Origin of the sequence: Curtobacterium sp. NPDC089991, assembly GCF_044748425.1 — a bacterium.
Taxonomy (GTDB): Bacteria; Actinomycetota; Actinomycetes; order Actinomycetales; family Microbacteriaceae; genus Curtobacterium.
Window position 1 is genome coordinate 225,709 of sequence record NZ_JBIVGB010000005.1, and the last position, 56,221, is coordinate 281,929.

The following is a 56,221-nucleotide window of genomic DNA, read 5'->3' on the forward strand; positions in this document are numbered from 1 at the left end:
CAGGTCGTTGAGCTCGTCGTCGGCACGCAGGTAGCGGTCGAGCGCGGTGAGCAGGTCGCGCTCGTCGACCTGGAGCGGCTTGATCGGCCGGCCGGACGCAGCGCGGGCGTCGTCGATCGCGAGCACGTTGGTCGGGTTGACCATCGCGAGGATGAGCAGCTCGCCCTCGAACCCGACGCCGAGGACGCCGTGGCGCCGGCAGAGCGCAGCGGGGAGGATCGAGACCGCAGTGCCGTCGACCGGGTAGTCGGTCAACGGGACGGTGCGGGAGTTGTTCGACGCCGCGCGGGCGGTGATGAACTGCGCCTCGCTCACGACGCCCTGGTCGACCAGGCCGCGGATCGCGCGCTCGTCGAGGTCCTCGTCGCCCGTCATCGAGTCGAGGTGCTCGATCGGCAGGGCGCCGTTCAGGATGAGGATCTCGGACAGGGTCGCCATGAGTCCTGTGCCTCCTTGGACTCGCGCGCGGCGAGACGTGGTCGGGTTCCGCACCACCAGGGATGTGGCGCTCGACCACGCTACTTCTGCGACAGTCGTCGGCCGCAGTCCCAGAAGGAGGGGGCGGAGGGGGTCCGGATGCACCCAGAACTGGGGTCCAGGACCCTCGACGTGACGGTCAGAGCGACGTCGACGCGGTGACGTGGACCTCGCCGGCGACGAACCCGAGTCGCTCGTAGATGCGCCCGGCTCCGCTCGGGTTCTCGGCGTCGACGTGCAGCACCGCCGCGGACAACCCGTCGGCGCGGATCGCCTGCAGCGTGGCGTCGAGGACGACCGGGGCGAGCCCCGTCCCCCGTGCTGCACGCACGACGCCGACCCAGTGCACGTACCCGTACGAACGGCCCCGGGCAGCGAACCCGTCGGGCTCCACCTCGACGATCGTGAACGCCACGACCGAACCGTCGGCGTCGACGACGGCCCGCGACAGGTCCAGCCGGCTCTTGTCCGAGGTGAGGAACCCCCGCCAGTCCGACGCGACCATCGGCTGGGAACCCCAGTGGTCGCGGAAGGCGTCGTTCTTGGCCGTCCGGAGCGGCTCGATGTCGTCCGCCGTGACGGGCCGCAGGACGAGCCCGTCCGCCAGGACGGGTACTGCGTCGGCGTCCGGCCCGCGGTCGTCGAACACGACCTGCATGTCGAGCCAGGTGCGCACCGGTGCGAAGTCGTGGTGCGCCGCCAGCCGCAGCGCCGAGGACCCCTGCCGCCCACCGACTTCGAGCGTCGCCGGCAGGTCGACATCGAGCGTCGCCAGGCGCTGCCGGGCCCGGCCGACCTGCCAGGCCAGTACCCGCCGTCCGATCCCCTGCCCGCGCAGGTCAGGGTGGACCGCCCCGTCGAGCACGGCGCGCGCAGCGGTGACGCGGGAGGGGACGTCGATGACGATGCCGTAGGCCTGCACATGCCCTCCAGCATCGACGCCCACCACGGTGTCCCTGGTGACGTCCAGCCCCTCGGTGGACAACGACCGTTCGAGGTCGGCTGTGGAGGGACGAGCGTGCGGGTCGTCGACCGCGGCCGACGCGACCGCGACGGCGTGCATCGCCCCGACGTCGTCGAGCCCGCCCGCCCGGAACGTCAAGCCGCCGATCGGCGTGGGGAACGAGAGGTGTGCCGGGGCCGTGATCCGTTCGCGCAGGGTCGCCATCCCTCCAGCCTGCCAGTTCCGCCGCGCGGCGAGACGCCGCCGAAAGCCCCTCGACGAGCAGGCCCGACCGGGACCATGATGAGTCATGGACATCACGAGCGTGACCGTGGGGCTGCCCGTCACCGACATCGAGGCGTCCTGCCTCTGGTACGGCGCCGTCTTCGAGCGCACCGAACCGGACCTCGAACCCGAGGACGGTGTCGCCGAGTACGAGGTCGGCGGGATCTGGATCCAGCTCTACGAGGACGACTCCGCCGAGGAGAACCCCGTGAGCGTCCGGTTCGGCGTCGACGACGTCGGAGCCCAGCACGCTCGCATCGGCTCGCTCGGCATCGACATCGGACCGGTCGAGTGCGTCGACGGCGCCGTGAACTGGTTCGACGTCCGCGACCCCGACGGCAACGTCCTCAGCCTGTTCTCGCTCGTGGACGAGACCGGTCGCGGATCGGGACGCGACAACGGCGCGGACCGCGCGCTCTAGACGCACCCGGTCGCAGGCCGGGAGGCCCGTGGCGGCCTGGCACCGGGCCTCCTGTCCGCCACGTGGTGACGACACGACGAAGGCCCCGCCTCCTTGCGGAGACGGGGCCTTCGTGGGATCACATCAGACTCAGTTGTACGTGCCCGGCGTGAAGTCGTCCGACGAGAAGCTGTCGAAGTCGACGAAGCTCAGGTCGGCGTCCGAGAACGACGAGTCGTCCGCGAAGATGCGGTTGGGGTACCGCTCTGCCTTCGCTTCTTCCGTCGCGTTCACGTCCACGTCGCGGTACCGGCTGAGGCCCGTCCCGGCAGGGATGAGCTTACCGATGATGACGTTCTCCTTGAGGCCGACGAGGTGGTCCTGCTTGCCCTCCATGGCCGCCTGCGTGAGCACGCGGGTGGTCTCCTGGAAGGAAGCGGCGGACAGCCACGACTCGGTCGCGAGGGACGCCTTCGTGATGCCCATGACCTCCTGGCGAGCCGAGGCGGTCTTGCGACCCTCCTGCAGCGCCGCGCGGTTCAGCATGTTGTAGCGCGACCGGTCGACGAGCTCACCCGGCAGCAGGTCGGTGTCGCCGTGGTCGACGACGGTGACCTTGCGGAGCATCTGACGGACGATGACCTCGATGTGCTTGTCGTGGATCGGCACACCCTGCGAGCCGTAGACGTCCTGCACACCGTTGACCAGGTGCTTCTGGACCTCTCGGACACCCTTGACCCGGAGGACTTCCTTCGGGTCGACGGTGCCGGCGATGAACTGCTCGCCGAGCTCGACGTGCTGGTTGTCCTCGATGAGGAGCGTCGCACGCTTGAGCACCGGGTAGATGAACGGCTCGTCACCGTTGTCCGGCGTGAGGATGATCCGACGACCCTTGTCCGTGTCCTCGACGACGACGCGGCCGGGGGCCTCGGCGATCGGGGACGCGCCCTTGGGCGTACGGGCCTCGAAGAGCTCCGTGACACGCGGCAGACCCTGGGTGATGTCGTCGGCCGAGGCCGAACCACCCGTGTGGAAGGTACGCATCGTCAGCTGGGTACCGGGCTCACCGATGGACTGCGCGGCGATGATGCCGACTGCCTCACCGATGTCGACCAGGTTGCCGGTGGCGAGCGAACGGCCGTAGCACTTCGCGCAGACACCGACGGCCGACTCGCAGGTCAGGACCGAGCGCACCTTGATGCTCTCGACACCGGCTGCCAGCAGCTTCTCGAGGAGCACGTCACCGACGTCCTCGCGAGCCTCGGCGACGACCGTGCCCTTGGCGTCCACGGCCTCGGTGGCCAGGGTGCGCGAGTACACGGTGTTCTCGACGCGCGGGTCGCGGACCAGCTTGCCGTCCGCGTCCACGGTCGCGATCGGCAGCTCGAGGCCACGCGTCGTACCGCAGTCGTCCTCGCGGATGATGACGTCCTGCGAGACGTCCACGAGACGACGGGTGAGGTACCCGGAGTCCGCGGTACGGAGCGCAGTGTCAGCAAGACCCTTGCGAGCACCGTGGGTGGCGATGAAGTACTCCGCCACGGTCAGGCCCTCGCGGTACGAGTTGATGATCGGGCGGGCGATGATCTCGCCCTTCGGGTTGTTCACCAGACCACGCATACCCGCGATGTTGCGGACCTGCAGCCAGTTACCACGAGCACCCGACGACACCATGCGGTTGATCGTGTTGTCGACGGGGAAGTTGTCCCGCATCTCCTGCGCGATCTCGTTGGTGGCCTCGGTCCAGATCTTGATCAGGTCGGCGCGACGCTCGGAGTCGGTGATCAGACCCTTGTCGAACTCGCCCTGCACCTTGGCGGCCTGGATCTCGTAGCCCGCGATGATCTCCTTCTTGCGAGGAGGCGTCACGACGTCCGACAGGGCGACGGTCACACCGGAGCGCGTGCCCCAGTAGAAGCCGGCGTCCTTGATCCGGTCCAGCGCAGCGGCCGTCTCGGTCTTGGAGTACCGCTCGGCGAGGTCGTTGACGATCGCGGACAGCACACCCTTGTCGGTGACCTTCTGGACGAACGGGTAGTTCGCCGGGAGGGTCTCGTTGAAGAGCGCACGGCCCAGGGTCGTCTCGAGGAGGACGGTGTCGCCCTGCTCGTAGCCCTCGGGAGCTTCACCCTCGGCGAAGTGGACACCCGTCATGCGGATCTTCGCCATGGCGTTGAGGTGCAGCGTGTGCTGGTCGTTGGCCAGGATCGCCTCGGCGACCGACGAGAACGCACGGCCCTCACCGACGGCGCCCTCGCGGACGGTCGTCAGGTGGTGCAGACCGATGATCATGTCCTGTGCGGGCAGGGTCACCGGACGGCCGTCGGACGGCTTCAGGATGTTGTTCGAGGCGAGCATCAGGATGCGGGCCTCGGCCTGGGCCTCCACCGACAGCGGCAGGTGCACGGCCATCTGGTCACCGTCGAAGTCCGCGTTGAACGCAGCACACACGAGCGGGTGGAGCTGGATGGCCTTGCCCTCGACGAGCTGCGGCTCGAACGCCTGGATGCCCAGACGGTGCAGCGTCGGCGCACGGTTCAGCAGCACGGGGCGCTCGCGGATGATCTCCTCGAGCACGTCCCACACCTGCGGACGCGAACGCTCGACCATGCGCTTGGCCGACTTGATGTTCTGCGCGTGCGACAGGTCGATCAGGCGCTTGATCACGAACGGCTTGAAGAGCTCGAGTGCCATCTGCTTGGGCAGACCACACTGGTGCAGCTTCAGCTGCGGGCCGACGATGATGACCGAACGGCCCGAGTAGTCGACGCGCTTGCCGAGCAGGTTCTGGCGGAAACGACCCTGCTTGCCCTTGAGCATGTCGCTCAGGGACTTCAGGGCGCGGTTGCCGGTACCCGTGACCGGACGTCCACGACGACCGTTGTCGAACAGCGCGTCAACGGCTTCCTGCAGCATGCGCTTCTCGTTGTTCACGATGATCTCGGGGGCACCGAGGTCGAGCAGGCGGCGGAGACGGTTGTTGCGGTTGATCACACGACGGTAGAGGTCGTTGAGGTCCGACGTGGCGAAACGGCCACCGTCGAGCTGCACCATCGGGCGCAGCTCCGGCGGGATGACCGGCACGACGCCGAGCACCATCGCTGCCGGCGAGTTGCCGGTGGCGAGGAAGGAGCTGACGACGCGCAGACGCTTGATCGCGCGGATCTTCTTCTGGCCCTTGCCCTCGGCGATCTGCAGACGCAGCGCCTCGGCCTCGGCAGCCAGGTCGAACGCCTCGAGCCGGAGCTTGATCGCCTCGGCGCCCATGTAGGCGTCGAAGTAGATCCCGAACCGGTCCTGGAGCTCGTGGAAGACGGCGTCCTCGGGCTTGAGGTCGCCCACCTTGAGGTTGCGGAAGTCCTCCCACACACGCTCGAGACGGGTGATGTCCTCGTCGAACGACTTGCGGACCTGGGACATCTCCTTCTCAGCGGTGTCCTTGGTGCGCCGCTTGACGTCGGCCTTCGCTCCCTCTTCCTCAAGGGCTGCGAGGTCGTCCTCGAGCTTCTTGAGGCGGTCGGCGATGATCGAGTCGCGCTGGCCCTCGAGGGTCTTGATCTCGAGACGCATCTCGTTCTCGAGACCGGGCATGTCCGCGTGACGGCCCTCTTCATCGATGTCGATGATCATGTACGCCGCGAAGTAGATGACCTTCTCGAGGTCCTTCGGCGCCATGTCGAGGAGGTAGCCGAGGCGCGACGGGACGCCCTTGAAGTACCAGATGTGCGTGACGGGGGCAGCGAGCTCGATGTGGCCCATGCGCTCACGACGGACCGAGGACTTGGTGACCTCGACGCCGCAGCGCTCGCAGACGATGCCCTTGAACCGGACACGCTTGTACTTGCCGCAGGCGCACTCCCAGTCGCGGGAAGGACCGAAGATCTGCTCGCCGAACAGACCGTCCTTCTCGGGCTTCAGGGTGCGGTAGTTGATGGTCTCCGGCTTCTTGACCTCGCCGTACGACCACTGACGGATGTCCTCGGCGGTCGCGAGGCCGATCCGAATGGCGTCAAAGGAAGTTGCTTCGAGCAATGTTCTTCTCTCTTGCTTGATTCAGGCTTCGATGTACGGGCGGGATCAGATGTCGTCGACGGACGACGACTCGAACCGCGAGGAGATGTTGATGCCCAGCTCCTCCGCAGCGCGGAAGACCTCGTCATCGTTGTCGCGCAGGCTGACCGCCTGGCCGTCGGCCGAGAGGACCTCGACGTTCAGGCAGAGCGACTGCATCTCCTTCATGAGGACCTTGAAGGACTCGGGGATGCCGGGTTCCTGGATGTTCTCGCCCTTGACGATCGCCTCGTAGACCTTCACGCGGCCGAGGATGTCGTCGGACTTGATCGTCAGGAGCTCCTGGAGGGCGTAAGCGGCGCCGTACGCCTCGAGCGCCCACACCTCCATCTCACCGAATCGCTGGCCACCGAACTGCGCCTTACCACCCAGCGGCTGCTGCGTGATCATCGAGTACGGACCCGTCGAACGAGCGTGGATCTTGTCGTCGACCAGGTGGTGCAGCTTGAGGATGTACATGTAGCCGACCGAGACGGGCTCGGGGAACGGCTCGCCGGAGCGACCGTCGAAGAGCTGCGCCTTGCCGGACGAGCCGATCAGGCGCTCGCCGTCGCGGTTCGGAAGGGTCGAGTCGAGGAGGCCCTCGATCTCGCGCTCGTACGCGCCGTCGAACACCGGGGTGGCGACCTTCGTGCCCGGAGCGGCGCTGTGCGCTGCCTCGGGGAGGGCCGATGCCCACTCCTGGATGCCCTCGACGTTCCAGCCCTGCTTGGCGAGCCAACCGAGGTGGATCTCGAGGACCTGGCCGAAGTTCATGCGGCCGGGGACGCCGAGCGGGTTCAGGACGATGTCGACCGGGGTGCCGTCGGCGAGGAAGGGCATGTCCTCAACCGGGAGGATGGTCGAGATGACGCCCTTGTTGCCGTGACGACCGGCGAGCTTGTCACCCGCGGTGATCTTGCGCTTCTGGGCGATGTAGACGACCACGCGCTGGTTGACACCAGAGCCGAGTTCGTCGTCGCCGTCCTGCGAGTCGAACACCTTGACGCCGATGATCGTGCCCTCTTCACCGTGGGGCACCTTCAGCGAGGTGTCGCGCACTTCGCGCGACTTCTCGTTGAAGATGGCGCGGAGGAGGCGCTCTTCAGCGGAGAGCTCGGTCTCGCCCTTCGGCGTGACCTTGCCGACCAGGATGTCGCCGGGGCGGACCTCGGCACCGATGCGGATGATGCCGCGCTCGTCGAGGTCGGCCAGCAGGTCCGGGCTGACGTTGGGGAGGTCACGGGTGATCTCCTCCTTGCCGAGCTTCGTGTCGCGGGCGTCGACCTCGTACTCCTCGATGTGGATCGAGGAGAGCGTGTCGTCCTTGATGAGGTTCTGCGACAGGATCATCGCGTCCTCGTAGTTGTAGCCCTCCCACGGCATGAACGCGACGAGGAGGTTCTTGCCGAGCGCGAGCTCGCCGTTCTCCGTCGCGGGACCGTCGGCGATGACCTCGCCCTGCTCCACACGCTCGCCGGCCGAGACGACCACGCGGTGGTTGTAGCTCGTGCCCTGGTTGGAGCGGTCGAACTTGCGCAGGTAGAAGGTCTGCGTGCCACCCTCGTCGAGCTGCAGGGTCACGGCGTCTGCCGAGACCTCGGAGACCACACCGGCCTTGTCGGCGGTGACGACGTCACCGGCGTCGATCGCGGTGTAGCCCTCCATGCCCGTACCGACGAGCGGCGACTCGGAACGGAGCAGCGGGACGGCCTGACGCTGCATGTTCGCACCCATGAGGGCGCGGTTCGCGTCGTCGTGCTCGAGGAACGGGATGAGCGAGGTCGCGACCGACACCATCTGGCGCGGCGAGACGTCCATGTAGTCGACTTCGCCCTTGGCGACGAGTTCGACCTCGCCACCCTTCTTGCGGACGAGGACCTTGTCGTCGGCGAAGTGGAACGAGTCGGTCAGCGGGGCGTTGGCCTGCGCGACGACGAACTCGTCCTCTTCCGAGGCGGTCAGGTAGTCGATGGTCTTCGTGACCTCGCCGTTGACGACGCGACGGTACGGGGTCTCGATGAAGCCGAACGAGTTGATCCGACCGAACGACGCGAGCGAACCGATCAGGCCGATGTTCGGGCCTTCCGGGGTCTCGATCGGGCACATGCGGCCGTAGTGCGACGGGTGGACGTCACGGACCTCGACGCCGGCACGCTCACGGGACAGACCACCCGGGCCGAGGGCCGAGAGACGACGCTTGTGCGTCAGGCCCGCGAGCGGGTTGTTCTGGTCCATGAACTGCGACAGCTGGGACGTTCCGAAGAACTCCTTGATCGCGGCGACGACCGGACGCACGTTGATGAGCGTCTGGGGCGTGATCGCCTCGATGTCCTGCGTGGTCATGCGCTCGCGGACGACGCGCTCCATGCGGGACAGACCCGTGCGGACCTGGTTCTGGATGAGCTCGCCGACGGCGCGGATGCGACGGTTGCCGAAGTGGTCGATGTCGTCCACGTCGAGGCGCAGCTGCACCGGCTCGCCGTCACGCACGCCGTTCAGCGTGGTCTTCTCGGCGTGCAGGGACACGAGGTACTTGATCGTCGCGACGATGTCCTTGACGGTCAGCACCGAGTCGGACAGCGGGGCGTCGATCCCGAGCTTGCGGTTGACCTTGTAACGGCCCACCTTCGCCAGGTCGTAGCGCTTCGAGTTGAAGTAGAAGTTGTCGAGCAGCGCACGCGCGGCCTCGGCAGCGACCTGCTCGCCCGGGCGCAGCTTGCGGTAGATGTCCTTGAGCGCCTCTTCCTTCGTGAGGATGGCGTCCTTCTCCAGGGTCGACTCGATCGAGGCGAAGCCCTGGAACTCCTCCATGATCTCCTCGCTGGTCAGACCCAGCGCCTTGAGGAAGACCGTGACCGACTGCTTGCGCTTGCGGTCGATGCGCACGCCCACCTGGTCGCGCTTGTCGATCTCGAACTCGAGCCACGCACCACGCGAGGGGATGACGCGAGCGGAGTAGATGTCCTTGTCGGACGTCTTCTCCTGCTGGCGCTCGAAGTACACGCCGGGCGAACGGACGAGCTGCGACACGACGACGCGCTCGGTGCCGTTGATGATGAACGTGCCGCGTTCGGTCATGAGCGGGAAGTCGCCCATGAAGACCGTCTGCGTCTTGATCTCACCCGTCATGTGGTTCATGAACTCGGCGTTGACGTACAGCGGAGCGGCGTAGGTCTTGCCGCGCTCCTTGCAGTCGTCGATCGAGTACTTGGGGTCCTCGAGCTCGGGCGCCGTGAACGAGAGCTGCATGGTCTCGCCGAGGTCCTCGATCGGGGAGATCTCCTCGAAGATCTCCTCCAACCCGGAGTGCAGGGCGAGGTCGGTGCGACCCTGCTCCTGTCCCTCTGCGAGACGGGCCTTCCAGACGTCGTTGCCGACGAGCCAGTCGAAGCTCTCCGTCTGGAGTGCGAGCAGATCAGGAACCGTGAGGGTGTCCGTGATCTTGGCGAACGAGAGTCGCGAGTGGTTGCGACCGTTCTTGGGGTTGGTGGATGCGTTGGGCGCAGCAGCCAAGGGTGTGACCTCCGTAGGCCCCGTCGGGCCGATACTGACGAGCAGCATGTAGGTGAGTAGATGATCGCTCGGCGATCCCCGCGAGTTCTTGCCCTGCGACCACGCCGACGCGTGCCTGACGCGGAACGTCGGTGCACGTGTGGGATGATCTCCGTGAGCGGGACCCGCCGCCATATACGAGTCCGGCTGCACCAGGGCGAGTTGAGCTTGTCCAACTCAGAACTCTGCGTCGACCGCAATATGACGACACGGATGCCAGGGAGCGCGAACTGCCATCATAGTTCGCGCCGAGTCGTGCTGTCCAGTCCTGGCTTGACCAGATTCGGCAGTGGCGTGTATAAGCCGCTGCGTGCCCGCGGAATTCCCGGCCCGCGCCCGGCCCGCAACGGCCCGCGCCCGGCCCGCGACGGCCCGCAACGGGCCTGCGCACCCGGCCCGCGCAGTGGACCCGGCCGTGCGCTCAGCCGAGGCGCTCGCGCTCGACGTGCCCCGCGCCTCCCGGCTGGCCCTGCAGTCCGGCCAGCGCACGGAAGGCGTCCTCGGGTCGACGGGTGCGCACGAAGGTGACGCGACCACGGTCGTCGGTGAGCTCGATCCCGAGTCCGGGGGTGAGGATCAGGGCGCGCACACCGCGACCGATCCGCAGGCCGACGCCGCCGTAGGTGCGAGCGTCCGCCTCCACGAGTCGGACGTCGGCGATGCGCCGACGTGCGATGCGCCGTGGCGGCAGCGGCCGGAAGTGCAACGTGACGTGCGAGTCGGTGACAGCGAACCCGGCTCGTGCGAGCAGCAGCAGCACGCCCGCCACGACGGCGACCAGCGCCGGAACGATGAGCGCGGTCTCCGGTGCGTCGCCGGGCCAGGCGGTCACCGCCGCGGTCAGGCCGAGGCCACCGAGGAGCAGGACCGCGCCGACGACACGCATCCAGGTGGGCGCCGCCTCGTGGTCGGCGTGGGCCGGACGGGAGGCGCGGGGCACCCGCGTCGTCCGGCTCGCGGTCGTGCGCATGGTGGCGCGGGTCGTCGGTGCGGCCGGGCGTGCGGTGGGCACGCTCATCGTGTCAGCGGTCATGTCGGGTCTCCTGCGGCTCGGCGGAGTGTTGCATCCCGTATTTTACATGACGGGTGCGATGTGATCACGGCCAGCGCGCGCGGGTGACCGGAAGGGGCACGCGGACGCGTGCCGACGGCGCGCACGCTCGAGCGGTGGGGGCGCTCGACGGCACGTCGTGGTCACGTCGGGAGGGCGGACGCGCGAGGTGTGGGGCACTGCACGCATCGACGCGGTCCCGCGTGACGACCGGATGAACAGTACGGAACGAGTCTTGGCGTCCGCTGGCCGTCCATGTGTACGCATTCACGTACCGGCCAGGACCGGTCAGCGCAGGACGCGCGCGACCGCCTCGGCGCGGGTGGCGACCCCGAGCTTCGCGAACACCTGGTTCACGTACGACTTCACCGTCGGCACCGTCAGGAACAACTCCGCCGCGATCTGCGGGTTCGTCCGGCCGGCCGCGATGCGCTCGAGCACGTCGGCCTCGCGCGGGGTGAGGTCCGGGAACCGGTCACGCAGCGCCGGCACAGCGGGTGCGGATGCCGTCGCCCCGCCGCCGGCGAGCTGCGCCACCAGCCGCGCCCCCACCGTGGCGTCGAACGTCGACTGCCCCGACGCGACCGCCCGGATCGCCGTCGCGATCTCGGTCCGTCCGGCGTCCTTCGTCAGGTACCCGCGCGCACCGGCCCGGAGCGCGGTCACGATCGACTCGTCGTCCGCGTAGGTCGTCAGCACGAGCACCGCCACCTGCGGGTGGTCGGCCACGATGCGCGCGGTCGCCGTCGGCCCGTCGGTACCGGGCATGCGGAGGTCCATCAGCACGACGTCGGGAGCGTCACGGTCCACCGCTGCGATCGCCTCGGCGCCGTCGGCGGCCTCACCCGTCACCTGCAGGTCCGGTACGAGCGACAGCACCGTCACCAGGCCGTCGCGGACGATCGCCTGGTCGTCGACGACGAGGACACGGATGGTCACGAGGCGTCCACCTCGTGCTCGGCCACCCGGTCCACCGGCAGGTGCAGCGCGACGACGAACTCGTCGTCGGACCGCTCCGCTTCGACCGTCGCGCCGCTACCGAGCTCCTCGACGCGCTCGCGCATCCCGAGCAGGCCCTGGCCGCCGCCGGTGAGCGGGTTGGCCACGACGACGTCCACGGCGTCGCCGTCACGGTTGACGGACAGCGACACGGGGCGGCTGGGGGCGTGCCGGCGGGCGTTGCTGAGGGCCTCGCGGACGACCTGGACGACGGCGGCGCGGTGCGCCTCGTCGAGTGCGGCCAGGGTCACGTCGCCCTGCACCACGATGGTGCCGCCGAACGAGCGGTGGGCGGCGACCAGGGCGGTCAGGTCGGTGCGGTCCGGCACGTGGTCGGTGCGGTCGGTGTGGTCGGCGCGGTCCGGCACGTGGTCGGTGGACGGCCGGGAGGCGCGGCTCGCGTCCGGCACGTCGGCTCCGGTGGTCCGCGTGGCCTGGTCCGGGGCCGTGGTCCGGTCCGGTCCGGTGGCGCGGTCCGCGGTCGTGGTCGGGTCGGGGGCGGCCCGGTCCGGGGCGGCGGCCCGGTCCGGGGTGGCACCGGGCTCGGCGTCCGCGTCGTCGCGGAGGGCGTGCACGGCTCGGCGGGCCTCGGCGAGGCCGTCCGCCGCCAGGGTCCTGGCCTCGCCGGCACGCTTCGTCGCGTCGTCGACCCGGCCGGCCTCGAGCAGGGCCTCGACCGCGTCGAGCTGCAGCACGAGTCCGCCCAGCGAGTGCGCGAGGACGTCGTGGATGTCCCGCGAGGCCCGGGACCGGTCGGCGAGGAGCTGCGCCCGCTGCTGGTCCCGCTCGGCCTGCCGCGCACGTTGCGCCGCGACCCGGAACTGCCGGCGGCTGAACCCGATGAGCACGCCGAGCAGCAGCCCGCCGCTCGTGCCGAGGACGAACTGGACCGAGGCGTGCTCGATCGTCGCGCAGACGGCGATGACCACCATCGCCCCCACCGCGGCCACCGCCGCGAGCCAGACCGGCACCCGGAGGTTCGCGCCGAGCAGGACGATCCCGACGATCACGGGGACGATCATGAGCGAGTCGGTCGCCACCACGGTCAGGGAACCGGCGACGATCATCACCACGCCCGCGACGACGAGCAGCTGCGGCGTCCGGCCGAACTCGCGGAGCGCCCACGCGGCGAGCGCCACCGCGCCGAGCACCCACACCCACGCGGGCGGCTGCAGCTCGAGTCCGTTCTTCACGAACCAGAACCCGACGATCACGATGCCGAGGGCGTTGAGCCCCCAGGCGGTTGCCGAACGGGACCGACCCCCGGGGAGGTCGGTCGGGTCCTGTCCGCTCAGCAGGGTCACCGGACCATCATGCCGCGGGTGGTGCGGCCACTGGCGGTCCGGTCGCCGCGGTCTCCGCGGTCTCCGCGCGGGATGCGCTGGTCGATGACGACGGCGCGGGCGGCGCGGTTCAGGGCGAGCACGAGCAGGATCGCGCCGGTCGAGGTGAGCAGGTGCGCACCGAGGTGGCCGCCGAGCACATCGAGGCCGACGCGCACGGCGATGAGCACGATCCAGAGCGACGCACCGAGCCACCCTGTGCGGGACTGGATCGTCCGACCCTTGCTGTCCGGGGTGGCGACCGTGCGGAACCGGGTGATGGTGCCCATCGTCAGGCCCACACCGATCGTGATCAGGGCCTCGATGCCGAGGAACACGACGTCGGTCGTGGTGATCGTCGCCCCCGACTGCGCCAGGACCACCACACCGACGATCGCCATGATCATCGGCGTGCGCCAGATGCGCGCCGGGTCGAGGTACTGCCAGGTGGCCTGGCGGTACCCGAGGAAGCCGACGAGGGCGACGCCGATCAGGACGTTGACGAGGAGCTGGACCGACATGGTGTGCCTTTCGAGGTGACCCGGCGGGACGTCCCCGACCGATGGATCCAGCCTCGTTCCGGTGCGTCCGCGGGCACACCAACCAGGGGTGGGGGCCCGGGTGGTGATCGCGGAGCCGGTCGGGTGGTGTTCGATTGACCGCATGGCTGATGCGTTCGACGGGTTCCGGATCGGTGCGGGCTACTCGGTGGTCGAGCCGGACCGGCACCGCCCCGGGTCGTTCACGCTCGTGGTGGACGGCACGCCGCAGTCGCACGTCGACCTCGAGGACCCGACCCACCTGGCGTTCGAGTACATCCGGCGGATCGGGCACGCCATCGACCTGCTGCCGTCCGGCCCGGTCACGGCGCTGCACCTCGGCGCCGGTGCCCTGACGCTCCCCCGGTACGTCGCGGTGACCCGGCCGGGCTCCCGCCAGCAGGTCATCGAGCTCGAGCGCGACCTGGTGGACCACGTCCGCGAGGTCCTGCCGTTCCCCCGCGGCGCGTCGATCCGGGTGCGGTACGGCGACGCGCGCGAGGTGCTCGGCAAGCTCCCCTCCGGGCTGCGCGGCACGGTGGACCTGGCGGTGGTGGACGTCTTCGGCGGCTCGCAGATCCCGGCGCACGTGACGAGCATCGAGTTCTACCGCGAGGTCGCCGCGTTCCTGTCGCCGACCGGCATCGTCGCCGTGAACGTGGCCGACGGCGCGGGTCTCGCGTTCGCACGGGGGCAGGCGTCGACGCTGCAGGCCGTGCTGCCGTCGGTCGCAGCGGTGGCGGACACCGGCATGCTCAAGGGGCGTCGGTTCGGGAACATCGTGCTGCTCGGCTCGCCGACCGACCTGCCGATCGCCGAGATGCCGCGGCGGTACTCGTCGGACCCGATGCCGGCGAAGGTCGTGCACGGGGCCGAGCTGCGGGCGTTCATCGCCGGGGCGCCGATCGTCACCGACGCGACGGCCGTGGCGTCACCGGAGCCGAACCGGAGCGTGTTCGGCGCCTGACCCTGCGGTGACGACGGGGCGGCGCGCCAGGCCGTTCCCGGGCACTCGGCGGGTGCGGCTGTCAGGATGGTCTGAACGACCGCGCAGGTGCGCGACCGAGCGATGGGATCCCCTGATGACGAACGACGACCGGAGCAACCAGGACCGGACGGGCGACGGCCAGGCGCCGAGCTGGGGCGAAGCCCCGCAGCAGCAGCCCGCCGCCGACGCACCGCGGTACGGCGAGCGGAGCGACCCGACGCCGCAGTACGGGCAGTCCGCCCCGCAGTACGGCGAGCAGCAGAACCAGTACGGGCAGCAGCAGCAGTACGGGCAGCAGCAGGACCAGTACGGCCAGCAGCAGCAGTACGGCCAGCAGCCGTACGCCGCCGCGCCCGCGAGCTCCGGTTCGCCCGCGTGGCAGAGCTACGAGGAACCGAAGGCCAAGAAGAAGACCGTCGGCGTGATCGCGTTCGTGGTCGGCCTCGCCGCCCTGGTCGTGGGAGCCATCGGCGGGTACCTGTTCGGGCAGTCGTTCGGCGCTTCCGACGCCTTCCGCGACTCGATGCAGAACAGCGGAGCGACGCCGAGCGACGCGCAGATCACCGAGCTGATGACCTCGTCGAACGTCATCACCGGATCCCTCATGTTCTACCTGGGCACGGCCCTCGGCCTGTGGGCGATCGTGCAGGGCATCATCGCTGCCGTCACCAAGCGTGGCCGCGGTTGGGGCGTCTTCGCGATCGTCCTCGCCGTCGTCGCGCTCATCGTCTTCGTCGTGGCGGTCGGCGTCGCTGCGGTCGCGGCGAGCGGGATGTCCTGATCCGCTGAGCCCGTCCGGAACGGCCCGTCGTGCTCCGGCACGGCGGGCCGTTCTGCGTCCGCCGGCGCGAAGCCTGAGCGCGTCGCACCGGCCGCTCCCGGCAGAGCGCGGCTACCCTCGAACCGATGTCCCTCCCGCCCGACGACCGTCAGCAGCCCGACCCGTCCGACCCGTCCCGTGAACCGCGCCACGCGGCTCCCGTGACGGCCGGGGTCAGCCCGGGCAGCACCTTCGCGCCCATCAGCCTGCGACCGGCGGTCGACGTCGACGCCGTGCACCAGCGTCTGCGCGACCTCGGTCAGAGCCGCAGCACCGAGGCGCTCGCGGAACGTGCCGAGCTCCTCCGCCTGCTCGGCCGTCTCGACGAGTCCCTCGTCGTCGCGGAGGAGGTCTTCCGCCTCGCGATGTTCACGGGCGAACGTCAGGACAAGGTCGCCGCCCGGATCCGGCGCGCGCACATCCTGCACGACCTGGGTCGCCACGAGCGTGCTGCGACCGAGGCCGCCCTGGCCCGCGACACCGCCGCGACCGAGGAGTGGCCGGAGCTCGAGGGTGCCGCCGCCGAGATCGAGGGGTGGTCGCTGTTCGAGAACGACCGCTTCGAAGAGGCCCGCGCCGCACTGTCCCGCGCCTACCAGGCGTTCCGCCAGGCCGGTGCACCGTCCGAGCGCACCGACGCCCTGCGCACCGCGGTCGAGGCGGCGATGCGTGCCTCGATCACGCACCCCGCCGAACCCGCCGACAAGCCGCGGACGGCCCGCGAGGTCGCCGCCCGCCGCGCCGAGGACGACGAACCGACCATGCGCGTCGCGGAGCCGGTCAAGCAGGTCCCGCCGATCCGCCGCCGGGTGCTCGGGGCGCCGGACGCCGCGCGCACCGAGGCCGACGACATCTGGGGACGGATCGCCGCACGGGCAGCCAAGAAGGGCCAGGCCGACCCCCGCGCCGACCAGTGACCGCACTCGAGACGGTCCGTTCCCGAGCCGAGGCACTCATCACCGAACACCTCGGCGCGGGCTCGTGGGCCTTCGGGTTCGACCACGCGAAGACCCGCGCAGGACAGTGCGACTTCGCCCGGAAGCGCATCACCGTCAGCCGGCACCTGGCGACACGGTTCTCGGACGACGACGTCGAGCAGGTCCTGCTGCACGAGGTCGCGCACGCCCTCGCCGGCGCCCGTGCGGGCCACGGCCCGAAGTGGAAGCGGACCGCGTCCGCCATCGGGTACACGGGTTCGCGGCTGCACGACGGCCCGATCGCCAGCGAGCTCGCACCGTGGATCGGGACATGCCCAGCCGGACACGAGCACTTCCGCTACCGGACGCCCACCCGCCAGCTCGCCTGTGCCCGGTGCTCCCGCCGGTTCGATCCCCGCAACGCCATCGTCTGGCGGCGCCGGAGCGACGCTGACACCCCGTCGACGGTGGCCTCGACTACCGCATGAGTCCGTCCGCGCGCGGAGGCGCGCCGGTAACCCGTTAGCCTGGACGGATGCACACGGGGCAGCACATCCGCACGGACGCCGGATCCACCTGGTTCTTCGACGCCGGTCGGATCGCCCTGGACTTCGCGCACACCGGTGGGTTCGCCGACGACCCGGACGGCCGGCGTCCCCGATCGCAGCTCGGTGAGCTGCTCGCGAGCCCGGCGGACCTGGACGAGTGGCTCAGCGACCACACCGAACCGATCGACGTCGGGGCGAGCGCGCGCGAGCTGCAGGACGCCCGCGCGCTCCGCGCGGCGATCGCCCGACTCGCCGTCGCCGCAGCCCCCGGCCCGGCGACCACCGCGGCCGAGCGCACCGCCGTCGCGGCGGGCCTGCGTGCCGGGACCGGCCGCACGCGCCCCGCGCCCGACGACATCGACACCGTCAACCTGTTCGCCGCCCTGCCGGACGTGCCCCCGAGCCTCCCGGGTGGCCGCCGACGTGCCGGAGCCAACCGTGTCCGCCTGGCCCAGGCACTGTCCAGCGTCGCGCGCGACGCCGTCGCGCTGTTCACCGAGGTCGGCTTCGACGACGTCGAGGCCGACGGCCGTCCGACGCGTCTGAGCCGCTGCTCGGCGGACGACTGCGCGCTGGTCTTCTACGACTCCTCGCGGGGCGGGACCCGCCGCTGGTGCTCGATGCAGCGCTGCGGGAACCGCGCCAAGGTCCGTGCGCACCGCGCTCGGCGCGCGGCGGTCTGAACCACCCTCCAGCCAGCCGACAAGGCACCGCGAAGAAAAAGATTCGGCGCGCCGAATTCTCTGGCATGCTGGGTCCCGTGACCGACACCGCCGCAGCCAGGACCACCGAGGAACCCACGGGTACCCCGAGGCGCCGCGCCGCCGGCCTCACCCTGCTCGGCCCGGCGTTCGTCGCGGCCATCGCCTACGTCGACCCCGGCAACGTGGCGGCCAACCTCACCGCCGGCGCGAAGTACGGCTACCTGCTCCTCTGGGTCTTGGTCGCCGCGAACGCGAGCGCGGTCGTCGTGCAGTACCTGTCCGCCAAGCTCGGCGTCGTCACGGGCAAGTCCCTGCCGGAGCACCTCGGCCTGCGGATGCGTCGCACCCCGAGGCTGCTGTTCTGGGGGCAGGCCGAGATCGTCGCGGCCGCGACCGACATCGCCGAGGTGATCGGCGGCGCACTCGCCCTGCACCTGCTCTTCGGCCTGCCGCTCGTCGCCGGTGGGCTCATCACGGGCGTGGTCTCGATGCTCCTGCTGACCCTGCACAGCCGCCGCGGGACCCGCACCTTCGAAGCCGTCGTCACGGCGATGCTCGCGATCCTGACCGTCGGCTTCTGCGCCGGGCTGCTCTTCGCGCAGGTCTCCCCCGCCGAGCTCGTCAGCGGCCTGGTGCCGCGGTTCGAGGGCTCCGAGTCGGTGATGCTCGCGGCGTCGATGCTCGGCGCGACGGTCATGCCGCACGCGGTCTACCTGCACTCCGCGCTGGCCCGCGACCGGCACGGCGACGTCCCCGCCGGCCCCGAGCGCCGCCGCGTGCTCGTCGCGACCCGGTGGGACGTCGGTCTCGCGCTGGTGGTCGCCGGCGGCGTGAACATCTGCATGCTCGTCCTGGCCGCGGCGACCCTGCCCGGCGTCGCCGACACCGACTCGATCCCCGGTGCCCAGCGGGCGATCGCCGACCACGTCGGGCCCGTCGTCGGGGTGCTGTTCGCGGTGGGGTTGCTGGCGTCGGGGCTGGCCTCGACCTCGGTCGGCTGCATGGCCGGCGCCGAGATCATGAAGGGGCTGCTGCACGTCCGGATCCCGCTCGTGGCACGGCGCGTGATCACCCTGGTGCCGGCGATCGTGCTGCTCGCGATCGGTGCCGACGCGACGATGCTGCTGGTGGTGAGCCAGGTGGTGCTGAGCTTCGGGATCGCCTTCGCGATCGTCCCGTTGGTCGTCTACACGTCGCGCCGCAGCATCATGGGCACGGACGTGAACGCCGCGACCACCCGCGTGGTGGCGTGGGTGATCGCGGCGGTCATCGTGGCGCTCAACGTCGCGCTGATCGTGCTCACGGTGACGCAGTGAGCGGCGACGCGGTGCGCGGCGACGCGGTGCGCGGCACGACGTCCGTCGTCACTCGACGACCGTGACGTCCTTCCAGAACGCGACGTAGCCCGAGTAGTCCTTGCCGACGCGGTCGAACGACGACGGGATCGGCGTCGGGTAGGACCACGCGCGGTCCTGCAGCGCCTGTCCGTCCACGTTCACCGTGAAGTACTGGGTGTCGCCCTTCCACGGGCAGTGGTACTGGGTGGGGCTCTCGGTGAACAGCTCGGACTTCACGCTCGACGGCGGGAAGTACCAGTTGCCCTCGATCTTGATGAGGTCCTCTTCCGGGGCCTCCGCGATCACCGTGTCGCCGACGACTGCCTTCATGCGTTGCTCCTTCGCTCGCTGGTGCCGGACGGCCTGGACGGCGCTCCGGTCCCTGTCCGCCCGAACGCTACGCCCGGCCCCGCGATTCCCGCAGGACGACCAGTTCCGGTCCGACGGCGAGCGCCGCGTGCACCGACTCGCGACCGAGGACGGCCGCGCTCTCGGAGGCCGTGACCAGGTGCTTCACCGCGCGCCGGAGCCCGGTGTACGCCGCGCAGGCCGCGGCGGCCTCCGGTGAGGTGTGGTCGATCCCGACCGCGGCGAGCGCGTCGACGACGGCGCCGGCGGCGAGCAGGTCCTCGACGGCGAAGTCGGGTGCGTCGGGCACGTCGACGGTCTCGCCCGCGGCCTCGGCCGCGTCGTCCAGCGCTCCGGGATGGTGCAGCCCGGCGGCGACGACCGCGACGACGCACCGGTCGCCACGATCGGCCTGGAGGCCCGTCACCCGTTCCGCGATCGCACTCGCGTTGCCGAGGTGGCCGAGCACGACCTCCGGACCGTCCGGCAGCTGGGCGGTCGCGTTCCGCAACGCGCGGCGCTGCGCCGCCGCGTCCGGCGAGCTCGGCAGGACGTCCACCCAGACGACGAGGTGTGCGTCTTGGGCGATGCGTGCCGCACCACCGGTGCCCCACGCGAACCGGACCTGGTACTGCCCCTGGGTGCGTTCTGCCACGTCCGTCACGATAGCCGTCCGGGCGATGCTGTCCCTCTCCACAGGGTGGCCGTCCCGACAGGCTCCACCATGGTCGACGACCGTAGGATGCACTTCCATGGAGATCGCCCCCGCGCCCACCCTGACCGGCGACCGTGTGACGCTCGAGCCCCTCGCGCAGGAGCACGCGGAAGACCTGCGGGCAGCGGTGACGGACGGCGATCTGTGGCGCACCTGGTACACCTCGGTCCCCGCGCCGGCCCAGGTCGAGGACGAGATCGACCGGCGCCTCGCCGAGCACGAGGCCGGCCGCATGGTGCCCTTCGCGGTGCGTGACCGTCCGACCGGCCGCGTGGTGGGCTCGACGACCTTCATGAACATCGACGCGGGCAACCGGCACGTCGAGATCGGCAGCACGTTCCTGGCGAAGTCGGCGCAGCGATCGGGCATCAACACCGAGGCGAAGCTGCTGATGCTGTCCCACGCGTTCGAGGCCTGGCAGTGCATCGCGGTGGAGTTCCGCACGCACTGGCACAACCACCAGTCCCGCGCCGCGATCGCCGGTCTGGGCGCCAAGCAGGACGGTGTGCTGCGGAACCACTCGATCGGCCGCGACGGCACACTCCGCGACACCGTGGTGTTCTCGATCATCGCCTCGGAGTGGCCGGCGGTCCGGCTGTCCCTGGCCGAGCGGCTCCGGCGGCACGACCGCGCCGAGGGGTCCCGCCGCCGGTCCGCCCGACACGCCTGACCGTCAGAGCCGGTCGCGCACGATCCGGTCCCCGAGCGGCTGGACCGGCCGGGCGTTGTGGTCGTGTACGGCCTCGAGGGCGGCGAGCTGGTCGGCGCCGAGTTCGATCGGGTCCTCGAACACGATCCACCGCACTCCCTCGGTGCAGGGCGGCGTGGTGAGCGAACCGTCGTAGGTCACGAAGGAGCGATCGTCCGGCAGCATCGCCTCGACGTCGACGGTGCTCTCCCGACCGGTTCCGGCCGTGGCGCCGGCGACGTAGCTGTCGTACGCGGGGTTGTGCGCGCCCCGCTCGGCGAGGACCCCGACGACCGTCAGGGCTCCGCGGTCGTCCGCGTGCACGAAGTGGAACTCGGCGGCGAAGCGGTCGCCGTCGACGGTGTGCTCGGAGCCGGCGTGGAAGTGCATCTGCACCAGGTCCAGCGCGTCTCCGTCGATGGTGGTCGAGGCGCCGTCGTCGGCGGTGAACTGCACGGTGTGCCCGTTGTCCGCCGTCGCTCCCCGCACCGGGCCCGATCCGACGAGGTCGAGCTCCGGGCCGTCGTCCGCCTCGGGCAGGTCGATCGGGGACTGCCGGACACCCGTTCCGCACAGCGCGTCGTCGTCCGCCAGTTCCCCCCAGTGCGCCGGCCCGCTCGCGCCGTCGTAGGACCACACCGCGCCCTCGTCGTGTGCGGGGACGACCGACGCCGAGTCGGTGGCGCACCCGGCGAGGACGAGGAGGGCGGCAGGAGCGAGGAGCAGGGGCAGACGAGAGTGAACGGAACGCATGCCTCCCAGATTGACATACTCGTATTTCACATTCACCGGGTACTGGTCACGGCCGCCGCGCGTAGGGTCCTGGGCATGCACGTCGGTATCCGGATCGTCCTCGATGCGCCGGTCGACGCCGTGCGCGATGCCCTGCTGTCCCCGTCCGTGATGGTCGCGGTGACGAAGCCGTTCCTGGTGTACCGCTCGCGCAGCCCCGAGGGGTTCCCGGAGCGGTGGGAACCGGGGCACCCGCACCCGATCACCGCGAGTGCGTTCGGCCTCGTGCCGAGCGGCGACACGCACGTCGACCTCGACCTGTACGAGATCGACGGCGTCCCCGTGCAGCGTGACAACGGCGGCGGCACGAGCGGGCTGTTCGGCCGCATGACGATGCGCCACCGGATGGCGGTCGTGCCGGCTCCCGGCGACCGGACGCTGCTCATCGACCGCCTGACCTACCGGATGCGGCCGTGGCCCCTCGGCGCACTGCTGTGGCCGGGGATGTGGGTCATCTGGCAGTGGCGGGCGTACCGGATGCGTGCGCTCGCGCCCACCTGGCGGACGGATGCTGCCTGACCGAGGCGAGTCGGGCCTCCCGTCCACCGCGGAGCGGGCGTAGCCTCGACCACGTGAGCCAGACGCGCCCCCAGGAGCCGACGACCGACGACCGTGTGCGCAGCACGCTGGCGACCGTGGACTGGCGGCGCATGACGTTCGACCTGTACCGCCGTGTCCGTGCGACGCCGGATCCCCAGACGGCGCACGCGCTGTGGCGGGAGACCCGCGACGCGATGTTCGCGGAGCACCCCGCGTCGCCGCTCCTGGACGAGGACGCCCGCGACTTCGAGTCGCTGCCCGTGCCGGACTACGACCCCGCCTGGCGATTCCAGGTGCGCATCGAACCCGCCGAGCCCGCCGAGTTCGACTACGAGACCGGCACCGACGGCACCGTGCACTTCGACCGCCTCGGCGTCGTGACGGTCCCGGGCGTCGGCACGCTCGACGTCTGGTCGCACGGCGGCTACGCGGGTGGGCTGTTCGTCCCCGTGAAGGACTCCAGCGCCGGCAAGGCCCGTGGCACGTACGGCGGCGGACGCTACCTGCTCGACACGATCAAGGGCTCGGACCTGGGCGGCGACGACGCCGACTCGCTCGTGCTGGACTTCAACTTCGCGTACAACCCGTCGTGCGCGTACGACCCGGCGTGGGCGTGCCCGCTCGCGCCTCCCGGCAACACCGTGCCGGTGCCGATCCCGGTCGGCGAGCAGTACGACTTCTAGGGTGGAACGCATGGCAGGACTGGTCGCACTCGACGCCGGCGGACGCGTGCCGCCCTTCGAGCAGGTCCGCTCGCAGATCGCGGCACAGATCGGCGCGGGGTACCTCGTCGACGGCGAACGGCTGCCGAGCGTGCGGGGGTTGGCCGACGAGCTCGGGCTGGCGGCCGGCACGGTCGCGAAGGCCTACCAGCTGCTCGAGGAGGCCGGGCTCGTGCACACCGCGCGTGGTGCCGGCACCCGGGTGGTGCGGCCGGCCGAGGTGCCGGACGCCGTGGCTGATGCGGCACGTGCGCTCGCAGCCGCTGCCCGCGCGGCGGGACTGTCGGCCGACCAGGCGGCCACCGCGCTCAAGGACGCCTGGCCCGCGTAGGCACCGGGGCTCTGGGGCGTACCTGGTGCTTTCGGGCGTACCTGGTCGGAAGTTCCGGCCCGGTACGCCCGATTCGACTTTCCATCGCGGGCGTTCTGGGAAGGAACCCGCGCTCAGCAGTGCTCGAAGACGTAGGCGTCGTCGGTCGGCGTGACCAGGTCGCGGTCGCGCAGGATCGTCATCGCCGGGCGGCTCTTCAGCGTGCAGACCGAGCCCCACGAGCGCTCGAGGGTGTCCGCGTACTCGATGTCGATGACCCGCTTGCCGTAGGCCTTCGTGTACGCCGAGCACTCCCGGTATTGCACGCACTCCTCGGCGACGACGAAGTCGAACCCGGTCTGCTTCCGGCCGGAGGCCCCGAGCTGCGGCGTGTTCTTCTGCCCGACGGCCAGGCCGTGGCGGTGCCCGGTGTCGACGAGTGACTTCGCCAGCGCGAGGTTGCCGGCGCGCGTGAGCCGCTTCCCGCTCCGGGTCCACGAGTCGAGGTTGTCGAACTCGACCGCGTCGAACCCGCGGTCGCCGCAGCGGGCGATGGACTTCGCGAGCACCTTCGTGATGAGCGCGCGCTTCGCTGCCGTCCGGGTGTCGAGGAGCATCTCGTCCGGCCAACCCGGGTCGGACACCGGCTTGCCGGCCCGGTCGCGCAGGATCGCCGACGGGTACGACCCCGTCCACGTGCGGGCGGACTCGGGCTGCGTCTGGAACCCGTTGACGTAGCAGATGTCGTACTTGCCCGTCGCAGGCTTCGCAGTGCTGTCCCGCTCGACGATCGTCACGCCGGACGGCGGCGTGTAGGAGCCGCCGAGCTGGTAGTCCGGGCGCCCCGAGGTCGGCAGGTTGCGGTAGCTCGCCGCAGCGCTGGTCGGAGCAGCTTCGGCGCAGCCGGCCGTGCCGAGGACGGCCACCAGGGCCATCGCGGTGGTGATCAGGACGGTTCGCGTGCGCACCCGGGAATCCTCGCATGCGCACGGCGAACGGACCGGTCCTGGGTTCTGCGGGGTCGACACGCTATGCTGGTGGTACTCGAGACGCCGATCGTCTCGTGCGTCGTACGGACGCCCCGAACTCCCGACCACGTTCCACTGATCCTCTGGTCGATGATCGAGCACCTCCCGAAGGTGCCCAGGCTTCTCTGCTGCGGCGACTGCGCCAGCCACCTCTGTTGGCGCGCATCCCGCCCGCGCGCTGCCTCAGAGCGCGCCCACAGCCGGTCTCATCCGGCTCGAAAGGTCACCATGACCACCAATGACCTCCGTTTCTCCGACCTGGGCGTCCCCGCGCCGATGGTCGCCGTCCTCGCCGACCAGGGCAAGGAGACCGCGTTCCCGATCCAGGAGGACACGCTCCCCGACTCCCTGCAGGGCAAGGACGTCCTCGGCCGTGGCCGCACCGGCTCCGGCAAGACGATCGCGTTCGCGATCCCGCTCGTCGCCCGTCTCGCCGCCAGTGGCCGCAAGCGCCGTGCCGGCCGCCCCCGTGCCCTGGTGCTCGCCCCGACCCGTGAGCTCGCGACCCAGATCGACGTCGCCCTCGCTCCGCTCGCGAAGGCCATGGGCCTGAACACCACGACCATCTTCGGTGGCGTCGGACAGGGCCGTCAGGTCGACGCCCTGCGCGGCGGCGTGGACGTCGTCGTGGCCTGCCCGGGTCGTCTCGCCGACCTCATGCAGCAGGGCCACGTCAACCTCGGTGACATCGAGGTGACCGTCCTCGACGAGGCCGACCACATGGCCGACATGGGCTTCCTGCCCGGCGTGACCAAGATCATGCAGGCGACGCCCGAGCAGGGGCAGCGTCTGCTGTTCTCCGCCACGCTCGACAACGGCGTGGACAAGCTCGTCAAGAAGTTCCTGCACAACCCGGTGATGCACTCCGTCGACGAGGCGAACAGCCCCGTCGAGGCGATGACCCACCACCTGTTCGAGGTCGCCGACGCCGACGCGAAGAAGCACCTCGTGAGCACCCTCGCCTCGGGCAACGGTCGCCGCATCCTCTTCATGCGCACCAAGCACCACGCCAAGCGCCTCGCCAAGCAGCTCAGCAGCCAGGGGATCCCGGCCGTCGACCTGCAGGGCAACCTGTCGCAGGGCGCCCGTGAGCGGAACCTGGCGAAGTTCTCGTCCGGCGAGGCCCTCGTCCTCGTCGCCACCGACGTCGCCGCCCGTGGTGTGCACGTCGACAACGTCGAGCTCGTCGTGCACGTCGACCCGCCCACCGAGCACAAGGCGTACCTGCACCGCTCGGGCCGTACCGCCCGTGCCGGTTCGTCCGGTGACGTCGTCACGGTGACGATGCCCGCCGAGCGTCGCGACGTCGCGCAGATGATGCGTGCCGCCGCGATCAAGGTCACCCCGCAGCAGGTCACCGCGACCTCCCCGGCGGTCACCACGCTCGTCGGTGAGATCGCCCCGATCCGCCACGTCGCCGAGGACCAGCCCGCGCAGCAGCAGCGTCAGCCGAAGCAGCGCTCCGCCGACTCCGCCGGTGACCGTGGTCGTCGTGGTCGCGGCGGCCGTCCGGGAGGCTCGGGTCAGCCCGCGCGCTCCGGCTCGGCTTCCGAGTCCGCCGGTTCGGCCGGGGGCCGTCAGGGCCGTCCGGCTCGCGGCGCACGTTCCGAGGGCACCGGGCGCTCCTCCGCCGCGGGTGCGGGCTCGACGGGTGGTCGCCGCACCGGCGGCAGCCGCCGCGCCGGCAGCGACACCGTGCGCGGTGGGTCCTCTGCCGTCTGGTCCTCGGACGGTGGCTACGCCGCGGGCCGTGGAGCCGGCCAGGAGTCGGGCGGGGGCCGTCGTGGCTCGTCGCGCCGTGCCTCCCGTCCGGCCGGCGCTGCCGACCGCCACTGATCTGTCGACCCGGCCCGCGCTGACCAGCGGGGGACAACCTTGGGGGCGCCTGCGAGGCGGACGCCCCCAAAGGCGTAGTTTCTCCTTCACCGGATGCCGCGCAAGCGGCTGACGGGGAAACGTCCGCTGTTGGAAGGAGTGCCTATGGCTGGGATCGAAGACATCAAGAACGCCGCTGAGAAGGCGGCAGGCAAGGTCAAGGAGGCCGTCGGGAACGCGATGGACAACGACCACCTCAAGGCTGAGGGCAAGACCGATCAGGTCAAGGCCGACACCAAGCAGGCGGGTACGAACGTCAAGGACGCCGCTTCCGGCGTCGCCGACAGCCTCAAGAGCGACCGCGACGCGAAGTAACAAGCCGGTTCACTACCGCGCTGCGAAGCCCCCGGATCCGATCGGATCCGGGGGCTTCGTCGTGCGCGGGTGCTCCGTCGTGTGCGGGGCTCCCTCGTGCTCGGGAACCGAGTCGGTCGCTACATGAGCGCGCCGACCGACGCGAGGCCCGCGCGCAGCAGGGCGCCGCGGCCACCCTCCATGTCGTCGGCGACGCCGTCGGACGCGGCTTCCATCGGGGTCATCCACGTGAGCTCGAGGGCGTCCTGCCGGGGTTCGCACGTGCCGGTGACCGGGACGACGTAGGCCAGCGAGATCGCGTGCTGTCGCTCGTCGGTGTAGACCGAGGCGCCGGGCAGCGGGAAGTACTCGGCCACGGTGAACGGCGTCGGACTCGACGGCAGCTGCGGGAACGCCATCGGGCCGAGGTCCTTCTCGAGGTGGCGGAAGAGCGCCGTGCGGATGGACTCGCCGAACATCACGCGACCGGACACCAGGGTGCGGACGATCGAGCCGCTCGGGGCCACACGCAGCAGCACTCCGACCTCGGTCACGACGCCGAGCCCGTCGGTGCGGACGGGGATCGCCTCGACGTAGCAGATGGGGAGTCGACGACGCGCGTTGGCGAGTTCCTCGTCGGACAGCCAGCCGGAGTCGGGGTCGGGGGTTTGCAACGAGGCCATGCACCGTGTCTACCAGGGACGGCGTCGAGTTCGGCGGAAGGCGCGGGACTTGGGGATGGTTAGCGTTGTCCACATGATCGATGCAGACCTGGTGCAGTGGACCCGTCCCGCGGAGGAACGCGCAGGGACACCGCTGCTCGTGACCATGCACGGGGTGGGGTCGAACGAACGCGACCTGCTCGGACTCGCCCCCGCGCTGCCGGCGGCCTGGACGATGGCATCGCTGCGGGCGCCGATGCCGTGGGGCCAGGGGTTCAGCTGGTACCCGCTCGGGACGCCGGGCTCCCCCGCGCTCGAGCCCGTCGACGCCGCCGTCGCCGAGGTGCTCGCGTGGGTCGACTCCGTCGCCGCCGACCACCCGCGGATCGGACTCCTCGGGTTCTCGCAGGGCGGGTCGATGGCGCTGCAGCTGCTGCGCGCACGGCCCGCGGCGTTCGCGTTCGCGGTGTCGCTGTCCGGGTTCGTCGTGCCGGGGGTGACGGACTCGCGCGACGAGGCCGTCGCCGCCGTCCGGCCGCGGGTGTTCCTCGGGCACGGCGACCTCGACCCGGTGATCCCGGCGGAGGCCACCGCGCGGACGCAGGCGTGGGCGGCGGCGAACACCACCGTGACGGACCGGACGTACGAGGGTCTGCCGCACGCGGTGTCGGCAGCGGAGCTGTCGGACGTCGCGGCGTTCATGGGGGCGTAGGCGCGGGGCGCGCTTGGTGAGCAGAAATGGTCGGGTCCGACGTGCGGACTCGACCTTTTCTGCTCACGATGCGCGGGGGTTAGCCCCGGCGACGACGGACGGGAGGCACGGTGCCAGCTGGCACCGTGCCTCCTGACCGTCAGTCGGCGAGGATCTGCAGCAGGTCCTTGCGGAGCTGGTCGACCTTGGCGGTGGCGGCCTTGGCCTGGTCCTCCGTCGCGGTCGTCCGGTACATCTGCAGGACGCCCATGGTCTTCCGGAGCGCTTCGAAGAACTCGCGCTGCGCGTCCGGGATCCCGGGGGCCGCGTCGAGTGCCGCTGCGATCTCGTCGGCCTTCGCCTCGGCCTCGGCCTTGCCGGCATCGGTGAGCTCGAAGAGCGTCTTGCGGCCGTCGCCCGACGAGACCACGAGGTCTTCGTCGACGAGCTGCTGGAGCGTCGGGTAGACCGAGCCGGGGCTCGGCTTCCAGGCGCCGCCGGTGCGTTCGGCGATGGTCTTGATCACGGCGTAGCCGTTCTGCGGCCCCTCGGCCAGCAGGCCGAGGATCGCGAGGCGGACGTCACCGCGGCGGCGGCGTTCGCGACCGAAGCCGGGTCCGCCGAAGCCACCGAAGCCGGGGCCGAAGCCCATGCCCGGCCCGAAGCCCGGGCCGAAGCCACGGCCGCCTCGGCCGCCGTGCTCGTGGTCACCGCGGTCGCGGCCGGGGAAGCCGGCGCCGTGGTGCTGCCGCGCGCCGCCGAAACGGGGGCCGCGCGGGTGGTGGTTGCTGTCGTTGTCGTTGTGCATGGGGCGCATGGTGCGTCCTTCCTTGTTGCTGAGTCGGCTCGCGATCGGTCTGACTGGTTTCGTCTTCGTCGTATCGCGATGTGTTTACGATAGATCGCTAACTATCGTCTTGTCAAGGGGTACTCCCCGCTCGGGCTGCTGTCGGTGGTGACGGGCAGGATGGGCGGACCATGACGGACGTCTTCGAGCGCTTCTCCCCCGCGACCGCGGAGTGGTTCCGAGGTGCGTTCGACGCCCCGACACCGGCGCAGGCGGGCGCCTGGGACGCCATCTCGACGGGGCAGCACGCACTCGTCATCGCGCCGACCGGTTCCGGCAAGACCCTGGCCTCGTTCCTGTGGTCCATCGACCGGCTCATCAGCGCGACCGACCGGCCGCCGGCCAAGCAGCGCACACGGGTCCTGTACGTCTCGCCGCTCAAGGCCCTCGGCGTCGACGTCGAGCGGAACCTGCGCAGCCCGCTCGTCGGCATCACGCAGACGGCCAGGCGGCTCGGTACCGAACCACCAGAGGTCACCGTCGGGGTGCGAAGTGGCGACACCCCGTCGTCGGACCGGCAGAAGCTGCTCCGCCAGCCGCCGGACATCCTCATCACGACGCCCGAGTCGCTGTACCTCATGCTCACCTCGCAGGCGCGCGAGACCCTGGTCAACGTCGACACCGTCATCGTGGACGAGGTGCACGCGGTCGCCTCGACCAAGCGCGGAGCGCACCTGGCCGTCTCGCTCGAGCGGCTCGACGACCTGCTCGACAAGCCGGTGCAGCGCATCGGGCTGTCCGCCACGGTCCGGCCGCCGGAAGAGGTCGCTCGGTTCCTCGGCGGGCGTGCACCGGTGACGATCATCGCCCCGCCGGCGCAGAAGACCTTCGACCTGCGGGTCGTCGTGCCGGTCGACGACATGGCCGAGCTCGGTGCTCCGCCGGTCGGTGCGGACGCGTCCGACGCGCCCGCGAACGGCTCGATCTGGCCGCACGTCGAAGAGCGTGTGGTCGACCTCATCGAGGAGCACCGGTCGACGATCGTGTTCGCGAACTCGCGGCGACTGGCCGAGCGACTCACCGCGCGGCTGAACGAGATCCACGAAGAGCGCGTCATCGCTGCGGCGGCTCCGGCCGCGGTGGGCGATGCGCTGGTGCCGGCGGGTGTCTCGCCGGCCGACGACGGGCTGCCGGTGGCGCGGGGTCGCGCGCAGTCGCCCGCCCGGACCTCGGCACATGCGGTCGCACCCCAGGGCACGAAGCGGCCGCCGGCGCAGATGATCGGCGCGTCCGGGCAGACCGGTGGCGGCGGCTCCGACACTGCAGTGCCCGTGCTCGCCCGCGCCCACCACGGCTCGGTGTCAAAGGACCAGCGCGCCATCATCGAGGACGACCTGAAGTCCGGTCGGCTGCGGTGCGTCGTCGCGACGAGTTCGCTCGAGCTCGGCATCGACATGGGCGAGGTCGACCTCGTCGTCCAGGTCGAGGCGCCGCCCTCGGTCGCGAGCGGTCTGCAGCGCGTCGGGCGTGCCGGGCACCAGGTGGGCGAGATCTCCCGCGGAGTGCTGTTCCCGAAGCACCGCGCCGACCTCGTCAACAGTGCGGTCACGGTCGAACGGATGGTCTCGGGGCAGATCGAGTCGATCTCGGTGCCGGCGAACCCCCTCGACGTCCTGGCGCAGCACACCGTCGCTGCCGGGGCGATCGACACCGTCGACGTCGAGCACTGGTTCGACCTGGTCCGGCGGAGCGCCCCGTTCAGCGGCCTGCCCCGCTCGGCGTTCGACGCCACGCTCGACCTGGTGACCGGGCGGTACCCGAGCGACGAGTTCGCCGAACTCCGCCCGCGGCTGGTGTGGGACCGCGTGCACGGCACCCTGACCGGACGACCCGGCGCCCAGCGGCTCGCGGTGACGAGCGGCGGCACGATCCCGGACCGCGGCATGTTCGGCGTGTTCATGGTCGGCGAGAAGGCCTCCCGGGTCGGCGAGCTCGACGAGGAGATGGTCTACGAGTCCCGCGTCGGCGACGTCTTCGCCCTCGGAGCCACGAGCTGGCGGATCGAGGAGATCACCCACGACCGGGTCATCGTGAGCCCAGCCTTCGGACAGCCCGGTCGGGTGCCGTTCTGGAAGGGCGACGGCATCGGCCGCCCCGCCGAACTCGGTCGCGCGACGGGGGCGTTCGTGCGCGAGGTCGAGGGCTCCTCGGACGACGACGCCCGCGCCCGGGTCGCCGCCGGCGGCCTCGACGAGCGTGCCGTCACGAACCTGCTGACCTTCCTGCGCGACCAGCGCGCGGCCACCGGGCACGTGCCCAACGACACCACGCTCGTGGTCGAGCGCTTCCGCGACGAACTCGGCGACTGGCGGCTCATCCTGCACTCGCCGTACGGCATGCAGGTGCACGCGCCGTGGGCCCTGGCGGTCGCGGCACGGCTGCGTGAACGCCACGGCATCGACGGCGACGCGATGGCCGCCGACGACGGCATCGTGGTGCGCATCCCCGAGACCGACGCCGAACCGCCGGGCGCCGACCTGTTCGTGTTCGAGCGCGACGACCTCGAGGCACTCGTCACGGACGAGGTCGGTGGCTCGGCGCTGTTCGCCGCGCGGTTCCGCGAGTGTGCGGCGCGCGCCCTGCTGCTGCCCCGTCGGAACCCCGGGCAGCGATCGCCCCTGTGGCAGCAGCGGCAGCGGGCCTCGCAGCTGCTCGAGGTGGCCCGGAAGTACCCGTCGTTCCCGATCGTGCTTGAGACCGTGCGCGAAGTGCTGCAGGACGTCTACGACGTGCCCGCCCTGCTCGGCATCGCCGACGAGATCGCCGGCCGCCGCATCCGCCTGGTCGAGACCGAGACCGAGACGCCGTCCCCGTTCGCCCGTTCGATCCTGTTCGGGTACGTCGCCGCGTTCATGTACGAGGGCGACTCCCCGCTCGCCGAGCGTCGGGCAGCGGCACTGTCGCTCGACTCGACCCTGCTCGGCGAACTGCTCGGCCGCGCGGAACTGCGGGAGCTGCTCGACCCGGCGGTCATCGCCTCGGTCGAACAGGACCTGCAGCGGCTGTCGCCGGACCGCCGGGCGCGCGACGCCGAGGGGCTGGTCGACGTGCTGCGGCTCGTCGGCGCGCTCGACCTCGACGAAGCTGTCGACCGGAGCTGGCTGGCGGCGTCGGACGACCGCTCCGCCGCTGCGACCGAGGTGCAGACCGTGCTCACCGCGCTCGAACGCGACCGCCGTGTCCTGTCGTTCTCGCACGCCGGGTCCACCCGCTGGGCCGTCATCGAGGACGCCTCGCGCCTGCGCGACGCCCTCGGGGTCCCGCTGCCGATCGGCGTGCCGACCGCGTTCGTCGAACCCGTCGCCGACCCGCTCGGTGACCTGGTCGGCCGGTACGCCCGGTCGCACGGGCCGTTCTCGGCGCAGGAGGCCGCGGGTCGCCTCGGCCTCGGGGTCGCCGTCGTGCAGGACACCCTGCGCCGTCTGGTCGCCGACCGACGTGTGGTCGAGGGCGAGTTCCGCCCGGATCGGCAGGGCGCCGAGTGGTGCGACGCCGAGGTCCTGCGCCGGATCCGCACGAAGTCCCTCGCCGCGCTCCGCCACGAGGTCGAGCCGGTGTCGCCGGACACGCTCGCGCGCTTCCTGCCCGCCTGGCAGCACGTGCAGACCCCCGGCACCCGCGGCGGCCTGCGCGGGGTCGACGGGGTCCTGCAGGTGATCGACCAGCTCGCCGGCGTCGCCCTGCCCGCCAGCGCCTGGGAGACCCTGGTGCTGCCCGCGCGGGTGACCGACTACTCCACGAACATGCTCGACGAGCTCACCGCCACCGGCGAGGTCCTGTGGTCCGGCGGCGGGACCCTGCCCGGCAACGACGGGTGGGTGCGCCTGCACCTCGCCGAGACGGCGTCGACGACGCTCGCCGAGCCCTCCGGCGACGAGACCACCGAGCTGCAGCGCGACGTGCTCGGTGCCCTGGCCGGCGGCGGCGCGTACTTCTTCCGCCAGCTCGGGCAGGCCGTCGGCAGCACCGACGACCCGGCCCTGACGACGGCGCTGTGGGACCTCGTCTGGGCCGGACAGATCACGAACGACACGTTCGCTCCGCTGCGCTCGATGCTCGGCGGCAAGGCGAAGAGCAGCAGCGCCCCGCGGGCTCGTGCGTACCGCGGGCGCCGCCGTCCGACGATGCCGACGCAGTCCGGCCCGCCGTCCGTCGGTGGCCGCTGGTCCCTGCTCCCCCTGGCCGAGTCCGACTCGACCGTACGGGCCGCCGCGACCGCCGAGCAGCTGCTCGAGCGCTACGGGGTCGTCACCCGCGGGGCCGTCCAGGTCGAGGGGGTCCGAGGTGGGTTCGCCGGTGTGTACCGAGTGCTCTCGCGGTTCGAGGAGTCCGGGCGGGCGCGCCGCGGCTACTTCATCGAGGGGCTCGGGGCCGCACAGTTCGCCACGGGTCCGACCATCGACCGGCTGCGGACCTACGCCCGTGACCTCGACGACGACGAACGCGTCGACCCGGACCGGAAGCGCGAGGCACTGACCCTGGCCGCGACCGACCCCGCGAACCCGTACGGCGCATCGCTGCCCTGGCCGTCCGACGACCGCGCGGCGGCCGACACGGACGTCACGGGCGCCGACGTCGCTGCTGTCGCTGCGGCTGCGCAGAAGGCCCCGGCACCGGCCACCACCGGCGCACGCGGCCACCGGCCCGGGCGCAAGGCCGGAGCACTCGTCACCACCGTCGACGGCCGGCTCGCGGTGTACGTCGAGCGCGGCGGCAAGTCGGTGTTGACCTTCACCGACGACCCCGCCGACCTGGCCGTCGCAGCGGCGTCGATCGCGGGCATCGTGCGCACCGGACTGCGGAAGCTCGCGGTCGAGCGCGTCGACGGCGAGTTCGTGCTCGGCACCCCGCTCGGCACCGCGCTGGGCGACGCCGGGTTCACCGCCACCCCGCAGGGACTCCGGCTCCGTGCCTGAGGGCGACACCGTCTACCGGGCAGCCCACCGGCTGCACACGGCGCTCGCGGGCAAGGTCCTGACCCGGAGCGACTTCCGGGTGCCCGCGTTCGCGACCGTCGACCTGGTCGGCCGCACCGTCGACGAGGTCGTGCCCCGTGGCAAGCACCTGCTGCACCGGATCGGGGACCTGACCGTGCACTCGCATCTGAAGATGGAGGGGCGGTGGGACGTCTACGCCCCCGGCGAGCGCTGGCGACGCCCGGCGCACCAGGCACGCGCGATCCTCGACACCGAGGACGTCTCGACCGTCGGGTTCACGCTCGGGGTGCTCGAGGTGGTCCCCCGCGACCAGGAGTCCGAGGTCGTCGGGCACCTCGGCCCGGACCTGCTCGGGCCCGACTGGGACGCCGACCTGGCGCTCGAGAACCTGACGCGGGATCCTGCACGCCCGGTCGGACTGGCGCTCCTCGACCAGCGGGTGCTCGCCGGCCTCGGCAACGTCTACCGCAACGAGCTCTGCTTCCTGCGCGGGGTCCTGCCGACCCGCCCGGTGGCCGAGGTGCACGACGCCGGCCGGACGATCTCCCTGGCGAGCCGGCTCATCCTGGCGAACCGGGACCGCAGCCACCGGGTGACGACGGGGATCGATCGCCCGGGGCGTCGGTTCTGGGTCTACGGACGCGCGGGCAAGCCGTGCCTGCGGTGCGGCACCCGGATCCGGCGAGGGGACCTCGGTGACTCGGAACTCACCCTGCGGGACACCTACTGGTGCCCGCGCTGCCAGACCTGAGCCGCGGGCGCAGCGACGAGCACCGGCACGTGCCTGCTCACCGGGTGACGGGGTGCAGGCGCTCGGCGGCGGTCGACCGCACCGCGTCCGTGACCCGCTCGAGCAAGGGTGACGCCAGGTTCCACCGCTGCCACCACAGGGCGACGTCGGCTCGGCGCGTCGGGGTGAGCTCGAGCAGCTCGCCCCGCGCCAGGGCATCGAGGCACTGCGCCTCGGGCAGCATCCCCCACCCGAAGCCGAGCGAGACCGCCCGTGCGAAGTCGGCCGAGGTCGGGACGAAGTGGCGTGGACCGGAGGGCGCGTGGCCGAGCACCCGGCGGAGGTAGCCCTGCTGCAGGTCGTCGTCACGGTCGTAGTCGACCAGGGGCACCAGGTCGAGGCGGCTCAGCATCCGCCGCTCGGTGTCGGCGTCGGCCAGGTAGCGGTTGACGAACGCCGGCGACGCCACCGCCCGGTACCGGTCGATGCCGAGCGGCACCGACGAGGAGCCCTGCACGGGGTCCGCCTCGGCCGTCACGGCACCCATCACCGTGCCGGCGCGCAGCAGCTCGGCGGTGCGGTCCTGGTCCTCGCGGTGCAGGTCGAAGACCACCTCGGTGTCGGCACGGACGAGTGCGAGCGCGTCGAGGAACCACGTGCCGAGCGAGTCGGCGTTGACGGCGAGCGGGATCGACGGCACCGCAGACCCCGCACCGTCGGCATCGGTCTCGCCGAGTGCGCGAGCGGTCTCGTCGTCGAGCAACCGCACCTGACGTGCGTGCCGGAGCACGACCGCTCCGTCGGCAGTCGGGGTGACCGGGGTCGTCCGTTGCAGCAGAACCCGGCCGACCTGCTGCTCCATCGACTTGATGCGCTGCGAGACCGCCGACGGGGTGATCGCCAGGGCCCGGGCGGCCGCGTCGAGGGTGCCGTGGTCGACGGCGGCCAACAGGGTCTCGAGGTGCTCGCGCTGGAACCGGACCATGCAGTGCAGCTTACGGCGCTGAAGGAACGTGAGCTGGTCTACAGCCGAGGGAGTACCTAGCGTCGTGGACGTGACCGCACTCCTTCCCCTGCTCGCCGGCCTCGGCACCGGACTCGCCCTGATCGTCGCGATCGGTGTGCAGAACACCTACCTGCTCCGGTTGGCGGTCAGCTCGGGGCTGCGGGTGGTGACGGCGGCGGTCGTCGTGTGCGCGGTGTCGGACGCCGTGCTCATCGTCGCCGGGGTGCTCGGCGTCGGGGCCGTGGTCGAGCGGTTCCCGGTGGCGCTCGTCGTCGTGCGGTTCGTCGGGGCCGCGTTCCTCGTGACCTACGGCGTGCTCGCCGCGCGACGGACGCTGTGGCCGTCGAGCGACGCCATGCGCGTGGCCGACGAGGCGGCGGACGACGTGACCATCTCGACTCGCGTCGCCGACCAGGCGGCGGACGACGGCGTGCCGGAGCCGGCCGCGGGCAGTGGACCCGAGCGCCCGGGGACGGTGGTGGCGGGGCGGACGCGCACCGCGCCTCCCGGCCAGGCGGTCACCATGCGCACGGCGGTGGTGACCATGCTCGTCTTCACGTGGGCGAACCCGCACGTGTACCTGGACACGCTGGTGTTCCTCGGGTCCGTCGCGAACCAGCAGGGCCCGGACGACCGCTGGCTGTGGACCGTCGGCGCCGTCGCGGCGAGCTGCCTGTGGTTCGGCGCGCTCGGGTTCGGCGGGCGACTGCTCCGGCCGCTGTTCGCGAAGCCCCTGACGTGGCGGGTGTTCGACGGCCTGGTCGCCGTCGTGATGCTGGGCTTCGGCGTCCTGCTGGTCGTCGGCGCGTAGGAGGCCGGAGCCCGCTACTGCTGCCCCTTGCCCACCCGGCTGTTGCGGCGGCTGTACCCGAAGTAGATGGCGAAGCCGATGACGAGCCAGACGACGAACCGCAGCCAGGTCTCGACCTCGAGGTTCAGCATCAGCCAGAAGCACAGCACCGCCGACAGGATCGGGATCACCGGCGACCACGGCACGCGGAACGAGCGCGGAGCGTCCGGGCGCGACTTGCGGAGCACGATGATGCCGATCGACACCAGCACGAAGGCCGACAGCGTGCCGATGTTGATCATGCCCTCGAGCTTGTCCACCGCCGTGAACCCGGCGAGCAGCGCGACGACGACGCCCGCGACGACCTGCACGCGCACCGGCGTCTGCGTCTTCGGGTTCGTCTTCGAGAACCAGCGCGGCAGCAGACCGTCACGGCTCATCGCGAAGACGATGCGGGACAGACCGAGCAGCAGCACCATGACGACGGTCGTCAGACCGATCAGGGAGCCGATGGCGATGATGCCGGCAGCCCACGGCAACCCGACGATGTCGAAGGCCGAGGCCAGGGACGGTGCGTCCTCCTGCGCCAGGCGCTGGTAGGAGACCATGCCGGTGATGACGATGCTGACGCCGACGTAGAGCAGCGTCACGATGCCCAGGCCGATGAAGATGCCGCGGGGCAGCGTCTTCTGCGGGTTCTCGGTCTCCTCCGCGCTGGTCGCGACGACGTCGAAGCCGATGAACGCGAAGAACACGAGCGACGCCGCGGCGAGCAGCCCGAAGACGCCGTACTGCGCGGGCTCGGAACCGGTGAACCACGACACGAGCGACTGGGTCCAGACGCTGCCCTCCGCGCCCTTGGCGGGCTCCGACGGCGGGATGAACGGGGTGAAGTTCGCGGCCTTGACGAAGAACGCGCCGGCGACGATGACGAACACCACGATGGCGACCTTGATGATCGTGATGACCGCCGAGACCCGCGACGACAGGCGGGTGCCGAAGGCGAGCAGCGCCGTGAAGATACCGACGATCAGGACCGGGCCCCAGGTGAACGGGATCGGGCCGAGCTGGATCGTGCTCGGCAGGGTCACACCGAACACGTCGAACGCGGTGCTGAGGTAGATGCCCCAGTACTTCGCGATGACGGCGCTGGCGGTGAGGGTCTCGAGGATGAGGTCCCAGCCGACGATCCAGGCGAGCAGCTCGCCCATCGTGGCGTAGGTGAACGTGTAGGCGGAGCCGGCGACGGGGATCGTCGAGGCGAACTCGGCGTAGCACATGATGGCCAGGCCACACGTGACGGCGGCGAGCAGGAACGAGATGATGACGCCGGGCCCGGCGAAGTTCGCGGCGGCGTTCGCGCCGACCGAGAAGATGCCGGCGCCGACGGCGACCGCGATGCCCATCGCGGCGATGTCGAACGTCTTCAGGGAGCGTTTCAGGGACCGGCCCTGCTCCTCGGAGTCGGCCAGTGAGGCCTCGATCGACTTGATGCGGAGCTTCGTTGCCATGGGGTGGATCCCGTCATCGACTGGGCGGCGGACCCCGTGACAGTACTGGTGTACCACCCCGACACGCAAACAGCGGAGCCGCTGGGCGCATGGGAACCAGGTTCCGGACGCGGAACCAGGGAACGGCGCGGTGCAGTGTCCGGAACCAGGTTCCGTGGGCAGAGCGGGTCGACCGGGAGGCCCGGCTCGGCTCAGGCGGATCGGCGCCAGTCCGCCAGGAACCGCGCTCCGGCCTCGTCGTGGATCACCCCGTCGGGTGCGGTGAGCACCGGGTACGGCGTCGCCGGCACGCCGTCCGAGGGACGGACGTCGACGTGCGCGACCTCGTGGCCGTTCGCGTGCAGCCAGTCCGCCATCGCGTAGTCGCTGCGCGAGTCGCCCATCGTGCGCCAGGCCGTCGGCAGCTCGCCGTCCTGCGCCAGGAGCTCGAGCGACCGCTCGGCGCCCATGTCCTTGCCGCTGCGGTCGGACTCGACGTCGGTCGAGATGATCGTCGGGTCGATCCGCCACTGCACGGCACCGTCGGCGTCGGGTCGGACGTCGTCGAGACGGCGCACGCCCAGGCCGCGACGCTCGAGGGCCGCCATCGCCTTCGCGTCGAACTCGGGCTGCCGAGCCAGGTACGTGGCGTTCGGCACCTCCACCCGCTGCTCGATCGACACCATGGCGCGCTTCGTCTCGTCGAAGAACACCAGGTCGGCGTACTCGGTGCGGACGAGCTCGCGCATCTCGTCGGCGTAGTCGCGCGGGAGCGCCAGGTCGTCGGCGACGGTGAGCTCGCTCATGCCGCCCTCGTACTGCGGGCCGATCGAGCACCAGACGGCGCCCTTCTCGCAGACGGCGTGCACGCGGCCACCCTCGGCGAGACCACCGGCGAGCAGCGGACCGACCACCTCGCTCCGGATGAAGGCGTCGCTCCGACCGGTGTTGAAGACGACGGGGATGCCCTCGGCGGCGAGGGCGACGAGGTCCTCGATGATGCTCGGGATCGCGATGGTGCGGGAGACGGGGCTGGCGATGGGCCCGTCGACGTCGAGCAGGAGTCCGAGACGAGGTGCGTTCACCACGCCATCCTCTCGCAGTCAGCTGCTCGGTGAGACGACCCGGACCAGGAACCCGTCGAGCACGGCGCCGATCGCGGCCGGGTCGGGCACGTGACCCTGCCCGGGGACCTCGACGTAGCCCGAGCCCGGCACGGCCTCGACGACCGCTCGGGCCGCCTGCCGCATCCACTCGTGGCCGTCGCTGCCCGCGGCGACGAGCACCGGGACACCGACCGCTGCTGCCACCCGCTCCGGGATCGCCAGGCCGTTGAGCACCCGCACGTCGCGGCTGAGCACGTGGGCGTCGACGACGAGCGACCGCCAGAGCGCACCCTTCAGCCGCAGCGCCGAGATCTGCCCCATCGGCACCCCCAGGACGTGCGCGAGGAACGCCCGGACGGCCTGGGCGCGACGGCCGGCGGCGACGTGCTCGTCGAGCAGGTCGGCGAAGACGACGTCGTCGGCGTGCGGGTCGACCGTCGCCCGGTACGGCGGCTCCCACAGCACGGCGGCCCCGAGCGGGACGCCGGCGGCGAGGCCCCGGAGGACCACCCCCGCGCCGACGCAGAGGCCGAGCGCGGCGACGGGTCCGTCCACACTCGCGACGACGGCCGCGAGGTCCTCGACCTCGCGCTCGATCGTCCACGGGGTGGTGTCGCCGCTCGCACCGCGGCCCCGCCGGTCGTACGTGATGACCCGGTAGCGGTCCTGCAGGCCGCCGGTCAGGTGCTCGACGGTGGGGGTGCCGTGGTGGTCGAAGGCGCCACCGACCACGACGAGCGCCGGACCGGTCCCCGCGTCGGACACGGCGATCACCGTGCCGTCGGCGGAGACGACCGTGCGGTCGACGTGCTGGTCCATTGGGGGCCTTCCGAGGGTGGTTCGACGGCGCTGCGTCGGGTCCTCGGGAGGGACCGGGCGGGTCGGTCCTCGAAGCATGGCATCGGAGCGCTCCCACGTCACCACCCGCAACCAGGGGGAGACGACCGATCCGGGTCCGGCTCCGCTCAGCGGTCGCGGTAGATCGCTCGGCGGTGGCCGGCATCGACGACGATCACGATGAGTCGGCCGTCGTCGATCTCGTAGATCAGACGGTAGTCACCTGATCGCACCCGCCAACCGGGTCGGTTCACGAGCTTCCGAGCTGCCGGGGGCCGCGGGTGGTCGGCGAGGATCGCGAGGAGTCCCTCGATCCGCCGACGACCGTCGGGCGGGAGCTTGCGGATGACACGTTGCGCGGACGGGATGACCTCGACCGACCAGGTCATCCGAGTCCGAGTTCGCGCTTGAGATCGTCCCACTGCACGTTCTCGCCGCCGATGCGCTTGTTCTCCGCGATGGCAGCGTCGTACGCGACCAGGTCGTCGAGGTCCTCGGCCGCCTCGAGCAGGCGGTCCAGGACATCCGCGTCCACCACCGCCGCGACGCGCTTGTTGCGCCGGGTCAGGTAGACGGGTTCGTGCCGGGCGTCGTCGATGATCGACGCCAGGCGGCCACGTGCTTCGGAGATCGACACTTCGCTCACCTGTACATTCTAGAGCGTTTTGTACAACTCAGACGAGCGCCGTGGTGCCGACCGACTCCCGTTCGAGCAACGATCGCTTGACGTCGAGCCCCCACGCGAAGCCCCCGAGCGTGCCGTCCGACCGCAGCACCCGGTGGCACGGCACGAACAGTGCGGGAGCGTTCCGTGCGCACACGCTGGCGGCGGCCCGCACGGCGTCCGGACGGCCCATCGCCCCCGCGAACTCGGTGTAGGTCAGGGTGCCGCCGGCGGGGATGCGGCGGAGCTGCCGCCACCCCTCGGTGAACAGGTCGGTGCCGAACTGCCGCACCGGCACCTGCATGGCGTGCTCGACCTCGCCCGAGTAGAAGGCGTCCACGGCATCAGCGGCGGCGACCGTGCCGTCGACGATGCGACTGGGCCGGTACCGGTCGGCGAGCCGCCCGAGGATCCGGTCGAGGGAGTCGGTCCAGCCCGAGGCGAGGACACGGCCCTCGGCGTCCTCGAGCACGGTGAAGGCCCCGTCCGGGGTGTCCAGGGTCTGGATGGTTGCGTCGGTCATCGTTCGTCCTTCCGAGGGTCGTTGTCTGCGTGCCGCGCACGGCCGGTGCCGTGCACCCGCGCACCGGCGGCCGTCGCGATCGCGCGGTCGATGATCGGTCGCCAGCAGTGCATCGTCAGGTAGCTCCGCCAGGGCGCCACCTGCTCCGACCATAGGGAGAGCTCGCGCGCCGTACCGGGCAGTCCGAGTTCCTGTGCACCGTTGCGCACCGCGAGGTCGCTGTGGAGGAACACGTCGGGGTGGTGCCGGACCCGGAGCGCCACGTAGTCGGCGGTCCACGGCCCGATGCCCTTCACCGCCAGCAGCCGCTCGCGCAGCTCGTCGAGGGACTGTCCGCCGTCGATGACGAGCGACCCGCCAGTGAGCGCTGCGGCGACCCGCAGGATCGTGTCGACGCGGGCGGCCGGACCGCGCAGCACCTCGTGGCCGCGGGCAGCGATGACCTCGGCGGACGGGAACAGCAGGCCGTCCGGCAGGATCGCCGACGGAACAGCAGCACCGAGCGCCGCCACGAGCCGCGTCTGGGCCGTCCGGGCCGCGGCGACGGAGACCTGCTGCCCGATGAGGGTGCGGAACACGATCTCGTGCGCGTCGACGGCACCGGGCAGCCGCAGGCCGGGGACCCGCCGCACGGCCGCGGCCAGCTCGGGCACGGAGCCGAGCACCGCGTCGACGGCGACCGGGTCGGCATCGAGGTCGAAGTACGACCGGACGCGGGCGACGAGCGTCGGCAGGTCGGACAGGTCGGTGACGCGCACCCGCAGGTCGATCCCGGTACCGCGACCGGCGGCCGTGGAACCGGCCGTCCCCGCGACCGCGGCCGACGCGGTGAACCAGCCCGGGCCTCCCGGCAGGTCGAGCAGCCGCCCGTACGAGGCGACCCGACCGGATTCGTCGGTGTCCACCTGCTCCAGGCCCGGCAGGGCGTGCAGCGCGTGCCAGTCGAGGAGCCCCTGCGCGTCGAACGGCGGCCGCGCGGGCAGGTGCACGTGCAGTGCGCCGTCGGACGCGGGCCGGAGCGTCCGTCGGGCGCGCAGCGCGGACGGGGTGACGGCGAAGACCTCGCGGACGGTCTCGTTGAACTGGCGGACGCTCGCGAACCCGGCCGCGAAGGCGACGTCCGCGATCGGCAGGTCCGACGACGTCAGCAGCGTGCGCGCCGTCTGGGCGCGGTGTGCGCGGCTGAGCGCCTTCGGGCCGGCACCGAGCTCGGCCGTCATGATGCGGTTGAGCTGGCGTTCGGAGTAGCCGACCCGTGCGGCAAGGCCCGGGACGCCGTCGCGCTCGACGACGCCGTCGAGGACGAGGCGCATGGCGCGGCCGGCGACGTCCTCGCGCAGGTCCCACTCGGGGCTGCCGGGGGTCGCTTCGGGCAGGCAGCGCTTGCAGGCACGGAAGCCGGCCAGGTGCGCTGCTGCGCTCGTGCGGTAGAAGGTGACGCCGGTCTCGCGGGGCGTGCGTGCCGGGCAGCTCGGTCGGCAGTAGATGCCGGTGGAGTGCACGGCGGTGACGAACTGGCCGTCGAAGCGTGCGTCGCGCGAGGCGACGACGCGGTAGCGCTCGGCGTGCAGCTGGTCGGTTCCGGGGATGGTCACGGGCCCAGCCTGACACGCACCACCGACCGCGACTGGCGGAAATCGGACGCCGCGGCGGTCGCGTGGTGCGGGTGGCGGGCGGCCCGAGGTTCCGAGATCTCGGCATGTCGGCGCTCGATGTGCTCGCCCGTGGAACCTCGGCGCCACACCGACGGCGTGTTGTGGAACCTCGGCGCTGCGGCACCGACGACGGCACGGCGTCGACCGGGAGGCCCGGCTAGCGTTGGGCGGGTGAGCACCGGAGAGGACGTCGCCGGGTCTGACCACCGGGTCGGCCCCGACGAGCTCGCCGAGCTCGCCGACTCCGTCGACCTGCCGTTCCGGACCGACGTCGAGATCGCGCTGCTGCTCGTGTCGCGCCGCCACCGCTACGAGGGCAGGCCGGCCGACGGTGCCCTGCCGGTCCGGTCGGACGACCCGGACGAGCTGCGCGACCGCATCGAACTCCGCGCGGGACTCGGCATCGTCGACGACCGCTACTTCGCGGCGCGGGCGCACGTGCACGCCTCGGTGACGGTCATCGGGCTCGAGGGCCTCGAGGAGGTCGGACGGTCACTCGGCGAGCCGGTCGACCCCGTGGCGACCCGGCGGAACGTGTTCCTGCGGGGCGCCGACGTCGAAGCGCTCCGGGGGGAGCCGTTCTCGCTGCAGAGCCCCGGCAGCGGTGCCGTGCTGTTCCGCGGGTACCGGCCGGCGAACCCGTGCGCCTGGATGGACCACGAGGTGGCGCCGGGTGCGTTCCGGGCGATGCGTGGACGGGGCGGGGTGCGGTGCGACCCCGAGTCCGACGGTGTGCTCACCCTCGGACCCGCGGTGCTCCGGACGACCCGCCCCGTCGCGCTGGGCTGACGGCGGTGCCGTCAGCGGCAGCGCCGGCAGCGGCAGGGCCGTCAGCGGCAGGGCCGTCAGCGGCAGGGCCGTCAGCGGCAGCGCACCGTGCTCACGCGGTCAGCGCGCTCTCGATCGCGTCGACGAAGGCCGGCAGGTCGTCGGGGTTCCGCGAGGTGATGATGCCGCCGTCGACCTGGACCTCCTGGTCGACCCACTCGGCGCCGGCGTTCCGGACGTCGGTCTGCAGCGACGGGAACGAGGTGATCGTCCGTCCGCGCAGCACACCGGCCTCGATGAGGGTCCACGGGCCGTGGCAGATCGCCGCGACGGGCTTGTTCGCCTCGACGAAGGCCGTCACCAGGGAGACCGCCGAGTTGTCCTGTCGCAGGGTGTCGGCGTTGATGGTGCCACCGGGGACCACGAGCGCGTCGTACCCGGTCACGTTGACACCGGCGATGGTGGTGTCGGGGTCGAGGGACTTGCCGGGGTCCTTGTCGCCGACGAGGGTCGCGATCGAACCGGAGTCCTGCGCCGCCACGGTCACCGTCGCGCCACGCTTGCGGAGCTGGTCGACGGGCACGACGATCTCGTCCTGCTCAACGCCGTAGTTCGTCGCGATGACGAGGACCTTCTTGCCGTCCAGGGTTGCCATGGTCGCTCCTTCCGCGGCCCGGTGGTTCCGGCCGCACGTACGGCCCGGGTGTTCCGGCCGCACACCCGAGGGTCGTCGGGGAGCGCTGGGCGTGCCCGCAGGACGCAGCGGGTCCTCAGCCGCGGATGCGGAAAGCGGACCCTTCGGGCTCGACGGTGATGCCCTCGTACCCCGACACCCGGTAGAGCCCCGCCGTGACGTCCGACTCGTGCGGGCCGACGACGACCGTGGTCGCTCCGGAGGCGATGGCCGACTCGAGGCCGGCGGGGGCGTCCTCGAACGCCACGCAGTCGGTTGCCGCGACACCGAGCAGTGCGGCACCGCGCAGGTACCCGTCGGGGTGCGGCTTGCCGTGCTCGACGTCCTCGGACGGCACGAACGCCGTCGGCATGGTCAGGCCCGCCGCCGCCATCCGGCCGGCGGCCAGGTCGCGCGGCGCACTCGTCACGAGCGCCACCGGGACCCCCGCGTCGAGGAGCCGGTCGACGAAGGCTGCGGCGCCGGGGATCTCGAAGATGCCCTCGCTGCTCGCGCTCTCCTCGGCGACCAGTGCGGCGGCGATGCGGAGCTGTTCGTCGCGGTCCAGTCCGGGCAGGAAGTGCCCGATCGTGCTGATCGCCTGCCGGCCGTGCGAGAAGGCGAGGATCTCGGCCGGGTCGATGCCGCGGTCGTGACCGAACCGCGTCCAGGTGGCCTCGACCACCGCGGTCGAGTCGACGAGGGTCCCGTCCATGTCGAAGAGGACCCCGGACGCCACGATGTCGATCACGCGCCCGACCCTAGCCGACGCGGTCGACCGACACCGAGACGCGGGCAGACGGCTCCGCCCGGACGTACCGGGTCAGGAGCACGTCACCCGCACCGCGGAGCACGTGCGCGGGCCGCATCCGTCGCAGCTCCGGGGAACTGCCGCGGGCGATCCGGGGCCCGGTGCCGCCCTCGAGCGACGGGTCGATCGTCAGGGTCAGCTCGTCGACGGCGTCCGCGGCGATGAGCGACCCGAGGAACGACGGGCCGCCCTCGCAGTGGATCGTGCCGAGCCCCCGCGCCACCAGTGCGTCGCGGACGAGCGACACGTCGACCGAGTCGGTGTCGGTGTCGGTGCTGCAGGGCACGACGTCGGCGACGGACGACAGCGCGACCCCGGCGTCCGACGCCGCCGCAGCCGCGGAGGTCAGGACGACGGGCCGGACCGGGGCCTCGGTGAACACCCGGGATCCGGCGTCCAGCGACAGTGACCGAGACACGATCGCGAACACCGGGTGGTCGGGCAGGCCGTGCGCCCGGCGCCAGGCCACGTCGGCGTCGTGCAGGACCATCGGCCCGTAGCCCTCGTCACGCACGGTGCCGGCTGCGACGAGCACCACGTCGGCGACCCGGCGGAGCAGGTCGAACACGCGCAGGTCGTCCGGGCCGCCGAGCGACCCCGAGACCCCGGCGGCCGAGGCGGACCCGTCGACCGTCGCCACGAAGTTCACCCGCAGCCACGGCGCCGACGCACCCGCGGTGTACAGGTCGACCAGGTCGTCGTCGGACAGGTCCGCGATCGACGGGGGCAGGAGGTTCACGTGTTGTGCCGCGCTTCCACCGGCGTGCGCCAACCGAGCGTCGCCTCGACCATGCGCATCGCGTCGACGCTCTCGGCGACGTCGTGCATCCGGACGATCCGCGCCCCGAGCATCGCGCTCACGGTCGCGACGGCGAGCGAGCCCGCCAGGCGTTCGCCGCGCGGGCGTCCGAGCGACTCCCCCACGAAGTCCTTGTTCGACACCGCCGCGAGCACCGGGTAGCCGAGCGCCACGACCTCGGGCAGGCGCCGGGTGACCTCGAGCGTGTGCACGGTGTTCTTGTTGAGGTCGTGGCCCGGGTCGACGACGATCCGCGACTCCGGGATCCCCGCGGCGAGCGCCCGGTCGACGCGCTCCCGCAGGAACCCGACGACGGACGCGGTGACGTCGTCGTACTGCGGCGGCGCTGCGAGGGGCCGTCGGGGTTCGGCGAGCGAGTGCGTGATGACGATCGTCGCCTCGGAGTCCGCGACGACGGCCGCCATCCGGGGATCGGACAGGCCGGTGGTGTCGTTGACCACGCTCGCGCCAGCTGCGATCGCCGCTGCGGCGACCTCGGGGCGGAACGTGTCGACGCTGATGGTGACGTCGGACTCCTGGGCGAGCTGCTCGACGACGGGCACGACGCGGTCGACCTCGTCCGCAGCGGGCAGTTCCGGCCCCGGAGCGAACTTCACGCCGCCGATGTCGACCCAGTCGGCGCCCTGTTCGGCAGCCCGGACGGCGGCGGCGACGGCGCGGTCGAGCTCGAAGGTGGCACCGCGGTCGTGGAACGAGTCGGGCGTGCGGTTCACGATCGCCATCACGGCGATGCGGTGGTCGAAGTCGAACGTTCTGCGTCCGATCGTACGGACCGGCTGCCGCAGGTCCGGCACGACCCAGCCGGGTGCGGTCGATCCTGCCTGGAGGCCCGTGGCGGCCCCCTCAGACGTCACGCGTCCGCCTCGGGGTCGGGTACACGCCCCGCACCGATGAGCGCGATCGCCTCCGCCCGGCCCGCGGCGTCGGCCAGCGAGCCGTTCGCCGCGACCGTGACGGTCGTCGAGCCGGTCTGGCGCTCCCCACGGGTCGTCACGCACTGGTGCTGCGCGTCGAGGACCACGAGGACCCCCTCGGCACCGAGCCCCTCGGCGATCGTGGCAGCGACCTGCTCGCCCAGCCGTTCCTGCAGCTGCGGACGCGAGGCCACGGCGTCGAGCACCCGCGAGAGCGTTCCGAGCCCGATCAGACGGTCACCCGGCGCGTAGGCCAGGTGCGCGACCCCGAGGAACGGCAGCAGGTGGTGCTCGCAGACGGACCGGAACTTCACGTCGCGGACGATGACGAGTCGGCCGCGTTCACCGTCCTCGGCGTGCACCGTGCCGTCGCGGGCGATGGCCACGGCGTCCGTGCCGATGCCGGCGAAGAACTCGGCGTACGAGTCGGCGACCCGAGCGGGTGTGCGTTCGAGTTCGGGGCGGTCGGGATCCTCGCCGATGCCGAGCAGGAGTTCGCGCACCGCGGCCTCGACGCGGGCACGGTCCATGCGTGACGTCACCGGTCCATCCAACACCAGCCATGGCCGGAGAACGCGAGCCGGCGCACGGCGTGACGTCCCCCGATCACGCGGGTCGGGCCTCCCGGTCGGACATCGGCGCACCCTGCGCGCCCTGTGAGGATCCTGTGACATGCCGGAAACCCAGCAGGCTTTAAACTTGCTCGGTGAGCGCCACGAAGACCGACACCCCACCCCGGAACCGCTTCGCGACCGGCCTCGATCGATACTTCTCCATCACGAAGCGCGGATCCACGATCCCGCGCGAGGTGCGAGGCGGACTCGTCTCGTTCGTGACGATGGCGTACATCGTCATCCTCAACCCGCTGATCCTCGGTGGGTTCAGCGCCGACCAAGCCGCCAAGGACGTCTCCGGCGGCTGGCTCGAGAACGCGCAGGTCGCCGCCGCGACCGGCCTCGTCGCCGGCCTGATGACCATCGCCATGGGCGTCATCGCGAACCTGCCGTTCGGCATCGCCGCGGGCCTCGGGATCAACTCGTTCCTGGCCGTCAGCGTCGTGCAGCAGGTCACCTGGGCCGAGGCGATGGGACTCGTCGTCATCAACGGCGTGATCATCGTGGTCCTGGCGTTGACGGGGATCCGGACGATGATCTTCACCGCCGTCCCGGCGCAGCTGAAGGCAGCGATCACCGTCGGCATCGGCCTGTTCATCGCCTTCATCGGCCTCGTCGACTCGGGCTTCGTGCGCTCGTCCGGGCTCGCGTCGCCGCCCCTGCAGCTCGGTGAGGACGGCTCCGTCGGCGCCCTGCCGACCATCGTGTTCCTGATCGGCCTCGTCATCATCGGCACGCTCATGGCCCGCAAGGTCAAGGGCGCGCTGCTCATCGGGATCGTCGCGACGACGATCATCGCGATCATCCTGCAGGCGATCTTCCAGGTGCCGACCTCGGTCGACTCGAAGACCGGCTGGAACCTCAACGCCCCCGGCCTGCCGAGTGCGCTCTTCGCGTTCCCCGACCTGTCGCTCGTCGGCCACGCCGACCTGTTCGGTGCATTCAGCCGCATCGGGCCGTTGGCCGCGTCGATGCTCGTCTTCACCCTCGTGTTCACGAACTTCTTCGACGCGATGGGCACCATGACCGGCCTGGCGAAGGCCGCCGGCGTCGCGAAGCCCGACGGCACGTTCCCCCGCCTGAAGTCGGCGCTCGTCGTCGAGGGCGTCGGCGCGATCGCCGGCGGTGGCGCCTCGGTGTCGTCGAACACCGTCTTCATCGACTCCGCCGCCGGCATCGGCGAGGGCGCACGCACCGGCATGGCGTCGGTCGTCACCGGCCTGCTGTTCCTGGCGTCGATGTTCCTCACCCCGCTCACGCAGGTCGTCCCGCTCGAGGTCGCCGCCGCCGGACTCGTCGTCGTCGGCGCCCTGATGGTCGCGCAGGTCGCGGACATCTCCTGGACGGACTTCGGCTCGGCCCTGCCCGCGTTCCTGACGATCGTCGTCATGCCGCTGACCTACTCGATCGCGAACGGCATCGGCGTGGGCTTCATCAGCTGGGTCCTCATCAAGCTGCTGTCCGGCCGGGGCCGCGAGGTGTCGTGGCTGCTCTACGTCGTCGCCGCGGGCTTCCTGCTGTACTTCGCACGAGGGCCGCTCGAGGCGCTGCTCGGCGTCGGCTGAGGCCGGGGGGCTGGGCAGGGGCTGGCCGGGCTGGGCAGGGGCTGGTCTGCAAGAGCGACAGTTCCTGTGGGGCCGTCCGAGGGTGGTCCACGAAAGCGACAGTTGTCCGCGAAACATCCGCGGAGAACTGTCGCTTTCGCGTTCGGGCCGGCCGGGAGGCCCGTGCTCAGTCCGGCAGGTCGCCCGGCGTCGCCTCGTGGTGGCGTCGACCGCCGGACCGCCGATCCTCCTTCATGCCCGCCTCGAACAGGTGGCGGCGCCCCTGCACGAGCTCGTCCCGCGCAGTGCGCTCCAGCTCCTTCGCCAGGGCGTAGTACCCGTCGTCGTAGTCCTCGACGACCTGGAACGTCCAGCGGCCGGCGATGACGTTGCGACCCACGAGCTCGGTGTCGATGCGGTCGGCGAGTTCGGTGTGGCCGGCCTCCCGGAGCTGCTCGACGGCTTCGCCGAGGTTCAGGTCGGCGGTACCCGTCAGGCGGTGGAAGCCGTAGAGCAGGCCGCGGGCGTGCTCGATGACCTCGACCGCAGCCGACAGTGTGCCGAGAGCCTCCACCGTGGCGTCGGAGACCCCCGCGGGGGCCTGGTGCTGTGCGTCGGGGCCCTGATCGTCGTTCGTCATGCTCCCCGTCTACACGAGGGCATCCGAGGTCAGGCGCAGTCACTTCGTCTGGTTGGGATGGCGCGTGTGGACGTCTGTGATGCAGACGACTCGATCCGCCTCGTCCACCGTGAACCAGATCCGCGCGCCCCGCTTCAGTTCGAGCTGCCGACGTGTCCATTCGCGACCCGAGTGCCGGACGACGCCGAGCGCACCGCGGAGCGCATGGCAGGCCAGGTCTTCGGACAGGGGATCGCTGGTCAACCGCTCCCAGGCTGACACGACGGCGTTCCGCTGTGTCGCCAGGACGTCTCGCCAGCCGTGTTCTGCCGAGCGCGTACCCAGGACGACCGTGAACTCCGTCGTCCGTACCGGACGGGGGACACCGGTGCCGCGACTGACCACGGCTTCACGGTGCGTCGAGGACGATCGGGTGCTCGAGGAGTTCGGGTTCGCCGGTGCTCCAGCCCGCCGCGATCGCCTCGGCACTGCTGCGCCACGCCTGCATCTCGACGAGCAAGGCCCGCGGCTGCCTGAGCGAGAACGATCCACGAGCCACGTCGACGATCTCACGTGCGAATCGCTGCTGGTCGTCTCGACTCAGGAGCTTGATCCACGGGTAGGGGATGGCGAGTCGATCGTGGAGCGGCAGCCCCTCGTTGACGGTCACTGCAGCGATCAACTGCGCAGCGATCTCGAGGACCGCGTCGTCGTCGTCCGAGCGTTCCTTCGTGGTGAGCACGAGCGCTTTTCCATCGCGCCGCGTGACTTCGAGCGGCTCTTCTTCAGCTGCAGCGAACACTTCTCTCGAGTGGCGGGAGAGGTCGGACGACTGGACGGCACGACGCGAGCGAGGAGGGGCGATCAGGGTCATGGATCCAGCGTATTCAGAACGCGTTCTGAACACAACCCGCAGTTGCTCGCCGTTCGATTGCGACCTAGCATTCGAACACACGTTCGAACGAGGAGACCCGATGATGATCACGGAGACGGCCGCCACGGTGTGGTGGTCCGAGGGCGCACCGAGCCGGCTGGTCTGGGGCGGGCGCCGTTGGCGGGTGAGCGACACCCCGACCCGTCTGACCGTGACGCGGGCCGAGCTGCCGACCGCCATCACCCACGCCCCCGAGCGCACGGTCGGCTGGCGTTTCCAGGCCACGGCCGACGACGGGGAAACGCTGGTGGTCGACATCGTGCCCGAGGGCAGCGGCTGGGGCGTCGCGCGGACGTGGACGTGAGCGCCACCCCGGATGCGGACTACGTCGTCACGCGCTCGACCGGCGCCCGCTCCGGAGCCGGTCGTTCCATGAGACGCCAGGCGCCACCCGTCAGCGGCGCGAGCGTCACGACGGTGTAGAGCACGACGACCGCTCCGAACGTCGCCTGCACACCGACACCCTCGGCCGCGAACCCGGCGAGCAGTCCGCCGAGTGGGATGCCCGCCCAGGACCCGGCTCCGAGCAGCCCGAACACCCGGGCCCGCATGTGCACCGGGATGCGCTCGAGCTCGACCGCACCGAGGATCGGGTTGAGTGCGCCGGCGGCGAGGCCCGACAGCGCCGAGGCAACGAGCATCCACGGCAGCCCGAGGCCGAGCGCCGGCACCAGGAGTGAAGGCCCACCGGCGAGCACGAAGCACACGACGAACGTGATCCGACGGGGGACGCGGTGTGCGACGTACCCGAAGGCCACCGAGCCGAGGAACGCCGCACCGCCGAAGGTCCCGGTCACGAAGCCCAGCGCCTGCGCCCCGCCGAGTGTGTCGGCGGCGTAGAGCGGGAGCAACGTCGTCGACCGGGCCGCGTCGAGCAGGTTCGTGATCAGCACGAGGGCGATCACGAGCCGGAAGAACGGGTCGCGGACGCAGAACCGGAAGCCCTCGGCGATGTCCCGCCAGTACCCGTTGGTCGGAGCCGCATCAGCGGTCACGGCCTCCCCGTCACCGTCCGCCGGCCGGACCAGCACCGCAGCGAGCAGGGCGGCGGTGCCGAACGCCACCGCGGTGCAGACGAGTGCGGCCATCGGTCCGGCAGCCGCGACGAGCACCCCGCCGAGCGGCGCGCCGATGAGCACCGAGAGTCGCTGGGACGCCTCGAAGTGACCGACCGCGCGCTCCAGCGGGACGCCGGCCCATCGTGCGAGCCCCGGGAGCAGGACCCGGCGTGCGGACTCCCCGGGCAGGTCGAACAGGCCGCTCACGAACACGAGCGCCAGGAGTGCCCAGAACGGCAGACCCACCGTCCAGGCGAGGATCGGCATCGCCAGGAGGGTCGCACCGCTGACGAGGTCCGACGCCACACTCGAACGGACGAACCCGACCCGCTCGACGAGCGCCCCGCCGAAGGGGCCGCCGAGGACGATCGGCACCGTCGCGGCGAAGGCGGCGATCCCGACGTCCGTCGCCGAGCCACCCCGGGCCAGGACGGCGAAGGGCACGGCCACGGTCGTGACGACGTTGCCGGTCCGCGAGACGACCTGGACCGCGAGCAGCGCACGCAACCGTGCCCGGGCGTTCACGGTCGCCCCATCCGGTAGCTCTGCGTGACGGCGATGACGCGCTCCGACCCGTCACCCGGCGTGTGCGCGTCACTCACGGCCGTCCATCGCTCGACGACGGCACGCAGTTCGGCGCCGAGGCCGGTGAGCTCCTCGGCGGTCAGTCGCAGCACCTCGTCGGAGCTGGTCGACGCCGCGACCCACTCACGGCCGAGCACCGGCGCCTGGTCGATGAACCGCCCGTACTCGGCCGCGTACGCATCGGCGACGGTGTGGTCGAGTGCCGTCGTGGCGAGCATGCGTTCCGGGTCGTCGAACGCATCGGCGAGGTCCCACGACGTGTGGTCCGCAGTCGCACGCCACCACCGTTCCCGCCGGTCCGAACCGAGCTCCGGCGCCGGCTCGATGAAGTCCGCGTCGGCCAGACGCTTGCAGTGGTAGCTGATCGTGCCGGGTGCCTCGTCGATCTCGTCGCCGAGCATCGCCGCGGTCTGCGGTCCACCGGAGCGCAGGAGCCCGACGATCCGCAGTCGGGTCGGGTGAGCGAGGGCGCGCATGTGGGCGGCGTCGTCGAGTCTGCGCACGGTCATGCTCTGACGATAGATGCACAAGAACTCTTGCGCAATGCTTCTTGTGCATTTGACCCGCCTGGATCGGCCGCCTCCGCGCTACGGTTCCGGCATGGCGAAGTGGATCGCGCTGCTGCGCGGAGTGAACGTCAACGGCATCACGATCAAGAACACCGAGCTCGCGGAACTGCTCCGCGGACTCGGCTTCGACGACGTCCGCACGGTGCTCGCGTCCGGCAACGTGGTGTTCGGCACGGACGCCGACGCGCCGACCCTGAAGGCCACGATCGAGCAGGCACTCCGTGACCGCTTCGGCTACGACGCGTGGATCGTGCTCGTCCGGCACGACGACCTTGAAGGCATCGTCGAGGGGTTCCCGTTCGACCGGGCCGACGATCGGCACGACTACGTGGTGTTCGGCTCCGACGACGACGCCCTCGATGCGCTGCTCGCCGACCTCGCGCTCGACACCACGGTCGAGCAGGTCGCCCGGGGTGACGGGGTCGTGTACTGGTCCTGCCCGAAGGGGTCGAGCACGGACACCGTGTTCGCGAAGCGGGCCGGGGCAGCACGCTTCAAGCGCTCGACCACGACGCGCAACACGAACACGCTCCGGAAGCTCCTGTGACCCGAGGAGCCCTGCACCACGTCGAGCTCCGCACCGCCCGCCTCGACACGGCGAGCAGGGCGTGGGGCTGGCTGCTCGGCGAGCTCGGGTACACGCCGTTCCAGGAGTGGCCAGCGGGCCGGAGCTGGCGACTCGGTGACGTCTACGTCGTGCTCGAGGCCGCACCGCTCGACGGCGCGCACGACCGCCGACGGCCCGGGCTGAGCCACCTCGCGTTCCACGCCGGCGACGCCGGACAGGTCGAGCAGCTGTGGACGGACGCACCGGCGCACGGCTGGACCCGCCTCTACGAGGACCGGCACCCGTACGCCGGCGGTCCAGACCACCGTGCTGCCTTCCTGGAGGACGCCGAACGGTTCAAGGTCGAGCTCGTCGCGAGCTGACGGGGTCGAGCGGGCCCCCGCCGACGGCCGGCGTGACGCCCTACGCGGTCGTCTCGTCCACGTCGAAGTCGCGCTGGAGCGAGATCGTCGGGATCGACGCCGTGATCACGGAGCCGTCAGCGCGGAGCGTGCCCTGGATGTCGCTCGTGGTCGGTGCGTGCCCGGACATCCGCGGCCCCTGGTGCGGCAACGGAACAACGGTCGGCTCGCCGGCCTCGATGTCCCACTGCTGGTTGTGCACCCAGGCGGTGAAGCCCGTGCCGGTCTCGACCGTGAAGGTCATGGCGTCCTGCCCGAGGTCGACCCGGACCCGCGACCCGCGCACGGTCAGTCGGTAGGTCAGCGAGTCCCAGTGCCGCGGCAGTCGCGGGTTGAACGTCATCCGGCCGCCGTGGTCGCGCATGCCGCCGAACCCGTTGACGAGCGCACCCCAGATGCCACCGGTCGACGCGATGTGCACGCCGTCCGAGGTGTTGCCGTGCAGGTCGGCCAGGTCGACGTAGAGCGCCGTCTGGAAGTACTGGTCGGCGAGGTCGTGGTACCCGACCTCGGCCGCCATGATCGACTGCACGACCGCCGACAGCGTCGAGTCGCCCGTGGTGAGCGCGTCGTAGTAGTCGAAGTCGCGGCGCTTCTCGGCCGCGGTGAACTCGTGCCCCTGCAGGAACAGCGCGAGCACGACGTCGGCCTGCTTGAGCACCTGGAACCGGTAGATGACCAGCGGGTGGTAGTGGAGCAGCAGCGGACGCTTGGACTCGGGGGTGTTCTCGAGGTCCCAGAGTTCCTTGTCGAGGAACTGGGCGTCCTGCGGGTGGATGCCACGGTGCGGGTCGAAGGGGATCTCCATCGACTCGGCGGCGTGCTCCCACTCGACGAGCTCGTCGGGGCGCAGACCGGTGCGTCGGATCATCCGGTCGTACTCTTCGACGTCGTCGGCCGCGAGTTCGCGGCACGCGTTCACCGCGAACCACAGGTTCGCCCGCGCCATGACGTTCGTGTAGAGGTTGTCGTCGACGACGGTCGTGTACTCGTCGGGCCCGGTGACGCCGTCGATGTGGAACTTCTTGTCGCCGTTGGAGCGCCAGAAGCCGAGGTCGGCCCACAGCCGAGCGGTCTCGACGAGCACGTCGATCGCCCCGCGCTTCAGGAACTCGGTGTCACCGGACGCCCGCACGTACTGCATCAGGGCATGGGCGATGTCGGCGTCGATGTGGTACTGCGCAGTGCCGGCGGCGTAGTACGCGCTCGACTCCTCGCCGTTGATCGTGCGCCAGGGGAACAGGGCACCCCGCTGGTTCAGCTCGCGTGCCCGCGAGCGTGCGGCGTCGAGCATGTTGTAGCGGAACCGCAGCGCGTTCCGGGCGACGATCGGCGCCGTGTACGACAGGAACGGCAGGACGTAGATCTCCATGTCCCAGAAGTAGTGCCCGCCGTAGCCGGAGCCGGTGACGCCCTTGGCGGCGATGCCGTGCCCGTCGGTGCGGGCCGTGGCCTGCGCGAGCATGAACAGGTTCCACCGGACGGCCTGCTGGATCTCCGGCTGCCCGGCGATCTCGACGTCGCTCCGGGCCCAGTAGTCGTCGAGCCAGACGCGCTGCTTCTCGAACGTCTCGTCGATGTTCTCGGCGTGCGCCCGGTCGAGCGTGCGGTCGCAGCGGTCGGCGAGTTCGCGCACCGGGACACCGCGGGAGGTGTGGTACACGACGTGCTTGACGAGTCGGATCGGCTGCCCGGCACGCGCCTGGACGCGGTAGACGTGCTTCGCCAGGTCGTCGTCGATCGACGACGACTCGTCCCAGCTGTTCTCGGTCTCGAGGTGGTGTTCCACACCGACGCAGATGGTCATGCCGGAGCTCGACGCCTGGTACCCGAGCAGGGAACGGGCGCCGGTGCTGCGCTTGAGCTTCGGTTCGAGCACCCGGTCGGTGAAGGCCTCGGCCTTGCGCGGGTCGAAGGCGTTCGCGGCGGCGCGCATCCCCGCGTGGTACTCGTCCTGCACGTCCTGGCGGTTCAGGATCTGGCTGGACAGCAGGATCGAGGCGTCCGCGTCGAGCACGGTGACCTCGTAGTCGATGACGGCGAGGTGCCGATCGGTGAACGACACCAGGCGGCGGGACCGGATCAGCACGCGCTTGCCGGACGGCGTCGACCACTCGGTCTCGCGGAACAGGTAGCCGCCGCGGAACTCGAGGCGCCGCGTGTGGTGGAGGATGTCCGCCTCGGCCAGCACGAGGGGTTCGTCGTCGACGTAGAGCCGGATCACCTTGGCGTCGGGCGCGTTGATGATCGTCTGGCCGGTCTTGGCGAACCCGAAGGCGTCTTCGGCGTGCCGGATCGGCCAGGTCTCGTGGAACCCGTTGATGTACGTGCCGTACTGCACACCGCCGCGGCCCTCGTCGAGGTTGCCGCGCAGGCCGAGGTACCCGTTACCGACGGCGAAGTTCGTCTCGGCGACGCCCTGCTGGTCGGGGGTGTACTCGGTCTCGACGAGTGCCCACTCGTCGATCGGGTACCGGACGCGGTCGAGCGGGTCCGAGGTGATGGGGTTCATGGTGCTCCGTGGGAAGGGAGGGTGGCGTGGGGACGTCGGTTCGACCGGGAGGCGCGGCTCGCCTCCGGCGCGCTGGCTACGTCGTGCTGGTGGTCGCGTGGGGAAGGTCCGCGACCAGGTCGGCGAGGTCCGTCACGACGACGTCGGCGCCGTGTTCACGCAGCGCGTCGGCGCCCGCTCCGCGGTCGACCCCGACGACGAGCCCGAAGGCCCCGTTCCGGCCGGCTTCGACACCACTGGTGGCGTCCTCGACCACGACGCACTCGGCGGCGGTCAGTCCGAAGCGCCCGGCGGCGTCCAGGTAGGTGTCGGGGGCGGGCTTGCCCGCCAGGCCGTCCTGGCGGGCGACGAGCCCGTCGACCACGACGGTGAACCGGTCGAGGATGCCGGCGGTCCGCAGCACCGAGACGGCGTTCGCGGAGCTCGAGACGACCGCGACGTGGAAGCCGGCGTCGATCGCGGCGGTGAGGAACCGGAGCGAGCCGGGGTACGGCTCGACGCCGTGTTCGTCCAGCTCGGCGGTGAACTCGGCGTTCTTCCGGTTGCCGAGACCGCACACGGTGTCGTCGTCCGGGCCGTCGTCCGGGGTGCCCTGCGGCAGGTCGATCCCCCGCGACTCGAGGAGCGACCGCACGCCGTCGTACCG

General features: G+C 71.3%; 56 protein-coding genes (2 of these 56 running past the window's edge). 22 read left to right on the plus strand and 34 right to left on the minus strand.

The annotated features are described in order from the left end of the window. Window positions 1-438, minus strand: the start of a protein-coding gene (locus ACIPV1_RS15280) for a GspE/PulE family protein (protein WP_111083486.1). It extends 1,230 nt beyond the left edge of the window; the window shows 438 of its 1,668 coding nt (coding positions 1-438); the start codon lies at window positions 436-438; its stop codon lies beyond the left edge, outside the window. 178 nt (window positions 439-616) lie between these two features. Continuing rightward, complete coding sequence (locus tag ACIPV1_RS15285; protein ID WP_402726749.1) at window positions 617-1,645, minus strand: GNAT family N-acetyltransferase; 1,029 nt, start codon at window positions 1,643-1,645, stop codon at window positions 617-619. Between the two features lie 85 nt (window positions 1,646-1,730). Here ACIPV1_RS15285 and ACIPV1_RS15290 point away from each other — a divergent pair, with 85 nt between their 5' ends. Then, window positions 1,731-2,126 (plus strand): VOC family protein, encoded by a 396-nt coding sequence (locus ACIPV1_RS15290; RefSeq protein ID WP_123671416.1) that lies wholly within the window; start codon window positions 1,731-1,733, stop codon window positions 2,124-2,126. Window positions 2,127-2,255: 129 nt separating this feature from the next. On the opposite strand, the gene rpoC is transcribed toward ACIPV1_RS15290, so the two are convergent. From rpoC to ACIPV1_RS15320, 6 genes are all read right to left on the minus strand, one after another. Continuing rightward, window positions 2,256-6,137 (minus strand): DNA-directed RNA polymerase subunit beta', encoded by a 3,882-nt coding sequence (gene rpoC / locus ACIPV1_RS15295; protein ID WP_111083489.1) that lies wholly within the window; start codon window positions 6,135-6,137, stop codon window positions 2,256-2,258. A 45-nt stretch (window positions 6,138-6,182) separates the two neighbouring features. Then, window positions 6,183-9,671, minus strand: a complete 3,489-nt coding sequence (rpoB, locus tag ACIPV1_RS15300; protein WP_111083490.1) for a DNA-directed RNA polymerase subunit beta — start codon at window positions 9,669-9,671, stop codon at window positions 6,183-6,185. A gap of 460 nt (window positions 9,672-10,131) precedes the next feature. After that, on the minus strand, window positions 10,132-10,743 hold the full coding sequence (locus ACIPV1_RS15305) for a hypothetical protein (protein WP_173168947.1): 612 nt from the start codon (window positions 10,741-10,743) through the stop codon (window positions 10,132-10,134). A 306-nt stretch (window positions 10,744-11,049) separates the two neighbouring features. Further along, entirely contained in the window at window positions 11,050-11,700 is a 651-nt protein-coding gene (locus ACIPV1_RS15310) for a response regulator transcription factor (protein ID WP_131877677.1), read from the minus strand. After that, entirely contained in the window at window positions 11,697-13,064 is a 1,368-nt protein-coding gene (locus ACIPV1_RS15315; protein ID WP_402726750.1) for a sensor histidine kinase, read from the minus strand. The genes ACIPV1_RS15310 and ACIPV1_RS15315 overlap by 4 nt, the downstream gene beginning before the upstream one ends. Beyond that, a complete protein-coding gene (locus ACIPV1_RS15320; protein ID WP_123293102.1) occupies window positions 13,061-13,603 on the minus strand; it encodes a hypothetical protein in 543 nt (180 codons plus the stop codon). The genes ACIPV1_RS15315 and ACIPV1_RS15320 overlap by 4 nt, the downstream gene beginning before the upstream one ends. A 142-nt stretch (window positions 13,604-13,745) precedes the next feature. On the opposite strand from ACIPV1_RS15320, the gene ACIPV1_RS15325 reads away from it, so the two are divergent. The 6 genes from ACIPV1_RS15325 (at window position 13,746) to ACIPV1_RS15350 (ending at window position 18,914) form a co-directional block, all read left to right on the plus strand. Beyond that, window positions 13,746-14,588, plus strand: a complete 843-nt coding sequence (locus tag ACIPV1_RS15325; protein WP_123339452.1) for a spermidine synthase — start codon at window positions 13,746-13,748, stop codon at window positions 14,586-14,588. A gap of 115 nt (window positions 14,589-14,703) precedes the next feature. Beyond that, entirely contained in the window at window positions 14,704-15,390 is a 687-nt protein-coding gene (locus tag ACIPV1_RS15330) for a DUF4064 domain-containing protein (RefSeq protein ID WP_123339451.1), read from the plus strand. Window positions 15,391-15,515: 125 nt separating this feature from the next. Continuing rightward, window positions 15,516-16,346, plus strand: coding sequence for a hypothetical protein (locus tag ACIPV1_RS15335; RefSeq protein WP_111083497.1), 831 nt, complete (start codon window positions 15,516-15,518; stop codon window positions 16,344-16,346). Next, complete coding sequence (locus ACIPV1_RS15340; RefSeq protein WP_123293099.1) at window positions 16,343-16,834, plus strand: SprT-like domain-containing protein; 492 nt, start codon at window positions 16,343-16,345, stop codon at window positions 16,832-16,834. The genes ACIPV1_RS15335 and ACIPV1_RS15340 overlap by 4 nt, the downstream gene beginning before the upstream one ends. A 47-nt stretch (window positions 16,835-16,881) precedes the next feature. Then, the gene (locus tag ACIPV1_RS15345) at window positions 16,882-17,577 is read left to right on the plus strand and encodes a CGNR zinc finger domain-containing protein (protein ID WP_111083499.1); all 696 of its coding nucleotides are present in this window, start codon (window positions 16,882-16,884) and stop codon (window positions 17,575-17,577) included. Between the two features lie 77 nt (window positions 17,578-17,654). Further along, complete coding sequence (locus ACIPV1_RS15350; RefSeq protein WP_207895445.1) at window positions 17,655-18,914, plus strand: Nramp family divalent metal transporter; 1,260 nt, start codon at window positions 17,655-17,657, stop codon at window positions 18,912-18,914. Window positions 18,915-18,962: 48 nt separating this feature from the next. Here the strand turns inward: ACIPV1_RS15350 and ACIPV1_RS15355 are convergent, their stop codons facing one another. Continuing rightward, on the minus strand, window positions 18,963-19,265 hold the full coding sequence (locus ACIPV1_RS15355) for a DUF427 domain-containing protein (protein WP_111083501.1): 303 nt from the start codon (window positions 19,263-19,265) through the stop codon (window positions 18,963-18,965). 67 nt (window positions 19,266-19,332) lie between these two features. After that, window positions 19,333-19,938: a hypothetical protein gene (locus tag ACIPV1_RS15360; RefSeq protein ID WP_402726751.1), complete on the minus strand. Its 606-nt coding sequence runs from the start codon at window positions 19,936-19,938 to the stop codon at window positions 19,333-19,335. A gap of 97 nt (window positions 19,939-20,035) precedes the next feature. On the opposite strand from ACIPV1_RS15360, the gene ACIPV1_RS15365 reads away from it, so the two are divergent. Next, window positions 20,036-20,668 (plus strand): GNAT family N-acetyltransferase, encoded by a 633-nt coding sequence (locus tag ACIPV1_RS15365; RefSeq protein ID WP_123339447.1) that lies wholly within the window; start codon window positions 20,036-20,038, stop codon window positions 20,666-20,668. Between the two features lie 3 nt (window positions 20,669-20,671). Here ACIPV1_RS15365 and ACIPV1_RS15370 read toward each other — a convergent pair whose 3' ends face one another. Continuing rightward, complete coding sequence (locus ACIPV1_RS15370; protein WP_133937359.1) at window positions 20,672-21,439, minus strand: carbonic anhydrase; 768 nt, start codon at window positions 21,437-21,439, stop codon at window positions 20,672-20,674. Between the two features lie 75 nt (window positions 21,440-21,514). On the opposite strand from ACIPV1_RS15370, the gene ACIPV1_RS15375 reads away from it, so the two are divergent. The 3 genes from ACIPV1_RS15375 (at window position 21,515) to ACIPV1_RS15385 (ending at window position 23,071) form a co-directional block, all read left to right on the plus strand. Next, on the plus strand, window positions 21,515-21,997 hold the full coding sequence (locus ACIPV1_RS15375; RefSeq protein ID WP_123293092.1) for a hypothetical protein: 483 nt from the start codon (window positions 21,515-21,517) through the stop codon (window positions 21,995-21,997). Window positions 21,998-22,128: 131 nt separating this feature from the next. Further along, the gene (locus ACIPV1_RS15380; protein WP_123293403.1) at window positions 22,129-22,701 is read left to right on the plus strand and encodes a DUF1684 domain-containing protein; all 573 of its coding nucleotides are present in this window, start codon (window positions 22,129-22,131) and stop codon (window positions 22,699-22,701) included. A gap of 10 nt (window positions 22,702-22,711) precedes the next feature. Continuing rightward, window positions 22,712-23,071, plus strand: coding sequence for a GntR family transcriptional regulator (locus tag ACIPV1_RS15385; protein ID WP_165901018.1), 360 nt, complete (start codon window positions 22,712-22,714; stop codon window positions 23,069-23,071). 113 nt (window positions 23,072-23,184) lie between these two features. On the opposite strand, the gene ACIPV1_RS15390 is transcribed toward ACIPV1_RS15385, so the two are convergent. After that, window positions 23,185-24,018 carry an endo alpha-1,4 polygalactosaminidase gene (locus ACIPV1_RS15390; protein ID WP_402726752.1) on the minus strand — a complete coding sequence of 278 codons (834 nt, stop codon included), beginning with the start codon at window positions 24,016-24,018 and terminating at the stop codon, window positions 23,185-23,187. 288 nt (window positions 24,019-24,306) lie between these two features. Between ACIPV1_RS15390 and ACIPV1_RS15395 the strand changes: the two genes are divergently transcribed. Then, on the plus strand, window positions 24,307-25,914 hold the full coding sequence (locus ACIPV1_RS15395) for a DEAD/DEAH box helicase (RefSeq protein ID WP_402726753.1): 1,608 nt from the start codon (window positions 24,307-24,309) through the stop codon (window positions 25,912-25,914). Between the two features lie 144 nt (window positions 25,915-26,058). Further along, a complete protein-coding gene (locus ACIPV1_RS15400; RefSeq protein ID WP_402726754.1) occupies window positions 26,059-26,268 on the plus strand; it encodes a CsbD family protein in 210 nt (69 codons plus the stop codon). 119 nt (window positions 26,269-26,387) lie between these two features. On the opposite strand, the gene ACIPV1_RS15405 is transcribed toward ACIPV1_RS15400, so the two are convergent. Further along, window positions 26,388-26,930 carry an NUDIX hydrolase family protein gene (locus ACIPV1_RS15405; RefSeq protein WP_111083509.1) on the minus strand — a complete coding sequence of 181 codons (543 nt, stop codon included), beginning with the start codon at window positions 26,928-26,930 and terminating at the stop codon, window positions 26,388-26,390. 73 nt (window positions 26,931-27,003) lie between these two features. On the opposite strand from ACIPV1_RS15405, the gene ACIPV1_RS15410 reads away from it, so the two are divergent. Then, complete coding sequence (locus ACIPV1_RS15410) at window positions 27,004-27,621, plus strand: alpha/beta hydrolase (RefSeq protein WP_185094113.1); 618 nt, start codon at window positions 27,004-27,006, stop codon at window positions 27,619-27,621. Window positions 27,622-27,760: 139 nt separating this feature from the next. Here the strand turns inward: ACIPV1_RS15410 and ACIPV1_RS15415 are convergent, their stop codons facing one another. After that, a complete protein-coding gene (locus ACIPV1_RS15415) occupies window positions 27,761-28,417 on the minus strand; it encodes a PadR family transcriptional regulator (protein WP_111083510.1) in 657 nt (218 codons plus the stop codon). A gap of 161 nt (window positions 28,418-28,578) precedes the next feature. Here ACIPV1_RS15415 and ACIPV1_RS15420 point away from each other — a divergent pair, with 161 nt between their 5' ends. Then, the gene (locus ACIPV1_RS15420; protein ID WP_123936989.1) at window positions 28,579-33,363 is read left to right on the plus strand and encodes a DEAD/DEAH box helicase; all 4,785 of its coding nucleotides are present in this window, start codon (window positions 28,579-28,581) and stop codon (window positions 33,361-33,363) included. Then, complete coding sequence (locus tag ACIPV1_RS15425) at window positions 33,356-34,135, plus strand: Fpg/Nei family DNA glycosylase (RefSeq protein WP_123936990.1); 780 nt, start codon at window positions 33,356-33,358, stop codon at window positions 34,133-34,135. Before ACIPV1_RS15420 ends, ACIPV1_RS15425 begins: the two co-directional genes overlap by 8 nt. 37 nt (window positions 34,136-34,172) lie before the next feature. Here ACIPV1_RS15425 and ACIPV1_RS15430 read toward each other — a convergent pair whose 3' ends face one another. Beyond that, complete coding sequence (locus tag ACIPV1_RS15430; RefSeq protein ID WP_123936991.1) at window positions 34,173-35,099, minus strand: LysR family transcriptional regulator ArgP; 927 nt, start codon at window positions 35,097-35,099, stop codon at window positions 34,173-34,175. A 70-nt stretch (window positions 35,100-35,169) separates the two neighbouring features. Here ACIPV1_RS15430 and ACIPV1_RS15435 point away from each other — a divergent pair, with 70 nt between their 5' ends. Further along, complete coding sequence (locus tag ACIPV1_RS15435; RefSeq protein ID WP_185094114.1) at window positions 35,170-35,931, plus strand: LysE/ArgO family amino acid transporter; 762 nt, start codon at window positions 35,170-35,172, stop codon at window positions 35,929-35,931. Between the two features lie 14 nt (window positions 35,932-35,945). Here the strand turns inward: ACIPV1_RS15435 and ACIPV1_RS15440 are convergent, their stop codons facing one another. The 7 genes from ACIPV1_RS15440 to ACIPV1_RS15470 all read right to left on the minus strand — a co-directional run bounded on the left by ACIPV1_RS15440 (window position 35,946) and on the right by ACIPV1_RS15470 (window position 42,119). Continuing rightward, on the minus strand, window positions 35,946-37,421 hold the full coding sequence (locus ACIPV1_RS15440; protein ID WP_123936993.1) for an APC family permease: 1,476 nt from the start codon (window positions 37,419-37,421) through the stop codon (window positions 35,946-35,948). Window positions 37,422-37,612: 191 nt separating this feature from the next. Next, the gene (locus ACIPV1_RS15445; RefSeq protein ID WP_131845918.1) at window positions 37,613-38,485 is read right to left on the minus strand and encodes a hypothetical protein; all 873 of its coding nucleotides are present in this window, start codon (window positions 38,483-38,485) and stop codon (window positions 37,613-37,615) included. A gap of 18 nt (window positions 38,486-38,503) precedes the next feature. Continuing rightward, entirely contained in the window at window positions 38,504-39,325 is an 822-nt protein-coding gene (locus tag ACIPV1_RS15450) for an alpha/beta fold hydrolase (RefSeq protein ID WP_165918691.1), read from the minus strand. Window positions 39,326-39,471: 146 nt separating this feature from the next. Next, window positions 39,472-39,732, minus strand: coding sequence for a type II toxin-antitoxin system RelE/ParE family toxin (locus ACIPV1_RS15455; RefSeq protein ID WP_123293075.1), 261 nt, complete (start codon window positions 39,730-39,732; stop codon window positions 39,472-39,474). Next, window positions 39,729-39,989, minus strand: coding sequence for a type II toxin-antitoxin system Phd/YefM family antitoxin (locus ACIPV1_RS15460; protein WP_123293073.1), 261 nt, complete (start codon window positions 39,987-39,989; stop codon window positions 39,729-39,731). The genes ACIPV1_RS15455 and ACIPV1_RS15460 overlap by 4 nt, the downstream gene beginning before the upstream one ends. A 28-nt stretch (window positions 39,990-40,017) precedes the next feature. After that, complete coding sequence (locus tag ACIPV1_RS15465; protein WP_123936995.1) at window positions 40,018-40,530, minus strand: methylated-DNA--[protein]-cysteine S-methyltransferase; 513 nt, start codon at window positions 40,528-40,530, stop codon at window positions 40,018-40,020. Continuing rightward, on the minus strand, window positions 40,527-42,119 hold the full coding sequence (locus ACIPV1_RS15470; RefSeq protein WP_395874935.1) for an AlkA N-terminal domain-containing protein: 1,593 nt from the start codon (window positions 42,117-42,119) through the stop codon (window positions 40,527-40,529). Before ACIPV1_RS15470 ends, ACIPV1_RS15465 begins: the two co-directional genes overlap by 4 nt. A 318-nt stretch (window positions 42,120-42,437) precedes the next feature. On the opposite strand from ACIPV1_RS15470, the gene ACIPV1_RS15475 reads away from it, so the two are divergent. Further along, a complete protein-coding gene (locus tag ACIPV1_RS15475) occupies window positions 42,438-42,974 on the plus strand; it encodes a molybdenum cofactor biosysynthesis protein (RefSeq protein ID WP_123937609.1) in 537 nt (178 codons plus the stop codon). A gap of 91 nt (window positions 42,975-43,065) precedes the next feature. On the opposite strand, the gene ACIPV1_RS15480 is transcribed toward ACIPV1_RS15475, so the two are convergent. The 5 genes from ACIPV1_RS15480 to folE form a co-directional block, all read right to left on the minus strand. After that, a complete protein-coding gene (locus ACIPV1_RS15480) occupies window positions 43,066-43,608 on the minus strand; it encodes a type 1 glutamine amidotransferase domain-containing protein (RefSeq protein ID WP_123936996.1) in 543 nt (180 codons plus the stop codon). Between the two features lie 115 nt (window positions 43,609-43,723). Then, on the minus strand, window positions 43,724-44,377 hold the full coding sequence (locus ACIPV1_RS15485) for an HAD-IA family hydrolase (RefSeq protein ID WP_123936997.1): 654 nt from the start codon (window positions 44,375-44,377) through the stop codon (window positions 43,724-43,726). A gap of 10 nt (window positions 44,378-44,387) precedes the next feature. Further along, window positions 44,388-45,176, minus strand: coding sequence for a pyrimidine reductase family protein (locus tag ACIPV1_RS15490; protein WP_123936998.1), 789 nt, complete (start codon window positions 45,174-45,176; stop codon window positions 44,388-44,390). Further along, the gene (folP, locus tag ACIPV1_RS15495) at window positions 45,173-46,111 is read right to left on the minus strand and encodes a dihydropteroate synthase (protein WP_123936999.1); all 939 of its coding nucleotides are present in this window, start codon (window positions 46,109-46,111) and stop codon (window positions 45,173-45,175) included. The genes ACIPV1_RS15490 and folP overlap by 4 nt, the downstream gene beginning before the upstream one ends. Beyond that, the gene (gene folE / locus ACIPV1_RS15500) at window positions 46,108-46,701 is read right to left on the minus strand and encodes a GTP cyclohydrolase I (RefSeq protein ID WP_123293064.1); all 594 of its coding nucleotides are present in this window, start codon (window positions 46,699-46,701) and stop codon (window positions 46,108-46,110) included. The genes folP and folE overlap by 4 nt, the downstream gene beginning before the upstream one ends. Window positions 46,702-46,877: 176 nt before the next feature. On the opposite strand from folE, the gene ACIPV1_RS15505 reads away from it, so the two are divergent. After that, complete coding sequence (locus tag ACIPV1_RS15505; protein WP_123293062.1) at window positions 46,878-48,350, plus strand: NCS2 family permease; 1,473 nt, start codon at window positions 46,878-46,880, stop codon at window positions 48,348-48,350. Window positions 48,351-48,516: 166 nt separating this feature from the next. Here the strand turns inward: ACIPV1_RS15505 and ACIPV1_RS15510 are convergent, their stop codons facing one another. The 3 genes from ACIPV1_RS15510 to ACIPV1_RS15520 form a co-directional block, all read right to left on the minus strand. After that, window positions 48,517-48,969: a hypothetical protein gene (locus ACIPV1_RS15510; RefSeq protein WP_123937000.1), complete on the minus strand. Its 453-nt coding sequence runs from the start codon at window positions 48,967-48,969 to the stop codon at window positions 48,517-48,519. 39 nt (window positions 48,970-49,008) lie between these two features. Continuing rightward, window positions 49,009-49,230: a hypothetical protein gene (locus ACIPV1_RS15515; protein ID WP_235035857.1), complete on the minus strand. Its 222-nt coding sequence runs from the start codon at window positions 49,228-49,230 to the stop codon at window positions 49,009-49,011. A 127-nt stretch (window positions 49,231-49,357) separates the two neighbouring features. Continuing rightward, the gene (locus ACIPV1_RS15520) at window positions 49,358-49,933 is read right to left on the minus strand and encodes a prevent-host-death protein (RefSeq protein ID WP_148086807.1); all 576 of its coding nucleotides are present in this window, start codon (window positions 49,931-49,933) and stop codon (window positions 49,358-49,360) included. Between ACIPV1_RS15520 and ACIPV1_RS15525 the strand changes: the two genes are divergently transcribed. Then, window positions 49,923-50,186, plus strand: a complete 264-nt coding sequence (locus ACIPV1_RS15525; RefSeq protein WP_402726755.1) for a hypothetical protein — start codon at window positions 49,923-49,925, stop codon at window positions 50,184-50,186. The two genes, ACIPV1_RS15520 and ACIPV1_RS15525, sit on opposite strands and share 11 nt — an antisense overlap. Window positions 50,187-50,205: 19 nt before the next feature. Here the strand turns inward: ACIPV1_RS15525 and ACIPV1_RS15530 are convergent, their stop codons facing one another. Together ACIPV1_RS15530 and ACIPV1_RS15535 are read right to left on the minus strand one after the other, a co-directional pair. Then, window positions 50,206-51,465, minus strand: a complete 1,260-nt coding sequence (locus tag ACIPV1_RS15530; RefSeq protein WP_123937003.1) for an MFS transporter — start codon at window positions 51,463-51,465, stop codon at window positions 50,206-50,208. After that, a complete protein-coding gene (locus tag ACIPV1_RS15535; protein ID WP_123671389.1) occupies window positions 51,462-52,034 on the minus strand; it encodes a transcriptional regulator in 573 nt (190 codons plus the stop codon). The genes ACIPV1_RS15530 and ACIPV1_RS15535 overlap by 4 nt, the downstream gene beginning before the upstream one ends. 91 nt (window positions 52,035-52,125) lie before the next feature. Between ACIPV1_RS15535 and ACIPV1_RS15540 the strand changes: the two genes are divergently transcribed. Together ACIPV1_RS15540 and ACIPV1_RS15545 are read left to right on the plus strand one after the other, a co-directional pair. Continuing rightward, complete coding sequence (locus ACIPV1_RS15540; protein WP_123937004.1) at window positions 52,126-52,641, plus strand: DUF1697 domain-containing protein; 516 nt, start codon at window positions 52,126-52,128, stop codon at window positions 52,639-52,641. Next, complete coding sequence (locus ACIPV1_RS15545) at window positions 52,638-53,024, plus strand: VOC family protein (protein ID WP_123937005.1); 387 nt, start codon at window positions 52,638-52,640, stop codon at window positions 53,022-53,024. The genes ACIPV1_RS15540 and ACIPV1_RS15545 overlap by 4 nt, the downstream gene beginning before the upstream one ends. A gap of 40 nt (window positions 53,025-53,064) precedes the next feature. Here the strand turns inward: ACIPV1_RS15545 and ACIPV1_RS15550 are convergent, their stop codons facing one another. Next, complete coding sequence (locus tag ACIPV1_RS15550; RefSeq protein ID WP_123937006.1) at window positions 53,065-55,575, minus strand: glycoside hydrolase family 65 protein; 2,511 nt, start codon at window positions 55,573-55,575, stop codon at window positions 53,065-53,067. A 76-nt stretch (window positions 55,576-55,651) separates the two neighbouring features. Continuing rightward, window positions 55,652-56,221: the 3' portion of an HAD family phosphatase gene (locus tag ACIPV1_RS15555; RefSeq protein ID WP_111083533.1), read on the minus strand. 198 nt of this gene lie beyond the right edge of the window; only the last 570 of its 768 coding nucleotides appear in the window; its start codon lies beyond the right edge, outside the window; it ends in the stop codon at window positions 55,652-55,654.

Coding starts and splice junctions, on each gene's coding strand:
- ACIPV1_RS15285 (WP_402726749.1), bottom strand. CDS start 1,645: ATGGCGACCCTGCGCGAACGGATCACGGCCCCGGCACACCTCTCGTTC.
- ACIPV1_RS15290 (WP_123671416.1), top strand. CDS start 1,731: ATGGACATCACGAGCGTGACCGTGGGGCTGCCCGTCACCGACATCGAG.
- ACIPV1_RS15305 (WP_173168947.1), bottom strand. CDS start 10,743: ATGACCGCTGACACGATGAGCGTGCCCACCGCACGCCCGGCCGCACCG.
- ACIPV1_RS15320 (WP_123293102.1), bottom strand. CDS start 13,603: ATGTCGGTCCAGCTCCTCGTCAACGTCCTGATCGGCGTCGCCCTCGTC.
- ACIPV1_RS15325 (WP_123339452.1), top strand. CDS start 13,746: ATGGCTGATGCGTTCGACGGGTTCCGGATCGGTGCGGGCTACTCGGTG.
- ACIPV1_RS15330 (WP_123339451.1), top strand. CDS start 14,704: ATGACGAACGACGACCGGAGCAACCAGGACCGGACGGGCGACGGCCAG.
- ACIPV1_RS15335 (WP_111083497.1), top strand. CDS start 15,516: ATGTCCCTCCCGCCCGACGACCGTCAGCAGCCCGACCCGTCCGACCCG.
- ACIPV1_RS15345 (WP_111083499.1), top strand. CDS start 16,882: ATGCACACGGGGCAGCACATCCGCACGGACGCCGGATCCACCTGGTTC.
- ACIPV1_RS15355 (WP_111083501.1), bottom strand. CDS start 19,265: ATGAAGGCAGTCGTCGGCGACACGGTGATCGCGGAGGCCCCGGAAGAG.
- ACIPV1_RS15365 (WP_123339447.1), top strand. CDS start 20,036: ATGGAGATCGCCCCCGCGCCCACCCTGACCGGCGACCGTGTGACGCTC.
- ACIPV1_RS15370 (WP_133937359.1), bottom strand. CDS start 21,439: ATGCGTTCCGTTCACTCTCGTCTGCCCCTGCTCCTCGCTCCTGCCGCC.
- ACIPV1_RS15375 (WP_123293092.1), top strand. CDS start 21,515: ATGCACGTCGGTATCCGGATCGTCCTCGATGCGCCGGTCGACGCCGTG.
- ACIPV1_RS15380 (WP_123293403.1), top strand. CDS start 22,129: ATGACGTTCGACCTGTACCGCCGTGTCCGTGCGACGCCGGATCCCCAG.
- ACIPV1_RS15385 (WP_165901018.1), top strand. CDS start 22,712: ATGGCAGGACTGGTCGCACTCGACGCCGGCGGACGCGTGCCGCCCTTC.
- ACIPV1_RS15395 (WP_402726753.1), top strand. CDS start 24,307: ATGACCACCAATGACCTCCGTTTCTCCGACCTGGGCGTCCCCGCGCCG.
- ACIPV1_RS15400 (WP_402726754.1), top strand. CDS start 26,059: ATGGCTGGGATCGAAGACATCAAGAACGCCGCTGAGAAGGCGGCAGGC.
- ACIPV1_RS15405 (WP_111083509.1), bottom strand. CDS start 26,930: ATGGCCTCGTTGCAAACCCCCGACCCCGACTCCGGCTGGCTGTCCGAC.
- ACIPV1_RS15410 (WP_185094113.1), top strand. CDS start 27,004: ATGATCGATGCAGACCTGGTGCAGTGGACCCGTCCCGCGGAGGAACGC.
- ACIPV1_RS15415 (WP_111083510.1), bottom strand. CDS start 28,417: ATGCGCCCCATGCACAACGACAACGACAGCAACCACCACCCGCGCGGC.
- ACIPV1_RS15420 (WP_123936989.1), top strand. CDS start 28,579: ATGACGGACGTCTTCGAGCGCTTCTCCCCCGCGACCGCGGAGTGGTTC.
- ACIPV1_RS15430 (WP_123936991.1), bottom strand. CDS start 35,099: ATGGTCCGGTTCCAGCGCGAGCACCTCGAGACCCTGTTGGCCGCCGTC.
- ACIPV1_RS15440 (WP_123936993.1), bottom strand. CDS start 37,421: ATGGCAACGAAGCTCCGCATCAAGTCGATCGAGGCCTCACTGGCCGAC.
- ACIPV1_RS15450 (WP_165918691.1), bottom strand. CDS start 39,325: ATGGACCAGCACGTCGACCGCACGGTCGTCTCCGCCGACGGCACGGTG.
- ACIPV1_RS15455 (WP_123293075.1), bottom strand. CDS start 39,732: ATGACCTGGTCGGTCGAGGTCATCCCGTCCGCGCAACGTGTCATCCGC.
- ACIPV1_RS15465 (WP_123936995.1), bottom strand. CDS start 40,530: ATGACCGACGCAACCATCCAGACCCTGGACACCCCGGACGGGGCCTTC.
- ACIPV1_RS15480 (WP_123936996.1), bottom strand. CDS start 43,608: ATGGCAACCCTGGACGGCAAGAAGGTCCTCGTCATCGCGACGAACTAC.
- folE (WP_123293064.1), bottom strand. CDS start 46,701: ATGGACCGTGCCCGCGTCGAGGCCGCGGTGCGCGAACTCCTGCTCGGC.
- ACIPV1_RS15510 (WP_123937000.1), bottom strand. CDS start 48,969: ATGACGAACGACGATCAGGGCCCCGACGCACAGCACCAGGCCCCCGCG.
- ACIPV1_RS15525 (WP_402726755.1), top strand. CDS start 49,923: ATGATGATCACGGAGACGGCCGCCACGGTGTGGTGGTCCGAGGGCGCA.
- ACIPV1_RS15535 (WP_123671389.1), bottom strand. CDS start 52,034: ATGACCGTGCGCAGACTCGACGACGCCGCCCACATGCGCGCCCTCGCT.
- ACIPV1_RS15540 (WP_123937004.1), top strand. CDS start 52,126: ATGGCGAAGTGGATCGCGCTGCTGCGCGGAGTGAACGTCAACGGCATC.
- ACIPV1_RS15550 (WP_123937006.1), bottom strand. CDS start 55,575: ATGAACCCCATCACCTCGGACCCGCTCGACCGCGTCCGGTACCCGATC.